The following is a 56562-nucleotide window of genomic DNA, read 5'->3' on the forward strand; positions in this document are numbered from 1 at the left end:
CTATCCTCTTACGAACCCCATCAGGCGACGGCCTTGCGCCGATCCCGTACAGAAGCAGGTTTCCGGCGAGCGGATGACGCAAAAGGGATTGACTAATCGAGGCCCGTTACAGAAGCCCGGATGGAGCCAACGGGTCGCGCGAATGCGCGCCCGATGACAGGCTCCGCGCAATCCGGGGTTCTATGTTTGCGGGCGAGCATCCCGGGTTACGCTTCGCTCCGCCCGGCTACAGTCCGCCCGGCGCTGGCGTCGTTTGGCGAAGCTGATTACAATTCCTCAGCTCACATCGCCTTCAGAATTGGAAATTGAAAGATGGATAACCGCAGTGATATCTGGCGTGGCGTCGATACCATCAAGCCGCGCTTCGTCGCCTTGAGCGATCGGGTCTGGGCAATGCCCGAAGTGTGCTACACCGAGGCGCGCTCCGCCGCCGAACATCTGGCCGAACTGCGCCATCAGGGTTTCCGCATCACCGAGCAAGTCGCAGGGATTCCCACCGCGCTGATGGGCGAATGGGGCGAAGGCGGACCCGTCATCGCCTTCCTCGGCGAATACGATGCACTACCGGGTCTCAGTCAGGAGGCGGGCGTGGCGGAACCTCGCCCGCTGCAAGCCGGCGGCCACGGTCATGGCTGCGGCCACAATTTGCTCGGCTCCGCCGCCCTGCTCGCCGCCACCGCCGTAAAAGACTGGCTCGCCGCGCGCAAGGTGCCGGGGCGCGTGCGCTATTACGGCTGTCCTGCGGAAGAAGGCGGCGCGGCGAAAGCCTTCATGGTGCGATCAGGTGCGTTCGACGATGCCGACATCGCGATCACTTGGCATCCGTCCAGCTTCTGGGAAGTCGTGGTGACGCCTTCGCTCGCCAACACGCGCGCTGATTTCATCTTCACCGGCCGCACCTCGCATGCCGCGGCCTCGCCGCATCTTGGCCGCAGCGCACTCGATGCGGTGGAACTGATGAACGTCGGCGTGAACTACATGCGCGAGCACATGCCAAGCGACGCCCGTGTCCACTATGCCCTGCTCGACACCGGCGGCATCGCCCCCAATGTGGTGCAGGCCCATGCCCGGGTGCGCTATTCGATCCGCGCGCGCGACCTGCCCGGCATGAACGAACTGGTAGAGCGCGTCCACAAGATCGCGCAGGGCGCGGCATTGATGACCGAAACCAAGGTGGAGATGAAGATCATTTCGGCCGTCTCCAACCTGCTGCCCAATACCCCGCTCGAGGCCGCCCTCCACGACATTATGGAAGAACTCGGTCCGCCGCATTTCGACGAGACCGACAAGGATTTCGCGCAGCAGATCCGCTCCACGCTGACGGAGAAGGATATCGCGACCGTCTATCACTCGATCGGCATAGAGCCGACCGACCGGCCGCTGGCCGATTTCATCGTCCCACTGAATGCCAAGCGTAACCCGCAAGTCGGCTCGACCGATGTCGGCGACGTGAGCTGGGTCGTCCCGACCGTTCAGGTCCATGCCCCGACGGTTGCGATCGGTACCCCATTCCACACCTGGCAGGTGGTGGCGCAGGGCAAGAGCCCGCACGCCCACAAGGCCATGGTGCAGGCCGCCAAGGCCATGGCCGGCCTCGGCATCAAGGCGCTGACGGAACCGGACCTGATCGCCGCCGCGAGGGCCGACCTCAAGAAGCGCACGACCCGCACCCCCTATGTCAGCCCGCTGCCGGACGGCGTCGCCCCACCGCTGGATATGTCGCTGGTCTGACTGGACCGGTCTGGCGAACAAATTTTTTGCAGTGCAAAGCACGATTCAGCGCGCTTTGGTGTGCCGCGGCCGCCAGATTGCCGAAGCGATGTGCGGCGCAGCGTGATTCTGCCCAAGCAAAAATCATTGGCCGCTCCTCCACCCTTCGAATTGTCGATCACAAGCCGTTGACCTCGGGGGCATTTGATGTGCCATCTTACGACCCAGCGAATGGCGACCGCCCAGCGGCACGCCGTAACCACGCCGGAAGCAGACGGGGACAACGATGCTGGACAATGAACTGCGAACCATGATCGACGAGGTGAAGGACGGCCGCATGGATCGCCGCGCCTTCGTTCAGCACCTGATCGCGCTCGGCCTCACCGCGCCGATGGCCACGCAGATCCTCGCCGTCGGCGGGGTAGCGATGGCGCAGAGCAAGGCACCCTACAAGCCGACCAAGCGCGGCGGCGGCGGCCCGCTGAAGCTGCTGTGGTGGCAGGGAGCAACCCTGCTCAATCCGCATTTTGCCACCGGCACCAAGGACCAGGACGGTTCGCGCCTGTTCTACGAACCGCTGGCGAGCTGGGACGCCGCCGGCAACCTCTGCCCGATTCTGGCGGCGGAAATTCCGTCGACCCAGAACGGCGGCCTCGCTGCCGACGGCAAGTCGGTGACGTGGAAGCTCAAGCCGGGCGTCAAATGGCATGACGGAAAACCGTTCACCGCCGACGACGTCGTGTTCAACTGGGAATATGCCCGCGATCCCGCTACCGCGGCGTTGACCATCGGCGTCTACCAGGACATCACCGTCGAAAAGATCGACGACCTCACCTTCCGCGTCCTGTTCAAGGGTCCCACTCCGTTCTGGGCCGATGCCTTTGTCGCGGTGGTCGGCTGCATCCTGCCCAAGCATCTGTTCGCGGACTACAAGGGTGCCAAATCCCGCGAGGCTCCCAACAATCTCAAGCCCGTCGGCACCGGCCCCTACAAGTTCGTCGAGTTCAAGCCGGGCGACCTTGTGCGCGGGGAAATCAATCCCGACTACCACATGCCGAACCGCCCCTACTTCGATACGATCGAGATCAAGGGCGGCGGCGATGCCGTCTCGGCGGCGCGCGCGGTGATTCAGACCGGCGAATTTGACTATGCCTGGAACATGCAGGTGGAAGACGAGGTCCTGCTGCGCCTGGAGAAGGGCGGCAAGGGCAAGACCGTCTATACGACCGGCGGCGACATCGAATTCATTGCGCTGAACTTCACGGACCCCAACACCGAAATCGATGGCGAACGTTCGTCGATCAAGACCAAGCATCCCCTGTTCTCCGATCCGGCCGTACGCAAGGCGCTCGCGCTGCTCGTCGACCGCAACGCCGTCCAGAAGCACATCTACGGTCGCGCCGGACGCACCACGGCCAGCTTCCTCAACGGGCCCGAACAATTCGTCTCCAAGAACACGAAATGGGAGTTCAGCATCGAGAAGGCGACCCAGCTATTGGAGGAGGCCGGATGGAAAGTCGGGGCTGACGGGATCCGTGAGAAGGACGGAAGGAAACTGAAATTCCTGTACCAGACCTCGATCAACGGCCCGCGCCAGAAGACCCAGGCGATCATCAAACAGGCCTGTCAGAAGGCCGGCATCGACGTCGAACTGAAATCGGTGGTCGCCTCGGTGTTTTTCTCTTCGGATGTCGCCAATCCCGACACCTACTCCAAGTTCTACGCCGACATCGAGATGTTCCAGATTCCGATGACCCAGCCCGACCCGGCTCAGCATATGCGGCGCTTTCATTCGCGCTTCGTGGCTACCAAGGAAAACAAGTGGCAGGGCAGGAATTTCCCGCGCTGGGTCAACAAGGAGTTTGACGCTGCGATCGACGCGGCTGAGGCCGAAGTCGATCCGGTCAAGCGGGCCGCGTTCTACATCAGGGCCAACGACATCATGTGGGAAGACACGGTGGTCATCCCGGTGATGCACCGCCTGAAGGTCGGCGCGGCAGTCAACTCGCTGCGCCCGGTGCTCAGCGGCTGGACCAACGACACCGACAATATCCAGGACTGGTATCGAGAGGCCTGAAGCCGGCATAGATCGTCCCTCATGCGGCAGTATATCCTGCGTCGCCTGCTGATCGCTGTGCCGAGCCTGCTCGGCATTTCGCTCGTTCTGTTCACGGTGCTCGCGCTGGCGCCCGGCGATCCGTTCGCGGAGCTCGTGACCAATCCAAACGTGCCGCCCGAAGTGGCGCAAGCGCTTCGGACCAAATTCGGCCTCGACGATCCGGTCCATGTCCGTTACCTGCGTTGGCTCGCCGCCATGACACAGGGCGACTGGGGCTTTTCCTTCGTCAGCCGGATGAACGTCGATACGCTCATCCTGCAGCGCCTGCCGACGACGCTCTATGTGATCGGCTCGGCGCAGGTGCTGGCGCTGCTGATTGCGATCCCGGTCGGTGTCTTCGCCGCCACCCGGCCCTATTCGATCTTCGACCAGATCGCCAACACGCTCGCCTTCATCGGCTTCTCGCTGCCGACCTTCTTTACCGGCCTTTTGTTCATCCTGGTGTTTTCGATCAAGCTGGACTGGCTGCCATTTGTCTATACGACCGACATCAAGGCGACCGGCATCCAATGGGTGGTCGAACAGGTCCGGCAGGCCATTATGCCGGTGATGGTGCTTGGGCTGTTCCAGGCGGCGTCCATGACACGCTTCGTGCGCTCGGCCATGCTGGACGTGATCCGCCTCGACTACGTCACGACCGCCCGCGCCAAGGGCCTCGGGCAGACAAGGGTGATCGTCAAGCACGCGATGCGCAACGCGATGATCCCGGTCGTCACCCTGGTCGCGCTGCAGATGCCGGCCGTGTTCGGCGGCGCCATCGTCACCGAACAGATTTTTCGCATTCCGGGCATCGGCTCGCTGCTGATCTCATCGATTCTCTCCAACGATACGCCGGTCGTGATGGCCGTGACCTTCGTGTTCGCCTGTCTCGTGGTGCTCTTCAACCTGATCGCGGATGTCCTGTATGGCTGGCTCGACCCTCGCATTTCCCTCCGCTGAGCGGCGCGGCTATTCGCCCTGGCGCGAGACCTGGCGGCGCTATCGCCGCCACCGGCTCGCCGTGGTCAGCGCATTGCTGCTGCTCGTCCTGATCGCCGTGGTGGTGTTCGGACCCCTCGTCTGGCGCGTCAGCATCAACGAAATCGATTTCACTGCCCGCCTCGAGGGCCCCTCGCTCGCCCATCCCTTCGGCACCGACGATCTCGGGCAGGACATTCTCGCCCGCATGATCTACGGCGGACGGATATCGCTTGCGGTCGGCCTTGCCGCCATGGCGGTCGCCGTCATCGTCGGCACGCTGATCGGGGCGCTCGCCGGCATGTCGCGCGGCGCGCTTGGGCATGCGCTGATGTGGCTGACCGACCTGTTCCTCTCGCTGCCGCAACTGCCTTTGCTGCTGCTGCTCATCTATCTGTTCCGCGATGGGCTGAAGGCCGTGTTCGGCCCTGAAGGCGGCATCTTCATCCTGATCGTGCTCGTCATCGGCGGACTGCGCTGGATGCCGGTCGCCCGCCTGGTGCGCGCGCAATTCCTGTCGCTGCGCGAGAAGGAATTCGTCGAGGCGGCACGTGCGCTCGGCGCCAGCCCGATGCGGCAGGTGGTACGCCACATCCTGCCCAACGCCGTCGGGCCGGTGATCATCGCGGGCACCATCGACGTGGCGGCGGCGATCATCGCGGAATCGACGCTGTCGTTTCTCGGCCTCGGCTTTCCGCCGGATACCCCGACCTGGGGACGGCTATTGTTCGACGCCAAGGACTATCTCGACATTGCCGCGCACTGGGCGATGTTTCCGGGCGGCGCGATCTTCATCGCCGTGGTGGCCATCAATTTCATCGGCGACGGGTTGCGCGACGCGCTCGACGCGCGGCGGGTGATCTGATGGCGCCGCTGCTCGAAATCAAGGGACTGAAAACCCACTTCGCAACCGACGATGGCATGCTAAGGGCGGTCGACGGCGTCGACATCGTGCTCAACAAGGGCGAAACACTCTGCGTGGTCGGAGAATCCGGCTGCGGCAAGACCGTCACGGCGATGTCGATCCTGAAGCTGATCGCAATGCCGCCAGGCCGCATCGTCGAGGGCCAGATCATCTTCGAAGGCCGCGATCTCGTGCCGCTCTCCAGCAGCGAACTGGATGACATCAGGGCCAAGGAGATCGGCTTCATCTTCCAGGAACCGATGACCTCGCTCAACCCGGTGCTGTCGGTCGGTGAGCAGATCGCCGAAAGCCTGCGCCGTCACGAGGGCCTCTCGCGGAAGGACGCGCTTGCCCGCACGGTGGAGATGCTGAAGCTGGTGCAGATTCCCAATGCCGAGGGCCGCGTGCATGATTACCCGCACCAGTTCTCCGGCGGCATGCGCCAACGCGTTATGATCGCCATGGCGCTTGCCTGCAAGCCCAAGCTCGTCATCGCCGACGAGCCGACAACCGCGCTCGACGTGACCATTCAGGCGCAAATCCTCGACCTGCTGCAGGACATGAAGGAACGCTTCGGCATGGCTGTCATGCTGATTACCCACGCTATGGGCGTGGTGGCGGAAACCGCGCAGCGGGTGGTGGTGATGTACGCCGGCAAGGTGGTGGAAGAGGCCGATGTCGACAGCCTGTTTGAAAGCCCGCGCCATCCCTACACGCAGGGCCTGATCCGCTCGATTCCGCGCATCGACCTCGATAGCATGCACAAGACCCGGCTGGAAGCGATCGGCGGCACGGTGCCGACCCTGATCAATCCCGCGCCCGGCTGCCGCTTCGCACCGCGCTGCCGCCACGCCTTTGGTCCTTGCTCCAAACAAGAACCGGTTCTGCGCGAGGTCGCACCGGGCCATCGCATGGCCTGTCACCTTGGAGACACGCGGGGAGAGACACCATGAGCGAACCCCTGCTGCGCGTCACCGGTCTGAAGAAGCATTTTTCCGTCAAGGGCGGACTCCTTTCGCGCGAGGTCGGGCGCGTTCACGCGGTGGACGGCGTGTCCTTTGCGGTCAATCGCGGCGAAACGCTCGGCCTGGTTGGCGAGTCCGGTTGCGGCAAGTCCACCGCGGCGCGCTGCGTGCTGCGCCTACTCGAACCCAGCGAAGGCGAGATCGTCTTTGACGGACACGATGTGCTTGGCCTTTCCGGCGGGGACCTGCGCGCCATGCGTCGCAACATGCAGATCGTCTTCCAGGACCCGTTTGCCTCGCTCAATCCGCGCATGACGGTCGGCGCGATCCTTGGCGAAGCCTTCACCATCCACGAACTCGCTTCCTCGGCAAGCGAGCGGGAGGACCGCGTGGCGAGCCTGCTCGTCAAGGTGGGACTGAAGGCCGAGCACATGCGCCGCTACCCGCATGAATTTTCCGGCGGCCAGCGCCAGCGCATCGTAATTGCGCGTGCGCTCGCGGTGGAGCCAAAATTCATCGTATGCGACGAGCCGGTTTCCGCGCTCGACGTGTCCATTCAGGCGCAGGTGATCAATCTGCTGGAGGATCTGCAAGCCGACCTCAACCTCACCTATTTGTTCGTTGCTCACGATCTTTCGGTGGTGGAGCATATTTCCGACCACGTGGCGGTGATGTATCTCGGCCGCATCGTCGAACTGGCGAGCGCGCGCGACCTCTACCGCCATCCGCGGCATCCCTATACACAGGCGCTGCTCTCCGCAGTGCCGGTGCCGGACCCGAAGGTCAAGCGCAAGCGGATCCGCCTGCAGGGCGATGTGCCGAGCCCGATGAACCCGCCGCGCGGCTGTCATTTTCACACCCGCTGCCCGATCGCCGAGCCGCGCTGCCGGGAAAGCGCGCCCGAACTGAAGCAAGGCAGCGATGGGCATTTCGTGGCCTGCCATCTGGCCTGACGGGTGCTGGCCGCACCGTTTTTGAAATCAGGTCACTGTCGGGTTCCCTACAGACAGCGGCTGGAATCAGATTTTAGTTTGCGCACATGCCGGGACGGCATGGGGATCGGCGTGCCCCGGCATAGAACGACCCCAGCGGACCTCAGCCCTCAAGCTGGGGTCGTTTCTTTTGAACGGCCGCTTTTTGAAACAGGCCGGTACCAGACGGCGGCGCGTGTCCTGCCCGACTATTCGCCGCTCCCCGTGCGGGCGCCGTAGGCATGAAATCAATCGTCGAAAAATGAAGCGGCCCCGCCCCGGCGTGGTTGAACCACTCTTGCCAGGGCGGGGCCGAGATCAGGTCGTGGCGTTACCTCGGGTGAACGCCGTTTTTGCGGATGATGTCCGAAAGCTGGGACAAAAGCTCCCGAAGCCGGGCATTCTCCTCGATCAGCGAGTGAGCTTCGTCGGCCTGTTCGTCGCGACGAAGGGCGGGCTCGTCCCCGCGAAGGGCATTCTCAAGCAACGAAAGAGCGTCGTCAGTCGGTTCCTCAACCCAAAATGAGGGTTCTGCGCGTCGGTCTCGCTTATTAAGCTGCGGATGGTCTACTCGCATGATTGATACTCCAATTTTAAAATGCGGAACGAGCCCCCAGTCTCTTTGTCGCGCGCGGAGAATGAGGTGAGTCGGCAGGCATTTTTGCGACTAAAATTGGAATCGCGCGGAGACGACCCCGGCGCTAAAGCGGCGTGATTGCGGCGAATCTTTCAAGCGCGCGCGGCGCGGCACTGCAGCCTGCGCGTGCGATTTGTAGCGTCTTCGAGCAGAGCATGTCCTCGGACGAGAACCGGCTCGCGTCAGGAAAACGCGCCAAAACAACAATCTAGAGCGGGTTCTGATTCAATCAGAACCGAAAAGCTTCTAAAGAAACGTGGCCAATTGATAGAGCGCGTAAAGAACTTCCAGGCCCATGAGAACGAGCGCTGCGATCATTAGATAATAACCAAAATGCATAGGGGACTTGTAACCAATGCTTCTCGCGGCCCGTGCGAATCTCGCGCCAGGCCGTGGACCAAACTCGATACGCGTCGGAAGGGACAAGCCTCCGGCGAACTATTCGTCGGCAATCAGAAATAAAAAGGCCTCCGCCGCCGCGGAAGTGACGCCTTTGAACGCCTTTGTCGCGAGCCTCTTCTTGACCGGAGGTCTCTAGTTCGACGCCAGCACGCCTGCTTACACACCGTGGAAAATCTTGATTCCCCACAGCACGATGACGATGGCCAATACCAGCGTAGCCGCCGTCAGTACACTTTCTAAGGAAGCGACTCTCATACTAACTCTCCGCTTCCCAGCCCCACTAAACGGTCTAGGTGATTCGTTGATTCCCCTGCAATCGCATGATCACAATGCTTTGAACGTTGCCCGGCGGTTGTGTTTTACGGGTCACACGTCTGGGTATGGCGGCACACTTCGCCGCCACTACAGCGTCGCCCTGCGCCTACGGAGGCGGAAGTGCCCGCCTCTCCCGACGGTTTTCGATTGAAGAAGATTATTCGGGCTGGCTCGCCGGAACGTAGGGACCGGCCGGGACCGGAGCACTTCGCCGCCCTTCGGCGAGAGCTGCCAAGCGATCGTATTCCTCCGCCACCTTGAGCAGGCGTCCCTGGTCCTTGACGGCATTCGCGGCTAACTCCCGTGTCCGCTCCGCACGCCTGCGCCAGTGATCCGCATTGGTCAGGAAATCCGTCATCGCTACGCCCCTAATAAGATGGTTTGCTCCCCAGCCCGCGCTGACGTCAGAAAGGCCCGCGATGCGTCAAAAATTTGGCCTAATCCGCTCTGCCGTGTGACTCGGAGGACGCATGCGCTATCCGGCGTGCCTCTTCGTCGATCCCTTTCCGACGCAAATTTGCCCCCGACTCAATGGAAAGCTCGTCGTGGAAATCGACGAGTGGGCCACCTTGTGATCAGGAATGTGTCATGAGTATCGAACATCCGCCGCACGACAGACAGGCCCGCCTCGATGCATTTCGGGATGCCAAACGCGCCGACAACGTCGTGCCGCTGCGTGAAGGCAATGGCGCGCTTCCGGCAAATGAAGCGCCGCAGCAGGGCGACGAACTTCTCACCGCCTTATCGCCCCTGCTCGACGAAGTCGACGGACTTCGGGCAGATGAGGCGCCGCATCAGGAAACCAATAACGTCGCGCTGCTGCTCGAAGAGAATGCCCGGCTTCGAAAGCTGGCGGTCAAGCTGTCAAATCTGCTTGGCGATCTTCCCGAGGGGAGCAGGTGAGATCGAGATGCCGCGACCGGCAGATTTCTGCGGGCCGCCATCAACTCCCGGCCCGTCTTGGCGAACGGCGGCTCTTGGCGAACGGCACCGGAGCCCCGGAGCTTGGTCGGAATAGCCGTCGCGGGAGGTCTCGAAGCTATTCGAAGGCTTGGTGGGCGCACCGGGCGAACCTGGGACCCGCTGATTAAGAGTCAGCCACGGGTTAAGAACAATCAATGACTTGCCGGTCGTACTCTGGGCCTTATCCGGCCGAAAATGGGCATTCGTCGCACGATCATAGTGCTTCGTTGCACTGCCTGTTGGCTTGGACCGGCTGTAGCAGGGCGGGTTACGCCACGCGTACGCCCGGCCTTCGTTTCTGGCTGAGCGCGTTGGAATGCCGGCTTGATCTCGTAACTGGAGGGGACGTGCAAGCCCGGCGGACAGGCCGGGCTGCCGTCGCGCCACCTCACCGGGATTCGGCCGCGCCAATCTGGCTCGTGAGCTGACTGCGCTCCGCCGCGGTCAACTCCGTCGCCTGCTCAGCGGCCAGAGGTCCATTGCCGACCACCCGGAGCGTGCTGTTCGGATCGTAGCTCTGGCGTCCTGGCGCTTGGCGCCGCTCTTCGTCTTGCCGCTGCTGCTGGCTTTCGCCGCCGTCACCGCCGCCGAAGCCGAGCACCTCGACGATGATGATCGAAGGTTGCTCGCCGCCACGCGATTGGGTGGGCGGGGTTGTCGCCTGCGCGGCGGCGCCGGCCACATTGGAAGCCTCGGTGAGGCTGCCGATGTTCGGCGCCTGAACTGTCGGAACGCCGATGGCCGCTCCGGACACCGTGATGTTGTTGGCGTTGATGATGCGCAATGCCCCGAAATTCGCATCCCCAAACACACGGATGCCAGCATCGCCGGCATTGATCTCTCCCTTGAAAGCCAAGAGGTCCATCCGGCTTTTCTTGCGCTGCTCCTTGCCCGGCTCTTCGGGCTGCGTGTCGCCAATAGCCCAGGGCGGCGGCGGCACCGCATCGGCGCTGGCATCGGACGTTCTGTTTGCATCGAGCACACCAATGCCGGCGCCGGTCGAGAGGCCGAACGCGTCGACCGAGACCCGCGCGTCGTTGTCCATTGTGAACTTGAGCGGAACGTTGAACACCGAGGTCTTGGCGCCGGCGCCGGCGCTGATATTGCCGTTCGAGGTCCACATCGTCAGATCGCCGCCCTGCAGGGTGAAGACGCGGGAGACGTAAAGATCGATGCTGCCGTCGCCCATGATCCGGACATCACCGCCGCGGCGGGTGACGATGCCGCCCAATCCATAATTCTTGGTCTCCTCGCTGTCATAACCCACAGTGACTTGGCCGTAAGGTGCCATGATGCTGATGTTGCCGCCGGACTGGGTCTGCACAATGCCACCGCGCAGCATCACGTCGCCCCATCCGCCGCTCACGGCCGCGGGCGATGCCGGGAACAGTCTTTCGATCGCCGAATAGCCGCGGGTGTACTGCTTGAAGCGGAGACTGTCGGCGTTGTTGTAGTCGATACCGGTCTCCTTCAGCTCGGTGAACAGCACCTGTTGCAGGAAGGCCTGCTGAGTGAGCTTGGGCAGCGAGGCGAACAGCGCGCGCTGATCGTCGGCCGGCCGCTCGGCGTAGCCGAGGTCCTTCAGGAAAATGCCTAAGTCCTTTTCATACGTCCTTACCACCTTGCCGGCATTGTCCGGATGCGACAGCGGCAGTGTCGGATCGGAGGCGTTGCGCGGGTCGAGATATATTGCGGCGAAGCCCGCATAATCCGCACCGCCTTTGGTGCCGGCGATGATGTTGATATCGCCGCCTTTGTCGGGAAGCGCCAGATTGGGGATGTCGGTCTTCGCACGGGTCTCGTTGAAGTTGGAGACAAGCACATTGCCCGTGCTCATGATGCCGCCGCGCAGCAGGAGTTCCCTGTTGGCAATAAAGGTCAAATCGCGGCCGGCCTCGACCCATAACATGCCTTCGCCAAGGAACGCGATCTGCGGGCGGATGATGTCCCGCCCGGCGATCACGCTCGACACTTGCAGGGGATTGTTGTTCTGCGCGATGATTGATGGGTAGAGGATGTCTTCGCCGGCATGGATATCAACCGGTTTTGGCGCGGTGAGGCTCCATCCGAGGGTGGTGCCGATCGTTCCGTTCAAGGCATAGAGCCTTGCGGGTTCGGTGTCAGCGACATGGAGCGGAATGAAGCCGCGCTCCCAATTGCTGTTCGCTCCGATCGGCTGCGGAAGAGCATCTTCAACGCCGAGATACATGACGGAATTCAGTTCCGTGCGGAAGGGCGCGAGTGCGCCGCGGCGATACTGTGGGGCGATATCCTCCATGCGGACCTGTTGTCCCGAGTTGAGCAGGACGTCGTTGTTGGCGAGCAGCTCCAGCGTTCCCGATGCGCCGGGAGCAAGTATTGTTGCGCCGAAGCCGAATATTTCAGGCTGCTTGGTTGCGATCGAGACATCGGACTGAAGCGAGGCCAATCGCAAAGTCGGCGGCAAGAGAGTAGCCTTGGACTGAAGCAACGGCAGCCTCAGATCGCTCAAGGGATGCGACCTCAATTGCACCTCATAGGAGCCGCCCAGGCTCAGATCCGCCGCTCTCAAAGAGGCGCCCTGGTAGACCACCTTGCCGGAGGTCGACACTGCATCGACAGCGGTGCGATCGGAGTAGCTGACGAAGCCCGACCCGCGATTGACGTTGAGATTGCCGGCTACTTGGCCAATGAGCATGGGATCGTAGATGCCTTCGATAGTGATATCGCCCACCGCGGTGAGGCTTGCGGTCGCATCCATCAACCCGAGGAGCATGTTGACCGGCGTGTCCGTGTAGACTGGCACCGGGCTCCAAGTGGTGGTCCGCTGCTTTCCGCTCGCGCCGCTGGCGACGATACGGTTGCCGGCATTGAACTCGGCATGGCCGCGGCCCAGCATGTAGACGCCGCCGAGAAGGTCGCGGCCGGTCTCGATGTCCAGATTGCCGCCGCCGCGGATGACGAGGTCTTCGGCCCGGGCGACCGGCCCGGCCGCGCCCGCCGGGGTCGTGGGCGTGGTGAGGTGCCCTGTTGTCGGGATGGCGACTGACAGATCCTTGCTGTCGCGGCCCGCGCGCACCCGCACATCGCCGCCGCCGAGCGCTCCGACGCCGGACTCGAAGTTGGCGAACACGATCGACCAGCTCGTCTGGTCTTTCACCGTCGAGGCGGCCGGATCGCCGGTCCAGTTGGTCTCGCCGTAGTGGAAGAGCCAGGCCGCCGTGCTCTGTGTGACGACTGGAGCCTTGATGTCCTGGCCGGCGATGAGAACAATGTCGCCGCCGGCTGTCGGGTAATCGCCGTGCTTGGAGCCGACAACGAAGCCGGCTTCCGTCTGCTTCTTCCTCCCAGCGGTGTAGATCACCGAGGTGTTGCTCTTAAGCTCGATATCGCGACGCGCGTCCATGCGGATCTCGCCGGTGCCGGTGCGGACGATCGCGTTGGCGCCGATGATGATGTCCTGGCCGCTGTCGAAGTTGAGATTAAAGGAAGAGCCGCTCTTGAGTGCCGCATTCTTTGCATCGCTCTGGAAACCATCGCTGATCGTAGCGTTGACCAGGATATCCCCTTTCGCTTCAAAACCGATCCAGCTCGGGAGGCTGAGGCTGCCACCGAGATCGATAGCAGAGGCGATGGTGAGATCGCCGGAGCTGTTGCGGAAAAGCGCGCCAGCCATCGAGACAAAGCCAGCGACTGTACTTGCGGGTGTGGCTTGCAGACCGACCAGCATCTCGCTCACCTTTGCCGCATCGACGGTTGCGACATCATAGTTGCGGACACCGACCAGCACACTCTCCCGCGCTCCGATATAAACTCCCGAGCCGTAGTGGGCGACGCGGAAAATGGCGTTGAGATCGTCGCCTGCCGAAGCGTTCGCCCGCATCAGGATGCGCCCGCCGCCGGCACGGCCGCCGGACACGTCGATGACGGCACCGTTCGCGACGTAGATCCCCGTCGTGTCACCGGCGCCGCTACGCGTGCCGGTCGAAGCCAATTCGACAACGCCGCTCGCCGGCGCATAGCCATTCGTCGAAATTGCTCCGACCTGGGCTTCGATCCGGGCGCCGTCGTAGAGCCTGACGCCCTGCCCGCCGATCAGGCGCACATCGCCGCCATCGGCGATGCTTAAGTCTCCGCTCGCGGCGATCTTGCCGTGAATATCCACCCAGCCCTTGTCGGACCGCAGCATCACACGATGCGCCGACAATTGCTGCCCGGCTCCCACCACAATGCTCTGCTCGCGCAACCGCATACTGATCTCGCGGTAGAACGCAGTGCCAAAGTCCACTGACGAGCCGGCAAGCTGACGGGCATCCAGCGTGAACGACCCACCGACATGGCCGATCGCAGCATGCGCGCGCAGCGTGGCCTCGATCTGCGCGATATCAGCGACGATATCGATCCGCCCGGCATCGCCGCCGCGCGCCGATCCCGAGACGTCGATCAGCGAGCCGGCCGCGAGCGACACGCGCCCAGGCGCCTCCAGCCTCACACTGCCGCCGGGCGCAAAGCCGACGAGACCTAGGAAATCGACCGACCGGCCTGACATGTCCAATATCGCGGTGTTGCCGATGACGAGATCGCCAGAGGTCGCGCGAATATCGATCACGCCCGCCGGCAGCAGCGCCTGCGTGCCGAAAGAGACGCTGGCGCCCCGCAATGCCAGCCGGCCGCCGAACGGGGCGTCCGCCGATGAACCGGCAAAAAAGCCCTTGTTGAGCTGCAGAGCGCCACTCGCCGCGACCGTGTAATCCGAGGCCGCCGCGGCAGTGATCCGGCCCACATCGAGCGCGACGTAGCCCACGCCGCCGGTGCTGGCATTGACGACATTGAAGGTGCCTGTCCCGGACGTGCGCAGCTCGCCGACCCGACCTTGAAGTGCGTGGAAGCCGCCGAGCGAGACATTGCCCGGCCCTAACAGCAGGCGATCGATGTCAAGGTTCAGCGCCGCCGCCGTATCGGGGCCGGCATAGCCTCGAGCCGCGCCGCTGTTGCGGAACGACAAGGCCTGCGCGGTGATCTTCGGCTGGTGCGCGGATGCGCCGATGCCCTGGATGAGCCCGCTATCCAGGGTCAGCGCTTTGAGCGTCGCCACCCCCCTCGCATCACGCCGGCCAAGCTCGACGGTGCCATGGAGGTTGATCGACTCGTGGCCCCGGATCAGCACGTCGGACGCCGCAGCGAAACGCTCCAGCATGTCTTCGGTGAAGGTCGTGCCCGCAGTGCCAGCCGGCACCTCGCCGAGATTGACTGTGACGGAGGCAAGGTCGAGCTGCGCGGCCTCGATGATCGTCCGCGTCGCCAAGTTGATGGCATTGCTGCCGTCGAATGAAATCGAGCCCGAAGTCCGTAGTGCTGCATCGTCGACGACGGCCAGCACACCGGCGGCACCGTTACTGCCGGTGCGGACGAGCCCGACGCGCTGTCCAGTGGACAGCCGCAGCAGCGCGCCGTTGCCGCTCATCTGGAGCGGGTTGGCATCGACGCTCGCAGGCCCTTCGGCCGTCAGCGAGGCGCCGCTGCGAACTTCGACCAGGCTGGAGGCTGCAAGGATGATTTCCGGAGCGGTGAAATGCGCATTGTCATAGACCGTGACCTCGCTGGCGCCGACCGCGATGGTGGTCCCGGTCGTACCAATGCTCCGCGTTCCGCCGATCAGCACGGAACCGGCGCCGAAATCCTCCAGTTGCTGTGCATCGAGACGCAACACGTCTGCTGGAGTTGCTGCGGAGCCGCTGACCAGCGCGATCTTCGCTGCCGAAACATCGAGGTTGCCCAGAAGCCCGCCATTGCCGGAAAGGCGCCCCGTGCCATCAAGATTAAGACTACGGCTTGCGGCCAGAATGACGGTGCCGGCGTCAGCCGGCGTGCGGACTGTCGAAAGCCCGGCCGCCTCGGCAAGTTCGCGCGCGGATTGATTGAAGGAGACTATCTTGAATTCGCTGTACTGCTTCCAGGTGGCGTTGTTCATCACCCTGAACTGGTTGTAGCCGGTATCGCGAATGGCGCCACCCAAGGTCGACCGGTAGCCACTGGCGATCTGCGATCCATCCGGCAGTGTCACAGCCTTGCGGGCTACTGCGGTGCTGCCGCCAAGCGGCTCGACCAGCATGCCGCCTTCAAGCAGCGCGTAATGCGCAGGCAGCAGCGTGTAATAGCCCGCTTTGAGGCCCGGGACGCTGTCAAGGTAGACGGTGTCGCCAACCTTGAGCCGGCTGTCCTGCAACGATAGCCCCGGTGCATTGTTGCTTGTCGGCCCCGGCGCCGCTCCGAGGTTCGGCAGGATCGCGTAGCGCTCGACGGAGGTGCCGGCGAGGATATTCGTCGACCCGCCAATGCCGCCGACGAACGACCAGCCGAGGAGATCGCCGCCGCCCGAGACATCGACCACCGCACCGGCCTGCACATCGACATCGGGCCCGGCGAGCTTGACCGACTTGCTCGGCACCCAGCCCGCAATTTGATAGCCGCCGAAGAGGCCGGCCGAATTGAGATAGCCGAACGGGACGGTCAGGCCCTCGAGCGAGGCCGAGGTCAGGCTGCCCGGCCGCAACGTGAGCGTCTGGCTCGCTTCAAGCCGGATCTGTCCTTGCGGCGCCCGGACGACGCCGCCTTGGTCGATGACCGGCGCGCGCAGGGTGAGCCGCTGCCCATAGGACATCGGCACCGGCGCGGCGCGGCCGTTCGACCTCACGGTAATCGAAATGCCCGCATTGACCAGGAAGCCCGGATCGGCTTCCGGGAGTTCGCGCGCATTCTCCTGGTAAGCGACCGTGCCGGGCGCGATATAAAGCTGCGCGGCATCGAACAGCAGCGAGCCGGCCGTCGTCAGCGTGCCGGGTGTACCGTCATTGCCGGCAAGCCGGATGTCGCCGGTCGCGATGAACGAGGTCTCACCGAAGCCGCCAATCTTGGTGCCACCGCTGATGTCGATGAGATCGGCGCGGATGGTCAATCGTCCAGCCGTGCCGGAGGGAGCAGTCATGCCGCTCTGACTGACGAGTTTGTAACCTTGGAAGTTCACGTAGGATGATACGAGCTCGACGGAGCCCGCGTTCGCCGATACGCCTGGACCAGTGCTGAGATTATAGCTCGCGAGCGTGATCGAGCGGCGCGTTGAAAGCGTGACGTCGCCGTCGAAGACGATACCGTGGTTGTTCACAATTTCGCCTGGCAGCAGGAACAGGTCGTCTGCCCCCGAGCGGTTGATGACATCAGCCGACACGCTTAGCGACGAATAGCCGGTAGTCGGCGAGGTTTGCGTAACCTCGCCAAATCCAACCGGCGCGCTTTGTGCGATGACGATGCCAGAGACTTGGGGATGAGTGTATCCCGTGCCGATCGTCAGCGTGCCGCCATAACCGTTGGTGCCACCGGCAGACAGACGGAGATCGCCAGCGACCACGCCATATGTGGCATAAATCGCGATCGAGCCGGCAGCGCCGTCGACATCGACTGGAACGTAACGATCGCGAACGCTCAATGTCGGCGCACCACCGTGGTCCACATCCGCGATGCCGTGAACGCCCGAGACGTCGATCACCGCCTCCCGGTCGATCAGAACAGTACCTAGCGTCTGCCCATCACCGGCCGCGGCTGCGAAGTTGATCAGAACCGAGCCGCCTGCCTCGACCGAGCGGCGCCCACCGTCCGGACCGGGAACGAATTTCTGATATCCGCCCGCGAGAAGGCGGGCATTGGCGCCCAGACGCACACTGCCGTTTTGCCCACTGTATGGCTCGCCGCCATTCGGTTGGATATGGATTGTGCCTCCGGGCGTCGAAATCGTGCCGTCGACGAACACGTCGACCAGCGAATCGAGCCGCACGGTGGACTCTGCGTCCATCCGGATTTCGGCTCCGGTTTCGATAACGAGCTTGCCCGGGTGTCGTGCCTGGGTGATTCCGACAGTGGTGTCGCTCTGCGTGCCGGTGACGCGGATCGGACGCTGTATTCCATCGGGTGAGAACGGCGCTGTACCGAGGGTGAGTTCCATGGGCTCACGTAAACCCTCCGGCAGTTCGGACGAGTTTTGCAGAGAGACGGCCTTCTGCTCTCTCAGCAGGTCATACAACCGTACCCCATTCAAGCCTTGGACGTCGCCGGCATTGAGGACCATTGTATCGACAGTGGGCGCGATGACCGTGCCCGATGTGACCGTCATGCCCCTGGCACCGCTCAGCGCGTAGCTTGCAAAGCCGCCTTTGGTGAAGAAGTCCGGCGCCACGGTCACGGGCGGCACGATATTGACCGATTGCTCCAGATGCGCGCCCTTCGGGATCACGGTGCCGGCCCGCAGCGTGACATCACCCGACCAAGGCCCTGGCTGAACGGTCAGCGAAATCGGGTTGATCGGTACGCCTTGCGGAAATACGTCGGCCGGGATGACATAGCCCGCATTAAAGCCCCCGAACACATAGGGCAGCGTGGTTCCTGCGGGGACGACGTCGCCCGGATAATAGCCATTGAAACTAGCGTCGTAGAGCTCATCAAAGCTCGGGGGCACGACCCAGTTCGCCGCGACGTACATGGACTTGTCCTGAGGCCAGCCTACCCAGACCGGGGCGGCTTCGCTCGGCCCTAAACGATTGAGCGTGACGGTATGCGCCACCGGCACATAGGACCCCGCCGGGATCACGATGTCCGACGCGAGCAGAAGGTCCCTGAGGGCCTGCGTATTTGCCGGCAGAACGCCGTTTTCGTACATTTTGAGATCGCCGATGATGACGTCGTCGCCCGTATCGATGGTCAGCGAGCCGCCTTTGCCGAGCGCATAGGCGACGATGTCGCCCTTCATCTCCAGCCGCCCGGTCGCGAGGCCTGCGGGCGCTTTCGTGTTGATATAGGGCGTGGCCGTATCGATCAGGATTGAGCCGCCGTCCCCGGCTGTGATTTTTCCGCTGGCCGAGAGGTGCCCGCCGCCGCTGGCATCGATGAGCGACCCCTTATCCAGTAGGATAGTGCGACTGATCAGCTCGACCTTGCCGCCGTCAACGACGGGAAGCACGCCCGTGGCGCCCGCTCGATCGTTTGTCCAGCGGCCAGCGACGTCGATGACGCCTGTTTTTCCGAGATGAATGCTCGGACGATCCGCTTCAGGGATTGTGTCCCAGGCAATACTCGACGAACTCTGCTCACCCGCCGCCGCCGTCGACCGCAGAGCCTCGATGTGCACCTTGCCGCCCGCCGCGCGGATCGTACCGGCAATCTCGGCCTGTCGGCCGATGAAGGTGAAGGTGCCGAACGCGCCGACGTCGACGGCCGTGCCCTCGCCGATCGTCAGAATGCCGTTCTTACTGCCACCGGAAACGAGCGTGACATTGCCGAAGGTCGAGCCATCGAACCACTTCGAAGGCAGAACATGCTGATGCGCCTGTACGCCCTCATAGACCGAGGCGAGACCGCGCGTATAGTCCAGTAGAGCCGTGTCGGCGTTGAAACTTTCGCCTAATCGCGGACCGTCGCCACCGATGGCGATGTTGCCGCCGATCGGATTGGCGTCGTATATCGTCGTATAGATGTAATTGGAGCCGAAGCTCAAGGTCGCAAGACTTGGCCGCTCGCGCCAGATGCGCGTCACATCGGTCACGCCCACCCCGGTCGAAGGACTGCGCTGACGTTCACCGACGACAATGTCGGAAACAATCTCGCCGTCGAAAATCCGGATGGCGTCGGTCGAAATGCTGCCGCCGCTTCCGGTCCAACTGTCCGGGAAGACATTGTTCAGCAGCAATGAACCCGCGGAACGGCCTTCGTTGTAGCCTTTTTCAAATCTCCGTCCCGAACGACTGAAGGACGTCCACTGTTCTGTGATTCCCCATCGCGCATGGTGGCGGATGAATCCACCCTCCAGGGCAATATAGACGACGCCGGCCTGCGCCTGTTCGATCGGTACGCGTGCGCCGTTGGCCGCGACCAGACGTGTACTCTGCACATAGCCGTCGAGATAGCGCACGCTGCCGCCCGACAGGTCGATGATGGACCCTTGGCGGGCGATGATTTCCATGGCGGTCATGGAGATTTTGCCGCCAACAGTCATGAACTGCGACACGTCGCGCTCGATCAGATCGTAATAGCCCTTAAGGTTCGCGATCCCCGTACCGTCGGTGAGTTTGCTGCCGTAACGGGCATCGAAATAGACTGTCCCGCCGCGCAGGCTGCTGTCGCGCATCACCGGATTGTCGCTGAGCTCGTTTGCCCTGAGCTCGGCGCGAATGGTGTTCTGCTCCATCGCGATCTCAACATCACGCAGACCAGAAACATCGAGGGTCGCACCCGCCGCAAGATAGATCCGGCTGTCGTCGGCGCTTGAGGAGTCTGGTCCGTTCTCTTGCTTGGCAACGAGGCTGATATCGCCCGCCGGAACGTACAAAGCCGCGTTTGTCTGGAATATGATGCTGTTGCCGTAGACCTCGACCGTAGACGGCTTGTAGGGATTGCCGACGACCTTCTCGCCGCTGAGATCAGGGAGGATCGCCGCGTAGCTGCCCTCGCCGAAACTGGCCGTGCCACGCTCGCCGACGACATAAGGGAACATGCCCTGGGTCTGGCCAACGTTGACCGCCGTTCCATACAGATTGCGGGTGTGATTGGTTCCGCTTGTCATGCCCGATTCGGCCTGGATCAGGATCGACCCGGCGGTTTCTGCGGCCGTGGTCGAGATCAAGACGCCGTTCTGGCCAACAGTCTTGCCCGTGAGCGTGATGTTGCCGCGCTCGACGACGATCAGGCCGGTATTCTCGGCAAGGCCGCCGCGGTCGACGCCGGCGAGAAAACCGCGGATCGGGGCGCCGCCGACGTCTTCGCCAGCATTCTTTAGCGCATCGCGCAGGGTGCCGTCGAGCAGCAGGACGCCGCGCCCGGCCGCCATCAGCACCTGGCCATCCGGTGCATCGATCCTGCCGCGATTGACGACGTTATGGCCAAGCAGCACCGCCTGGCCGAGCGTGCCGACCGCGATCTGCGCGCCCGCTTCCACCGTCACGCCGTCATAGGCGGCAAAGGTCTCGCCCGGCTTCACTCGGTTGGTGGCCGCATTCATGTCGGTGCCGTCGAAGAAGGTCAGCGGCACGCTCTGGCTGGAGGGCGGATTGGCGGCGAGAATGCCGTCAATAAAACGCTGGTTGCGCGCGGCGAGCTTCTGCTGTTCGGTGGCGCCAGCCTGATATTCGACTGCGCCGCCGTGGATATCGAGTGACGAGGCAATCAGAGTCCCGACGTTCACCTGGCTGGTCCCGCCGAAGATGACGCCATTGCGATTGATCACATAAACAGCGCCATCGGCGGCGACAGTGCCAAGGATGCGGCTCGGCGCCAAGGAGGGATCGAGCACCCGGTTGAGCACGCTCCATTGGCTCGCATCCGCGCCGCCTGCCTTCTGATCGAACGTCAGATCGGTCTCATGTCCGACATTGAATGTCTGCCAGGTCAGGATCGCTTTTTGCTGGGTCTGCTTGATGTTGACCTTGGTGCGCCCGTTCACTGACGCCTCGGTCGGAAGATTGGCACCCCGCCAAAGTTCGGAGCCGGGAATTGCGCCGGGGGCGACCTGCAGACCTCCAGGCCCAAGGCCATTCGGAACCACGCTGGGCGCGGCGTTGGCGGCTGCACGCGCCGCGCTCTGCGCGGCTTGCATCGCCTGGATCGCTTGTGTCGCACGCTTGAGCGAATTCTGGGCCTGCTGCGCCGCTCGTGCCGCCTGCTGCGCGCCCGACTGCGCCGCGGCGACCGTAGCCGCCGATGGATTGGGTGCCTGCCCGCCGAGCGGACGCGCCATGGCTTCCGCGCACGCGAGCAGCGCGGCGATGCTCACGCCTGCGAGCAGTGCATGGCGAGGTCCTCGGCGCACGGACATGATGGAAGGCATGGCGATACGAGCGGCCATCGAACGGCTCCTGCAGAAATGGTGGCCCTGTGATACTGCAGCTCAGTGTCGCCGCCGCCCGGGCTTGAGAGAGGTCCCACTTGTAAGAGCGGTTTCGAGTGGCCCGTTGAGCACGCCTGATGCGAAAAATTCTTGAGACGGGCGTGCCGGCCTGCGGCGCGTTCCGACCGCCGGGATTGCACACGCCGAATTTCTTCAATGTCGTCATTTCGTTGGCCGGAAAGCCGGTCCCCGTGCTCGCATCAATGTGCGTGGGCGGGTTCAGCTCAGCAAGACGACCCCGCCAGGCAGCCGCTGCAACTTCGCGCTGAAGGCGTGCTCCAATTGCAACAGGACCTGGTCCATCTGGTCGATGCGGAAGCGGCCGCTGAGGCGTTTCTGCGCCAGAGCCGCGTTCATCAGGATGATGCGGCCGGGCCGATACCGATTGATCTCCTCGACCGCCTCGGTGAGAGCCGTGCCATGGAATTCAACGACGCCGCGCTGCCAGTCCGACGCGGCCACAGGATCGATCGTGACGATTGGGCTCAATCCCGTGGCACCGTAGTGCACGCGTTGTCCAGGGCGAAGCGCAGCCCTGTCGCTCCCGTGCTCGATCCGGACCAGCCCCTCGAAGCACGTGACGCCGACGGGCGCACGTTCGGCGGTCGTTGTATAGCGAACATCGAACCGGCCGAACTCCGTGACCGCCTGGCCGCCCGCTGCAAGAACTGCAAGCGACCGGGCCGCGCGCGCACGCCTTTCGAACGAGGCCTCTCCTGCGATCAGCTCGACCCGATCTTCGGCTCCTTCGGGAGGGCGGATGGCGAGGCTCGTCTGCGTATTCAGGCTGATCGCGACGTCGCCTGCGAATGTGAGGGCGCGCTGCTCGCCGGTCCTGGTGCGATAGTCCGCATTGAGCTCGGATAAGGACGGCCACAGGCCGAACGGCGGACGGGTGGCACCGTAGACCGTCGCTGCAGCAAGAGCCGCGACGCCGCCGCCCAGAACGGCGCGCCGCGTGGCGGTTCGCCGCATATTGGCAAGCGCATCCAGCTCGGCCAGGACATCCACGTCGGGATGCAAGGCCTTGCCGGCGGCGCCGGCCTTGCTCCAGATGCGCTTCGCTTCCAGGAAGGCGGCCTCATGCGCCGGGCTCAGCGCCCGCCAGTGGCGCGACGCCTCCTTGTCCGCCGGGGTCGCTTCGCCGGGCGCGAGTTTCTGCACCCAGCCGATGGCCTCCTCCGCAAGCGGATCCAGATCAGGACCTTGACGACGCGCTTTGCTCATTCTGACCTTGCGACTTCGGCAGCGTATCCGCCACGGCCCCGCGGCCGATCGCGGGACGTGTCATTCTTAAGACGCTTCTCAGCGGACAGATGAGCACACTTTCTTGCTGCGCACCGTCTTTTCGGACAGCCAGCCCCCTTGTTCCGGACCATGCGCTAATCCCTCAGTTCCCGATAGCGCGCGACAAAATGTTTGTGGGCGAGGAAGAGCTCCTTCGCCACGAGGCGCCGTGAGATTCCCAGACGGTCGGCGATGGTCTGGCGCGGAACATTGCCAATTCGTGCCGCAAGAAAGATCGCGCGCCGGCGCGCCGGGAGCTCGGCCAGGATGCTCCTGAAGGCGTCGAGATCGGAGCGAGCCAGGACGATCTCTTCCGGTGACGGCGCATCGTCGGGAATGTCGAGCAGACCTTCGACCTCGGTCGCCGACACGTGCCGCGTCTCGAGCCGCCGTTGTTGGTATGCGACGTTCAGGGCGATGCGAAAGAGATAGTTGCGCGGACTCTGAACGGCTCCGACCGTCTCCAGGCGGTCGAGACGCAACCACGTATCATGCAGCGCATCGCCCGCACGATCCGCCGATCCCAATCGCCGGATCAGGCGCACCTTGAGATCGTCATAGCCGTCGACAAAGAGCCGGCGGAGCGCCGCCAACGCGTGATCGGTCATGGCGTCATCCGGGCAGGCTGAATACCGTCGTCCGCTTGGTAGCACGGTGGCGTCATGCCGGGTGCTTGCGGCATGAGCAAAATCAGGACGGGTTGCGCGAAATCCGCCGGAGGCGGTTCGTTGAGCCGCACGCTGCGCAATGTGGCGTCGATCTGTTGATCTACATCGGCCGATCCGGCCGAGCCGACGCGCCGCAGATTCTCGATGATCCCCGTCCGACCGATCCAGAAGGCGACGACAATGCGGTAGCGTCCGGGGCGCGTGCTGCTCGACCGGCACAGCGAGTTCAGAAGGTTCGCTTGGATCAGCCCATAATAGCGCCGATGCGACGGCGCTTGCCGCAACGCCTGTCGATTGGCAGACGGCGCCGGCACTAGAACGAAGGCATTCTCGGTAACGAAACGCGCGAGCAGCCCGGTGCCTAAGAGCAGTCTTTCCAGCGCCTGTTTGGGGGTCAGAGCGCCCCGGACCTCGCCGGAGGTCCGGCCCGCCGCGAGGCTCGTATCGTAGAGCGCCTCGCGTCCCGTGACATCCCCATAACGAGTCAGCGCTGCCTCAAGCGGCTGTGCGGGGATGTCGAACGCGATCGGCTCGTCGTCACGCGGTGTCTGGGCCATTCCCAAGCTGCACACGGTCATCATGCTCACAAGAGCCAGAGCGATGGCCCAAGAAAGGCGCCACTGACTCCGCACGAAATATCCGATGTGATCTGGCCCGAAGGCCGCTTGGAGTTCCTGAAGCATCACCACTGTCCGCCCATGCAAATCAGGACAGCAGTCCAGCTTCAACACGCCTCACAACCTGCGGACTGACATGCAATATGGCGCGCCAGCACGCTTCCCCAGCCGACGATAGTCGGACGCTAGACGTGCGACGTTACATTTTCACGACAGTGCAATCGCTTTGCTCGCGTCGAAGGACGTTCGACGCGCATCCTTGTTGCGAGGCGTCGCATGACGATTCTATATCGCTGCGCAATCGCCCGACCAAGATTTGATCTCGCCAAACACCGACCGCTTCGCTCTTAGGTTGCAAATTAGATCTGCACAACAAGCAGCACATCGGTAGATTTTGTGAGTACCGTCTGATGTCTTCGTTCAAATTTCTGATGCGGATATTGCAGTCCAAATATTCACAAGACGGAGCCGGCCCGCATTGTACTCCGCATTTGGCTAACACTCTGTCCCCAACCCGACCTCACCTCTTCTAGGTTTTCTGACGATCGCGCCGAACGTGGCGGCTGTCCAACTCAAAAGCCATGCCGGTGATCTTGACGACGGACGATGAGCGCAACGTCCGGATGCGCACACACGTTAAGTTTCGCGATCAGATCGCGGAGTGACGGGGCAAGGAAGCCCGTTCACTGGGGAGCGCGAAGTAAGCCGTAACACCATCGTGCAGGGAGAGCCGGCGTTGATTTGCTCGCTTTTGTGGTCAGCGCGACGGCGTGGCTCAATGCCGATCAGCAAGCGCAGGTCATCAAGGACACGGGTTTTGCCATCTGGTCAATATCCGGCGGATGCGAGACTGCATGCTTCGCGCGAAGTCTACGACGGCCGGGATGGATTGCCTGCCGCAAAGCCAGGACAGGCGTCGCGCAACCAAATCGCGGATGAAGTCATCGAGTAGCAGCCGCGCTGCCGAGCGTGGGCCGTATGGGACACTGTCCCGCGGCCCGGCAAAGTCAACTCTCGGAGGTAACTAGATCTTCACTGCCGTTTCGCGGCGATGCATTCGGACCAGCGAACTCCGACCGCTACCGTCAGGAGTGCAAGATCGCAGAAGATCGTAATTTGGCGTAGAAAATCGCAGCTTTGGTAGCGGCGGAGCGAATAGAGCCCCCGAACGATCCGGTTTTGGCTCTGCAGCAAGCGGTACCCTGCTGCGACGGGCAGAACAGATTGTCCGTTTTGCTCGCCCTAATATCCTATTCTACGACGAGCACGTAATCGACCTGCAGCATCGGATCTGCGCGCTGTAGCAAATGGCGTGAAGATAGAGAAGCAAAGGAAAAGTCGCACAGCAATCTGTGCGACGTCCGACCACAAAACGCTGCACGAGACGCGTTTTGTTCTCAGCCACCATCGCGCGAAGCTATTGGAAAAGAAGGATTTTCGCGATGGTGGGCGCACCAGGGCTCGAACCTGGGACCCGCTGATTAAGAGTCAGCCACGGGTTAAGAACAATCAATGACTTGCCGGTCGCACTCTTGAGCTTATCCGACCGAAGATGGGCATCCGTCGCACCGGTCATCATCCTTCGCAGCACTGTTACTAGAATGGCTGGAGGCTTCTGCGAATTCCGATTCCGCGCCCCTCTTGGCAAGAGCCGCTCCGGTTCATGCGCGAAGGACGCTCTCGAATTGTTTGCATCGCGATTCAAGTACACTTCAGAGCGCTATGCCCGTCATCATTTCTTCAACGCGGTGAACACCTGGCTCTCGCAACGGTCAACAATCACCGACATCCGCGTCGTTACGTGCCTATCCCCTTCATAAAAGACCGCTAGGGTGCGTCTCTTTGATAGCTCCGTAGCGCCGCTCCGCAGGCATATGATCCAAGGAAGAGAAGATATTGGATGAGCTCTGATGGGCGCCGAAATCTCGTGGGGCTCCTCAAGCTTGGCTTCAGCGGCAACCTTCTTGAGTGACTCGATGACCTTCGATTGATCCGGCGCTCCGATCTTGGTGCTGGCCAAATTTTGCGGGTCCGCAGCACACGCCGTCAGGAGAATCCACAACGGCAGCCACGAAAGCCGCATCCAGCTCTTCTGTCGATAATGGGTTTTGGCGGCTCGCTCAGTTTGAGTGCTTCGCTGCAATGGTGGTTGCTCGCCCGAGGCGGGGATTATCGAGGATCTCGAACAAGATCGATCGAGACTTGCGACACCCACGCTCCGGGCGACTCCATAGCGAACGATTGACGGTTCCCCTTTGTGCGAACGGTCAGCAAGGCCGTGATCGTATCGCTCTCGATTTGCGCTTCGATCAAACCGTTAATGTTTTGGCCCGAAATCCTGCCTCCCTGGCGGTACTGGCTTTCAAACCAATTACCCGAAAGCGCGGAGCCCCTTTGATCGATATTCGCAGTCAGCTCCATTTTGTAAGCATCGCTCGCGCAGCGCACACTCATTTTCACGGACTGCCCCTCGTTCTTGGCTATGTAATCGACCTTGCAGCGGACACGCTCGCGCGGTCCATCCGAAGGCTTCATCGAACCCACACCCGACCACGATCCGGCCACTTCATCGAAGCTCTGCTGCGCGCAAGCAGGCGCGATGATCAAGACTGCCATCAGGAATGGCCATCCCAGAATCCGCAAGATGCGTATTCCTTGCTTAAACATGATCGTGATCCTTCCTCATTGCGTCGAGATCAGAGAGAAGCCTTTATCCCTTTCCGGCAAGGCGCAGAACGCGAATTGTGCAAGCTGTTCTCGAAGAACCGCACGATACAATTCAACCACCATCAAGCTGTTTGCACTTTGCTTCTCCCAAGGCGTTTCGTGATCCAGCGTTGTAGATCGTCCATGGCTGTAAAAAAGGCGGGGACGTACACCAGACTGAGAACTGTTGAGCTGAATAGCCCTCCGATGACGGCAATCGCCATAGGTGCGCGCCTTTCGGCGTCGGCTCCCATGCCTAGTGCAATCGGCAGCATGCCCGCGCTCATTGCGATCGTAGTCATCATGATCGGGCGAGCCCGTTTGCGAGCTGCACCCAGAAGGGCGTGCACACGATCCAGCCCACGATCGCGCCCGGCGACGATCGCGTACTCGACCAGGAGAATCGAATTCTTTGCTGCGATCCCCATCAGCATCAGGATGCCGATCAGCACCGGCATCGACATCGACGTACCTGTCAGAAGCAGTAGACCGAGCGCGCCACCGATCGACAGAGGGAGCGCGGTCAGGATCGTGACAGGTTGAACGAATCCGTTGAACAGGAGGGCAAGAACGAGGAAGAGCAGAACGATAGCCGAACCCATTGCAAGCTTGAAGCCATCGAACAACTCCTGCATGCGTTCGGAGTCGCCGGCCTGTTTGTAGACGACACCTTTCGGCAATCGCCTGATAGACGGCAAGTTCTCCACCAGACGTTCGGCTTCCCCGACCGTGAGCCCGCTCAGCTCCGCTTCTACGGTCTCACTTCGGGTGCGATCCGTCCGCTCGATCTGGATCGGTCCCGAACCAAAGATGATGTCGGCAACCGACGATAACGGCACCGACTTCTCGAAAGCCGGAAGCTGAAGAATCGACAGGCGGGAAAGATCGGTGCGCGCATCCTCGTTCAGCAATACGCGAATCGGGATCTGTCTGGCGCCCAGGCTGAACTTTGAGAGGTTTTGCTCGATGTCACCTACGGTCGCGATGTTGATGGTTTTTGCGAGCGTCGTTGTGGAGACCCCAAGGACCGCCGCTTTATCCACTTTCGGGATGATTTGCAGCTCGGGCCTGGCGAAGCTGCTCGTCACCCTCGCGCGATGAAAGCCGGGCAGTGTGCGCATCTCCTGCGCCAATTGCCGGGCCGAATTGGCGAGCGCCACGGGGTCGTCGCTCAACAGCGATAGCTGTATCTTCGCGCCGGAGGATCCGTCCTCCCCGAGGCGTATCCGAACGCCGGGAACCGTCGATAGCTGCCGCCCGATCGAGGCCTCGAATGCCTGCTGCGACAGAGCCCTCTCGCTCCTTGGGACCAGGTTGACCGTGACCGTCGCTCTCCTGACCTCGCCAACCGAGGTCGAGAGATCGCCGGGTCCGGATAATGTCGACGTCTCGGTTCCGAGCGCCGAGTAAACGGACGCCACTTCAGGCCGCGCCCTTAGCAGGAAGATGACCTTTTGTGTTGCCAGATCCGTTTCCTGCAACGTCGCGCCCGGCGCCAATTCGACTGTGAGTATCGTGCGGCCTCGGTCGGCGGCGGGCATGAAGTCGGTGGGAAGAGATGGAACGAGCGACAGCGAGGCTATGAAGAATACCATGCCCGCGAAAATCGTGATCCATCGATGGCGCAGGGTCCACGTCAACATTTCGGTGTAGTACCGCACCCATGCCGGCTCACGGTGCTCCTTGCCCGTTTCCTTCAGGAGGTATGCTGCCATCAAAGGCGTTAGAAGACGCGCCGTAACCAGGGAAAAGAACACGGAGCTGCAGACTGCGATCGAGAAGGCCTTGAAGAACTGGCCTGGAATGCCCGGCATCAGCCCGACGGGCGCGAAGACCACGATGATCGCGAATGTCGTCGCAACAACAGCCAGGCCAATTTCGTCGGCCGCGTCGATCGCGGCATCGTAGGCGCTTTTTCCAGACTGCCGGATATGCCGGACGATATTCTCGATTTCCACGATGGCGTCGTCCACGAGGATACCGACGACCAGAGCGATCGCGAGCAAAGTGATGTTGTTCAGAGACTGGTTCAGCGCATACATCACTGCAAATGTCGGGATCAGCGATAGCGGAAGCGCCACGCAGGAAATCAGCGTCGCGCAGATATTCCGCAGGAATACCCAGACGACCAGAACAGCCAGTAGCGTCCCCAACGCAAGCGCCTCGATAGCTGCGTCATATCCCTCGACCACCGCGTCGGTCGACGATGTTACTTCGAAAATGCGCACACCAGAGTGGGCGGCGGCAAATTCCACGATCCGCTTCCGGACATCGCGAGTTACGGCAAACTCGCCGCTGCCGACGGCACGATAGACACTGAAGCCGACGACCTCCCGCTCGTTCAGTCGCGCCCTCTGACGCGGGTCCGCCCAGAACCGCTCGACCGTCCCCATCTCGGAAAGTTTGACGCTGCGTCCGTCACTGAAGGCGATGCGCATATCCCTCAGACGCGCGACTTCGGTTACGCTCCCGACGGTGCGGATGGCTTGTTCGGTTCCGCCGAGCGTCACGCGGCCACCTGGCTGCGTGATGTTCTGGTTCCTGATCAGGTCGGAAACGTCGACGGCCGTGAGTCCGAGTGCCATCAGCCGGTCAGGGTCGAGCTTGATCGTAATCTCGGCTTCGACGCCGCCGGATCTCGAAATCCTGGACACGCCCGGCACCGCAAGCACCGCCCTGGCGATGTCGTTGTCGATGAACCAGCTCAGATCGTCGGGAGCCATCGTCGGCGCATCGACGACGAATGTGAGGATGGCCTGCCCCGTCGCCTCGACACGCCGAATCGTGGGATCGAGGGCACCCTGCGGCAGTTTTGAACGTATCGACGCGACAGCATCCCGAACGTCGTTCGTTGCCCGATCGATGTCGGTCCCGAGTGCGAATTCGACCGTGGTCATGGAGAGACCCTCGTTCACGATCGAACGCGTGCGATTGACGGTCCCCAGTCCGGCGACGCCGTTCTCTATGAAGCGCGTAATCTGCGTTTCGATCTCGGTCGGCGCAGCTCCGGCCCAGGCGACACTGACCGTCACCGTCGGGATGTCCATATCGGGCATATTGTTCAGCCGAAGCTTCGAGAACGCGACCACGCCCGACAGCGTTAACAAAAGGAACAGGATCGTAGTTGCAACGGGGTTGCGGATTGCCCAACCGGAAATGTTGTTCACCGCACGGCGCCACCGTTAGCGGAGGCGGTTTTGACGTTCACCGCGTCGCCGTCGTTCAGAAGGCCGGCGCCTTGGGTCACGATGCGATCACCCGCATCCAGGCCCCGTACAACTTCAACGTTTTCGGCGGCCCCTGAGCCGATCCCCACTTCGGCAAGCGACACCAGATTGTCGCGTCCGACCTTGAACACGTGCGCCCTCGCGTCGCGCCAGACCAATGCCTTGAGCGGAACGGTCAGTGCGAGCTTGCTCTCGACCGCGATCTCCACGCGTGCGAACATGCCGGGTTTTAGATGCGTGTCGCCGGCCAGCGCGATGCGGACCGTTCCCAAGCGGGTCTTGGGGTCGACGATAGGCGAAACGATCCGGACAGTTCCCTGCTCGGACGTGCCGGTAGGTCCAAAAATAGTTGCGGATTGCCCAACCCGGGCGGCAAGCAGATCCGACTCGAGCACGCGGGCATTGGCCTCGACGCGGTTGTCCTGAATGAGACGGAACATCTCGACTCCAGCCTGGACCACCTGGCCTATCGCCGCGGATCGGGATGCGATCATGCCGGCGGCAGGAGCGACGATGACCGTCTGGCGGTCCCGCGCCTCGGCTTCGCCGAGCTGCGCCTCTGCGGCCCGCAGCTTTGCTTCCGTCGTCTTGACGAGCGTCTCGCGCTGCTCGATCACCTGCGCACTGATCACTCCTGATGAGACGGAGTGCGCCCGCGTTGCGTCCGACCTGGCGATTGCAAGACTCGCCTGCAGTTCGTCTACTGCCGCCTTGTGCTTCGATATTGCCGCGACCGTAAGATCCCGAGTGAGGCGCGCCAATACCTGCCCGTTCGCGACGAAGTCGCCCTCATCGACCGCGATCTCGGTCACGGTCAGGCCGCCGACCTCGGAGCTGACCGATATCTCGCGCCAGGCGACGACGTTTCCGGTGGCGGTAATGCTCTTGGTGAGCTCAGATCTCTCGACTGACGCGGCGATGACCGTCATTGCCGCGGAGGTATCCTGTCCATGGGCCGCGGAATGGAGAAACAGTAAAGCTGCGACGGTAGCGATCCTCATGCGCCTGCGTTCGGTAACGGCAATCATTCTGCACCTTTCCTCTGCGCTCTCTGTCAGTCGCAGTCTTGTTTTTCGCTTCGCCGACCAGCTGGCAGGTATCTGGTTAGAACGAGAGCTTTGCTCGCGTAGAACAATTCGTGTCGGAGTGTCTCGGGGGAAGCCGATTCATGTCGAAATGTTGCTGGATTGGCCGGCCGCCGCAATTTGTTACGAATAATGGCTTCCTTCGACCCTACTTCGCTGTAGAACGTACTTTCCGAGCCATCCACGACGATGCCCATGAGTGAACAAACGCCGCAGATTCTTGTGGTCGATGACGATCCCGAGATTCGAAAACTGCTCGCCCGCTATGTCGAGGGACAGGCATTTCGCGTTCTGCTGGCATCGAGCTGCAGCGAACTCCGCGAGCGCCTGGCAACTGATCGGATCGATCTTGTCGTTCTGGATGTAATGCTGCCGGACGGGTCGGGCCTCGATGCATGCAGAGACCTGCGGGCGAAACGTAACACGACGCCAGTCATTCTTTTGACGGCCCTCAAGGAGGAGGTCGATCGCATCCTTGGTTTGGAGATGGGAGCCGACGACTACCTCGGTAAGCCCTTCAATCCGCGAGAACTAGTGGCGCGAATTCGCGCCGTATTACGGCGCCGCTCGGAGACGGCTTCTGTTCCCGAGCACGCGAAGAAGTATCGGTTTGAAGGCCTCATCGCGGATCCGCAATTGCGCAGCGTGGCCGACGCTCATGGCAACGTGATCGAATTGACGGGCGCGGAATTCGATCTATTGCAGGTGTTCCTGGATCGGCCGGGACGCGTGCTTTCAAGGGACCAGCTTCTGGATCTCACGCGTGGCCGTGACGGGGATGTATTCGATCGGTCGATCGATGTGCTGGTCAGCCGCTTGAGGCGCAAGCTGGACAGCTCCGGGACCACACGTCTATTGAAGACGGTTCGCAACGGCGGCTATCAGTTCGCCGTTAAAGTCGAACTCCGGGACTTTCCATCGTGAACACGTTGCGGGCCAAACTGGCCGTGCTCATCGCGGTAGTCATCGTTTCCGTGGTCAGCGGTTCAACCGGGCTCCTGATGTACCTGTTCAACCCGCCGGACGAACAACAAGCGATCGGTTCTATGGCCGAGCAGGTAGGTTTGTTGGAGCAGGTCGTACATGTCGCGCCGACGTTGGTTACGATTCAGCGGGAGCCAGCCGGTGGGGAAATCGCGGCGGATCTCACAGCTTGGCTGCGCGACGCGCTGAAGGCCCGAGGAACACCGCGCGATGTCGTGGTGGCTCGGAAGAACGACCTGCCCCTGCTATCTATTCCCGTGGATCAAGGTTGGATCGTCACACAGATCCCCGACCTGCCTCCGCAAGGGGGACTCTTCAATCTACTTCTTATGTGGCATTCGCTGATCGCGCTTGGCTCGCTGGCAGTCGCCCTTTTCTTTGCGAACCGCATGGTCAAGCCTCTCGTTGTGCTCGAGCGTGCGATCGAGTCGGTCGGTCCGGATGCGCTGCTGCCCGAGCTTCCTATTGCAGGTCCAGCAGAGGTCCGCGTCACCGCCAAGGCACTCAACTCGCTGTCCTCCCGACTCAAGGCAGCAATGGAAAGTCGGATGCGCCTCGTGGCCGCCGCCGGACACGATTTGCGGACACCAATTACGCGCATGCGTCTGCGGGCTGAATTCGTCGAAGACGACGATGATCGTGCGATGTGGCTGAAGGACATCGATGAGCTCGATCGAATTGCGGACAGTGCAATCCTGCTCGTGAGGGAAGAATCTGGAAAATCGACGCCCGAACCTCTCCGACTCGACATGCTGATTTCCGAACTAGTCGAGGAATTGCGAAAGCTTTCATACGACGTCACCCTGACCCGCTCCACCGCCGGCATCGTGCGCGCAAACCGGACCGGCCTCAGTCGCGCGTTTCGAAATCTGATCATCAATGCCGCCACATACGGGAAGCGGGCGCGTGTCGCCGTCGAAAGCGCGCCGTCTGAGGTGATCGTCGTCATAGCCGATGACGGCCCAGGGATCCCGCCAGACATGATCGGGCAGGTCTTCGAGCCATTCTTCCGAGCCGACCGCGCGCGCACGAAGCATTTCGATGGTGCAGGACTGGGTCTAACGATTGCAAACGAGATCGTGCAACGAGCCGGAGGCAGCATCACGATAGAGAATGGCCCCTTGCGAGGATTGCTTCAGACCGTGAAGCTGCCGGCTGAGGCTGTGGAACCATCGGCGCCCAACTAGCCCATGCACTATGAAGCGAGGTGCCTGGGTTGGGCGATGTCCGCTTTTTCTCTAGTAGCGGAGGCGTACGGACATGGACAGAGTCGTTGAAGCGCCAAGAGCTGATGTCCGCCCGCTCGTGATACCATGACGCTTTGGCTCGCGAACGACAAACTCTGATGGGTGGCTGCAATTGCGGAAGCATAGCCCTTCAGTCCGGCAATGACCCGCCCAAACCCCGAGGTTTTCCCATGCAGCGGCGCGGGAAGGAGAGCCTTCCTGGCTAATCCCGGAGGGGTTTTCATCCAAGGATAGCCATGGAAACCGGCTCGATAGCCCTCTTCGTAGAGTGCCTGCATGTATCTTAATTCGAACAATTCCTCTCTCGTGACACTGAACTCCGCAGGAATCGCCGCCAGGTTGAAGTCGGTACCATCGATCTGCGTCTTGGCATAAATACGGTAAAGATCTCCGATACCCTGGTTCTTGATGAGAGTGGAGATCGAACGTTGGGAGATCGAGAAGATTCCCGCCTCGACGGCTTCCCACTCAGCGCTGATTTTTCCATTTCGGATGATGAAGAGGCGTGTTGCCGTTCGCTTTGCCCAAGGATCGTTATCGCCGAATGCCCGCGACGGGCGCGACACGAAAACCTGCTGGGTCACTCCACCATCCACGTGCAGCTCTTCATAGGTCCGGCCCTCGACCCGAACCGTTATGCGTACGGGAGGAAAGGCACCTGGTATTGACGCAGAAGCCAGGAGAATCTTCCGAAAGAGATTGAGGGCTTGCGGGTGGCCGCTCATTGCAATCCTTCCCATGTCCCAAAGGATCGGCCGCTGAGCGTCCAGGTTCGTCGTCCCGATGAGCAGTACCCGTCCCTTTCTACGTTCATTGGCGATGTCGCGAAGGAAGCGGTCGTTGACATATTTGGCGATCAGATGCTCGAGCGGAGAGCTGTCGAACAGGCCGGATCCCAATAGCGGCGGCACGATCCCGGGATCGTAGATGTCGCTCCGCTTATATCTGGTGAATACCTCCCTCAGCTCCGCATCCCGGCTCCGTCCCAGGTAGACGAATGGAGCGGTGAGCGCGCCGGCGCTGACGCCGGTGACGAGGTCGAAATCGGGTCTGCTCCCGGCATCGCCCCAACCGACGAGCAGGCCGGCCCCGAACGCACCGTTGTCTCCGCCTCCGGAGATCGCGAGAATGTTGACCTCCGGCGATGGCTGGCCCGACCGGCTCTGCGCGCCGACCTTCGGTTTCTTGTTGCTGGAGAGCGCAGCAAGAGATTCGGTCGGCGCGTCTCCCCAGACGCGGATATTCGGCATACCGGCAAGTTCGGCTGCGTCTGCGAGCCGCTCCGGTACGACATCGCGGGGAATCATGGTTGCGCAGCCAGCACCGGCCGCGGCAAATACCAGGACTGCAACACGAAGCACCCTGTGCAGGCGCGCCGCTGTCACGATCGTCGGGCGCATGTCCGACCTCTGCTTCGTGGCAGGAACGGCCGGTTCGACGTTTCCCGTTCCCGGTCGTCGCGATCGGCCGGGCTGACCAGCGATGTACATCGAGAGTTTCCGCCTTGAAGCCGGCCGCAGATTCTGCTTCTACGCGCGTATGGAAACGGGCCGAGCGGAAGGGGCCGGGCAATCGTCCAACCCCCGAATGCTGATTGTCACGGTTTTCGAGCTACTTTCGGCCCATCATCGGTCCATTCCGGCGGCAGCCCGAGCTTGCCACCGACCAGGCCAGCAATGCCTGGAGCGCGGCCGTAGTTCTCACACGCTGCATACTTCGGCGCGAGACCCATCTTCGAACCGATTTTGTCCCAAGAAGGAATATCGATGCCGACACCTTCGAAAGGACTCTCGCCCTTGTTGAGCAGGTTCGCGAAGTCATCGCCGAATGCCCCCGCCAAGTCGTACGCGTCACTCGCTTTCGAGGCCCTGGGTGTGCTGAAAAAGGCGGCCGCACCCCTACCCCAGACCATGGCCGCCTGCTGTCGACCCGAGCGGTCGATTGCTTCAGCCTCGATGGAGAGATCTCCCAAGCCGATCGGAATGCGCGGGACCGGGATCGGAACACTGGTATCCACAAAACTTGCACCTATCGAGGTCGCGGCCGAGATGCCCGCTGCGACCTCGTCTGTCTCTGTTGCACGGGTCACGGCAGCGCGCACGGTGAGGTCCGCTGGGACATCCGGCGTGACAACCTTGAAGCGATCGCTAAGGCTTACACATAGGGCGCGGTTCACTGCGTTCGCGACCAGTACCCGCTGCTCGTTTGATAGCGTCGGCGCGACGTTGGGAGGGAAGGCTGTTGGAGCTATGTTGATGGTCTTCGCCGCCGCCAATTGCTCCTTTCTTACGTGAAGGCGCGACTTCGTGACCTTGCCGTCGGATGGTTTCAATCCATCGTAGGACGATAGACCGCCAGCTTGCACAAGCGGGGCAGTCGCGCAGCCTGGCAGCAAGCTAACAATGGCCAGCATCGCGAGAAACATTGAGTAATGCGGCCGACGGGCTTCGATTCCATTCCATGGCCGGTATCTTGATACGGAGCAGCGCCCGATCTCGCAGCCGTGCTCGCGCTTCGATGGCGACCTTGAGGGCCTCGCGGCGAAAAGGACCTGAACAAGAGTTGCTGCCGAGCCTCCGCCCGCAAAAGGTGCTAATCGTATTGCAGCAACCAACATCAAGGCAGCCATCACACCCGACAACTGCTGATATGTGCTGGAAAAACATCTTCTCCGTGGAAGCCGGATCAAGCGCGACACGCGATATCTGACCCGACATGGGCGGTAGAAAGGAAAAGTCTCATAGGACCTGGATAGATTGAGAGTGGCCGCGGAGCGCATTCAGACCCCCTGATAGTTGAACCCTGCGCCCCTGATAGACGGCTCACATGGCTCGGAATCTGGCCCCACATGACCGAATGTTGCTGCTCCACTGCCCTTTATGTCGAAAGATGTCCAAGCGACTTGAGGACAGCCTTTGTTACAAATATCTCCTCCAACCTGCCTCGATGTGACTAGACCGGCTCCCCATGCACGTACCGCAAATTCTCGTTGTCGATGATGACCTTGAGATTCGAAAACTTCTGGCACGCTACATGAAGGAGCAAGGATTTCGTGTGCAGCTCGCTTCGAGGTGTGCCGAAGTACGCGAACGGATTGCGACCAGCCAGATCGATCTCATCGTCCTCGATGTCATGCTGCCCGATGGATCCGGGCTCGATCTTTGTCGCGATCTACGCTCGAAGAGATCGAATGTCCCGATCATTCTGCTCACCGCGCTGAAGGAAGACGTAGACCGGATCATCGGTCTGGAGATTGGCGCCGACGACTACCTCGGAAAGCCATTCAATCCGCGCGAGCTTGTCGCTCGCATCCGCGCAGTCCTTCGCCGCGGTCAGGATGACCGTTCCCCGCAGGACGGGAGGGGTCGCTATCTTTTTGAAGGCTTCGTAGCCGATCCGTTTGCCCGTTCGGTGGTCGATCCGGGCGGTGGCAATATCGAACTCACGGGCGCCGAGTTTGATCTGCTTCTGATCTTTCTCACTCGTCCCGGCCGCGTTCTCTCACGAGACCAATTGCTGGATCTGACACGAGGGCGCGATGAAGACGTCCTGGACCGCTCGATTGATGTGCTGGTCAGCCGCCTACGACGCAAACTTGCAGCCGGCGGCACAGCTCAAATATTCAAGACTGTCCGTAATGGCGGCTACCAGTTTGCAGCCAAGGTCACTCATTTGGATGAAGGGATATAAACGCTCCGCGTGCCAGCATGCGACGGGCATCGATCAAATCTCTTGCTCAGATGGACCTAAGTGCCGGATGTACCCAGCGACGGCAGGTGTGAACGCCCTTAACCAAACTTCGGTTGTGGTTCTTTGGCGACATGCATCCGGGCGGATTGTCCGATCTGCGCGCCTTGGTATCCTAATCTACGACGGGCTCGCGATCGATCTGTACCAATTGACTTGTGCGCAGTACTTCATGGCGAAGGCACAGAAACGATGGAAAAGCGCGCAGCAATCAAAGTTGGCTTCTTGGGCGGAGTTCAGAACGGATCAAGCCGATTTCCCGACTGAAAGGCCCGTTCTGGCTTGCCAATGCCGCGATCTCGCGATGGTGGGCGCACCAGGGCTCGAACCTGGGACCCGCTGATTAAGAGTTCAAGACGAGCTCTTCGCTGCAGTTTCTAAATGCGCGCCATGCTGCGACGACAGTTCAAGAAGGCCTTTGTTTATAGGTGCTTCTCGCATAATTTCGCGCTCCATCGAATTCAAACCTTCGAACTGCTTGATCCGCTAACACCGTTTGAAAACCGTTTTAGCGGCCTTGGACTCTGCTCATGCCCGACATTCGAATTTCTCTGACTGACAAAACGATTGCTCAATTACCCGCACCAAAGGACGGCTGGTATTTGGCGCGGGACACGGAACTGAAGGGCTTCTTTGTCGTCGTTGGAAAGCGGAAAAGGACGTTCACCGTCCAGGGCGACCTCAGGCAAGGGGGCAAACGCGCTTCATCGATCAGGGTCTCCATTGGCAATGCTGGCGAGATGTCAACCCGAACTGCGCGCGCCATAGCGAAGGAATACTTGGCTGGAATCAGCCAGGGACGACACCCGAGGGACAACAAACAAGCTGACGGGGCTAGTACCACTCCAAGCGCCGGAAGTGACGGCGCCATCGCAGGCGTCACCCTTAGGGAGGCTTGGCAGCGGTATCTGGAGGCTCATCTGATCCGCAAGGGCCGCAGCGAAAAGACTATTAACGGCTACCGCGACCACGTCGAACGGATCTTTGCGGAATGCCTCGACACTTCCCTGCATGAACTCGCAATGGACCCGGCTCGGGTGGCAAAAAAGCACGATGACGTCACGAGGGAGAACGGCCCGTACATGGCCAATGGCAGCATGCGAACGTTACGCGCCATCTACAATCAAGCCCGGAAGACCAATAAGTCCTTGCCACCCGACAATCCCGCCGATGCAGTCGACTGGAATGAGGAGGAGCGGCGCAACACCGGGATGGGATCGGCCGACTTGGAGGGCTGGTTCATGGAGCTCGCAGCCCTCGACAATCCGGTGCGTCGGGAGTTCCACCTCTTTACTCTTCTGTGCGGCTCTCGACCCACTGCGCTGCAGCAGATGAAGCCTGATCACATAGATTTTTGGCGACGCACGCTCCACATTCCCAAGCCAAAAGGCGGCAAGAAGAAAGCCTTCGATATCCCACTTTCTCGCCAGATGATCCTGTGCCTCATCCGAGCAATTCGGTTGGGCAGGCAGATGTATCCTGTGCAAGCCTTAGAATGGGTCTTTCCGGCGGACAGTGAGTCGGGGCACTTGGCCGAGACAAAGGAGGACCGTGAGATACTCTCGAAGTGGGGCAATGATCTCCGCCAGACCTTCCGAAGGATCGCAACGGCGGCGGGAGTTTCAGAAATCGACGCCAAGCTCCTGATGAACCATGCCATTCCCGGAGTGAACGCGGGCTACATCACGCGACACAAGCTTCTAGAGGACCATCTACGGAGCCAGCAGCAAGCAATAAGCAGTGCAGTATTTGCAGCGCTGGGCGCATCGATTACCCAAGATCATGCGTTGCAGGATTGGCTCGGGAGAGGTGCGAGCCGGCGAGTGATCCGGGAGACCATTTCCGGTGCGAAACAGGATATAGTCGGACTGGTGCATAAATCAGGCAATGATCTGTCTGAAGCTCAGCGCGTTGGAGAACTGGGCGCTTCTGCATCGACCTCATGAATCGGTCCAATCCATCATAAGGAAGCTTGAGCTAGGTCCAGCCAACTGCGGCTAGCCAGATCCAACATCCAAACTCCAACGGCCGCTTTGCGCCAGAAGCTGCCAGTCGCGATTCAACGCGGACAATGTCTGCTTCTCGAAAGTAGAAATCGTCCGTCAGATTGGCCATATCCGAAAAGTAGCGCAAAGGAGTACCCCCACGCACCCATTTAGGCGGCTTCGCGTCGGCGACGTCGATCCGCTAGATCCGTGATACGGACAACATTCGTCAGAAGATTAGGCTCGGCCGCGAGCACTGGCTGAACGATCTCAGGTTCAATAACCGTGGTCTCGCAGGTCGGCGCTTCGATGGATGTCAGGAAAGCGCGGCCGGCATCAGTGATCTGCCACCCGCTGTCGTCTCGGATAACATAGCCGCTGGAAAAAATGCTCAGATCCGGCGCGCGCGCTGCCAGGCGCTTCATGCGGTCTGACCAATCCGCGCCGCTAGACATCAAGATGGCAACAGATCTAGTGACGTCAGCGTGCGTTGCTCGTCCTCCAGGTTGTCCGGCCAAGACCTTCAACGTCGTGATCTGAATGCTCACGCCACGCCCCCGCAACCACTGAGGAGGATACGCAAAATGAAAGATCGAACATATCTGCCTGTTGGGGGATATGTCGAGTGCTTGCAGCCGACGCGAAGGCCGGCTCTGCCGAGCTTTCCCGACAGCGTCAAATTGGCAACAGAAAAGCGGCATTATGCGGAAATGGTCGAGCGCGAGCGCTTGGGGGCTTTGCGCCAAGAAGGGCCCTCCCCGCGAGGTCACGTTAGCCGGGGCAGCAAGGCCCCTTAACAGGTAGCCTCTGTACCCGACACCGTAACGACTGAGCGCGCTCCTCCTCCAAGGACAAGGATAGGCATTGGAATATCGATCCATCAGACTTCCGCGATGCAATCGATCTCCAGCAGGAAGTCCTTCCGTGGAAGCCGCGCCTCGACCGTCGTGCGAGCGGGCCACTGCGACGGCTCGTCCCCGAAGAACTCTTTGTAGATTTCATTTAGTTCGTCGAAATCGGCGCGCCGATCGAGGTACACGTTGACTTTCGCGACCTTTTCGAGCGAACTGCCAGCGTATTCGAGAGTGGCTTTAACGTTCTTCAACGCCAGACGCATCTGGGCGGCGAAATCGCCCTTTGGCACTTGGACGTTCTCGTCGTAACCGGGAAAGCCCGAAACGAAGATAAGGTTACCCACGCGCACCGCATTAGAATGCGGAGATTTAGATCGAGGAAGCGCTGGATTGTTGATTACGATGCGGGCCACTGATTTCTCCTATATTTAAAGGCGAACTACTGAAACGACGAGGTCGAGAAAGGCTAGGCGTCGGAACCAGCCAGGAAGCTTGCCCTGAATATTTCGGGGGTGGTCCCCCTCCGCTGCTTGAAGAATCGAGCGAAGTGAGATGCGTGGGAGTAGCCGAGCAGGAACGAGATTTCCTTCACCGGCTTGCTCGAATAGAGAAGAAGCCGGGTTGCCTGCTCCAAAACGGCCGCATGGATGAGTTCGCGCGCACTGGCGCCGCTCACCCTTTGGCACGCCGAGTTAAGTACGTACGTTGTCGTCGAGAGACGCTCTGCAAAGACCTCGACGGTGTGCGCCTGGGGCCGCTCGTTCTCGGAAAATCCGACAGCTCCGATTACCGATCGCAGGAGATCCTTGAAGCGTTCAAAAAGCTCGGCGGCCACACCCTCTGGTCGGAGTCCCAAGGCATCGGGCTGAGCCCGCAACACCACGCCGTCGATTTCCAGGAGAAGGCAAGCGAAAAGGTATCGCAGAACGTCACGTCGGTACCGATGGGCTCGTTCGAAGTTCGCGGCAATTTGGTTGACAAGGCTTTGCAGCGACGTTGCGGCTGCGTCGGGCGGAAATAGGACGACCCGGTGGGAGGAAAGGCGCAGCAGCGCTGTGTTCAGGGCACCTTCCACTGAGGGAAGCCCCGTCGCGAAATCGGAGGACACGCTGATCACGAAACCTTTCGCATCAGGTTCATAGACGAACTCATGCACGACATTGGCAGGCGTATAGACGCAAGATGGCGCGCCAACGGATTCCTTGCGACCGTCGTGCTGAAAGCTGCATTGGCCGCCGAGGAGGATGGACAACTGATCGAAGTCCGGATGCCGATGCGGGCTGATACGCCAATTGTTGGGTATGTTGCGCACGAAAAACGGCTCGATGTGAAAGAATCCGAAGATCGATTGTGTGCGATCTTCGCCGTAGAGCCTGTAGGCGGGCACGTTCAGAACGGCTGCGGAATTTCCCTTGACGGGATTTCGGCCCGGGCTCTTACCTTTCGTACCGACCTTCTTCATTGGGCTTCCGGCATTTTAAACTGAATCCTAGATGGCTCCGGCTCGCCAGACGGTCGGCACGAGACGATCTTTGCGCTGTTTCCACTCCGCCCAAGCGCCTTGGACCATGGCTAGGTCTTCCTCGATGTTTTCGACCAGAAACTCTCCCCTGAACTCAAGGTTGCCGGCCTCGTCGTACCATTCTAACGCATCGATCTCGCCGGGTTGCCTGTAACGTTCGATAACGAGACCGATGCAGCCCTCGGGACGTTGCGGGGAATGCCGAACGTGCGAAGGCAGGAGGTACATTTCGCCCTCCCGGACTATTACCTGGCTTCGGACGCGCGTCACCGGATCAATCAGGTTCAGCGTAACATCGCCCCGGAGTTGAATGAACAATTCCTCGCCGGGATCATCGTGGTAATCTGGACGATAGTTCGGTCCTCCGACCATCATCACCATAAGATTTTGCCAGTCGCCCTTCCAGAACTGTCGGTTGCCGATCGGTGGTTTCAGCGTGTCCTTGTTCTTCTCGATCCAAGCGTCCAGGTTTATGGGAAGGTTTTTGAGCGCATTGTGCATTGCACGATCTCCGCTGTTCGGTTGCAGACTACTAAGCCATTTCAGGCGACTGCGCAGGACGACTGCCGCTCGACCGTAAGAGCGATCGGCAACGAGTGGTATTTTCTGTTCAGATAGATCAGCGATTTCGGAGTCTCGTGGAAGCTGACGGCGTCAACGCGCCCGAAGAGAACCGTATGGGTTCCCACTTCCTTGATGCCGATCACCCGGCAGTCTAGCGCTTCGACCGCGTCCAACAGCGCCGGCGCGCCTGTCGTGAGCGTGCCCCAGTTTCCGTCCAAGAAACGCTCTCCCATAGCGACTCCCGCGCACCCTGCGAAAATGCCCGACAGATGCTCCTGCTCGGCGCTCAAGACATTGACGCAGAAGACGTCATTCTTCTTGAAGACGGGATTCATTTGACTGCTGCGGTTGATGCAGACCAACAGGGTGGCAGGCTCGTCGGTCACCGAACATACTGCTGTGCACGTGAAGCCGCATTTACCCCCCGGCCCGTCGGTCGTTACCACCGAGACGGCGGCACCTAGGCGAGCCATTGCATTCCGAAAGGAATTTTTGTCGATCGCCACGTGCATTACCCCGCAATACGGTTGAGGATCGAGATATCGTCGTTGTTATAGTACGCAGAGTCACGCCAGCCATTTTCGTCATATTCGCTGAGACAGGCGGCCGCGAGCGCTTCCATCTCCGCTAAGGCGCCCGAGCCTTTCGCGTGCATGAGCGCCTGCATCCGGATGGCCTCGTTATTGCCCGCATAGTTTCGTTCGTACAGTTCATGGCGACCTCCGAACTCGGAGCCTACAGCGTCCCAAAGAGCTTTCATGATCTTAATACGCTCCTTGTAGTCGATCCCGTTCGAGCCGCGAGCATATCTCGCGAGATACTTATCGACTTCCGGATTCTTGAAATCTCGAGAACTCGAAGGGAGATAGATCAAGCCAGAGGCTACGATCTGCTGGATGATCGACTTGATGGCCGGATAGGCTTCTGTGGCGAAGATGCGATAGGATGTACTTGCCTTAATGTTCGGCAGGTAGGCATCTCCCACCCACTTGTCCGGAGCTCCTGCCATGGCATCGGTGAGCGCCCAGAAGAGGTTGCGCCATCCAACGATCTCACCCATCTGAACCTGGATTCCGCGAAATTCTTCGACGCCCGTAGCTCGCAAGGCCTTCTGCAGCAATCCGATTACGAAATCCAGTTTGACGGCCAATCGGGTACAACCGTGGAAAGTAAAGCCATTCAAGAAGCCCGAACGGGGATAGAACTTCTTGAGCATCTCGATATCACGATATACGAACACGTTTTCCCACGGGATGAAGGCGTTATCGAAGATGAAAATCGAATCGTTTTCGTCGAACCGACTGCTCAGGGGATAGTCGAACGGAGAGCCGGTAGCAGCCGCACTAAGTTCGTAGGACGGACGGCATATAAGTTTGACGCCGGGCGCGTTCATCTGGACCATAAACATTACAGCCAGGCTATCGTCAGTGATCTCGGCCGCCATGTTCTGGCCGAGAAAATTGTAGTTTGTGATGACGGATGACGTTGCCACCACCTTGGCACCTGAGACGTAAATGCCGGCGTCAGTCTCTTTCTGAACGCTGACATAGACGTCCTTTACATGATCGGCGGCTTTGTTTCGGTCGATCGGCGGATTTGCCAGCGTGTGATTGATGAACGGAACGGCCTCTTGCGCGCGGCTATACCAAGCACGGGCGTTGTCGGCGAACTTGCCGTAGAATTCGGCGTTTGCGCCGAGCGTGCTTGTGAAGCTTGCTTTGTAGTCGGGGCTTCGGCCCATCCAGCCATATGTGATCCGCGACCAAGCCGCGATGGCGTCGCGTTGCGCCAGCATATCTTCGCGAGACCGCGCATAGCGAAAGAAGCGATGGGTGTAACCCTTGGATCCTGTGTCGGTCTCGGTCGTGAGAATGCTCTTGGTCCGCTCGTCATGCAGCGCATCGTAGAGCTTAGCCACCGATACAGCGGAGTTTCGGAAGGCCGGATGTTTGGTGACATCCTTGACCCGCTCGCCGTAAATCCAGACCTCCCGGCCATCTCGCAGAGACTCAAGATACTCGGCACCGGTAAACGGGCGGCCCAGATTCTTGACGACGTCTTCCGGCCTAGCGTTCATCGCTCAACTCCCAGCTTGTTGGTCCTCGTTCCGACACCGAACAGTGCAGGACACGTCTTACCGCCACAACGACCATTTTCTCAAAAACAGAGCCCCATAGAACGCCTTCAGGCACAGTTCACCGGGGGGCCGGTCGCGCAACTGTTGCTGCTCGAGAATGCATTCGCATACAGCGCCAATCCAGTTAGTCGAGGCGGGGCGCCGGCTCGACAAGACTGGTCGACCACGTATCGATCCCGATGTCGTTATGACCATCACGTTCCCCCGATGCCTAGAACACTACCGCATCGGCGGTGTTGGAGGCACGGCGATCTGTCAATCAGCCTGTGCCCGGCGGTGGCGTCGGTTTAGGACCGTCATCGAAAGAGTGATGCGGTAGCCGACTGCGAGAGCGAATGTGGCGGATACGATGGTCTTCGTACTGATCCCAGCCATTTCCCGTGTCGCTGTTGTGGACCGCAGCACGCAGACGCATTCCAAATTCGGTTTGATCCATCAGCAACTACAACAAACCAGCAGTGCAAAGACCGCATACGTCAAACGACTTGGTGCAGTGAATACCGTTCGTTCATTTTCACCAGTCATCGGTCAACAGACGGACCGATTTCGTCGTTAGCAAAACGGCGCGAAGGGCATGGGGCACATCGAGCAACACCGACTAACAGCACCGCACCAAACGGGGCAGTCGTCACGATGATCGCGTGCGACTGTTGGTGGCGACCAACCCGTCGACAGAGAACCGAGCGCTATTTTCCAAGGGCAGCCGTTACGTCGATTTCTATGGTCATGAACGGCCACGCGAGCTGACTGACGACCAAGAAGGTGGAGGCGGGGATTGGAGCACTCCCGAAGGCATCCGCTCTGCATTTCAGCGCATCCTGAAAGAACCTTACGTCAGTGGTGTAGGTAACGATCCGTACCACGTCGTTCATTGTCGCGCCTTGTGCCTGCAGGGCCTTCTTGATCTTTGAGTACGCGTATTTGCATTGCGCCATGAAGTCGTCGCGAAACAGGATCTCGCCGTCTCCCTCGCGCTCAGCCCCTGTCCCAGAAAGGAAAATGAACTTGCTCGCGTTTGTGACAGTCACGACCTCCGAGAACTTGCCCTTAGTCCATTCACTGTAGTTGAAACTCTCCTTTCTAAAATCCGCTTGGGCCTGAGCCGAAGCCTCCACGCAACTTAGTAGGGCAACCATCATCAGCGATGTCATGAGACGGACGAGCATCCTCTATCTCCCTTAGTGCGTTCACTTCCTCTAAAGGCCCGGAGTCGCATTGCAACAGCAGGGGCCGGTGAACAAGAGGGGTGGAATGGAGCCTGCACAACAACCATTTGTGAAAATACGCTAACCACTTACACACGCCGGAGACAGCTCGCTCACTCAACCGGGAAACCCGGTGCTCACCGACCGTTGCCGAATCTGAGCAAATGGCTGAAATCACTCCTTTCTACCGAAAGCCACCGAGGCAGGCTGACATCAGGCTTTTCTGGTCGGCTCTATAGCGAAGGTCCAGCTCTTGAATGTCTCGAAGTACACCCACACGGCGCAGTGATGTGCGTGATACTGTAGGCCCCTTCCCGAGCCTGGTTTCAAAGTGATGTGTCCTTATCGGTCGCGGGCCGAATGTCTGCGTACGAACGGCTGCTTTGCGCCAGAAGCGGACTACCCAGGGTCAGCTTTTACTAAGCTTTGGCCGGCGGAAGCTTAAATGAGAACACGGCTCCGCGGGTACGGTTCTCAGCCCAGAGCTCGCCGCCGTAGCTTTCGAGGATCGTTCTCGCGATTGGGAGTCCCAGCCCCGTCCCTTGCGGTTTCGTCGTGACGAATGCATTGAAAATGCTGGCCAGCTTGTCGTTGGGGATACCCGTGCCGGAGTCGGATATTCGGGCCTCGACGTCGCCGGTATCAGCCAGATTTGTTCGGATCGTCAGATTATGCGGGTTGGCCACCTCTTCCATCGCGTCAACGCCATTCATCACGAGGTTGATGATGACTTGCTGCAGATGAATCGGATCGCAGCGCACCCGTAATGGCTCCGTGGCAAGAATGGTACGTAAAATCACTCCCCGCCTTGTGACTTCAGGAGACACAATCTTGACGACGTCGCGCACGGTATCGTTCAAATCGAGCGTCTGCAGATCGGATTCCGTTCTGTTGTTGAGCAGATTCCGCAGGCCGCTGATGATCTCGCTCGCACGTTGCTCATCCCGGACGATATCGGAAAGGATCTCGCCGAGCTGCGCCATGTCGAGCGGATGGGCCTTGAGCAACATCTGCGCGGCCTCGGTATTGCTCAGGATAGCTCCGAGCGGCTGATTGAGTTCATGCGCGATCGATGACGACAGAACGCTTGCGGTCGTGACCCGATTCAAACGGACGACCTCCTGACGGCGACTGGTCGCCTCCGCCTGGGCGACAACGCGTCGCCGCCGCTCGACGAGCAGCAATGCAATGATGCCCGCCTGCAGCAGAATGGCCGCCATAACAGCCGACAGCTGTAGTTTATATTGCTCCCAGAGGCTGGGCACGCGAAAAAAACTTCACTGCCTGGCGGCAATTGGCTTTCGCTGATGTTCCAGCGTTTCAGCTCTCTCCAGTCGTATCTAGGCGATGCAGCAGGGATCGGAGGCGTCTTGATGCTGCCCGGCAACTCTCCGCTCAGAATGCGCACGGCAACGGCGGCGGTCCGTTGGCTGACATCGGATATGTTCGTCATCCGGCCACCGACGATCCCTCGGCCGAAGAACGCATCCTGTTCTGAAAAGATTGGCGCATTGGCAACCGCGTGAATCCGGTCTATGGCTCGATTGCCTTCGTGCACGACGCCGGCGGCGTCCACCAACATCTGCCCGTAGACGATGAAACTCCGGGGTGGCAGGATAGCCACCTGCTTTAGTATCTCTTCGAGCGACAGTTCATTGGAATAAGTGATGTCAACCCGGCTTGTCAGCGGCTGGAACAGCTTGCGCATCTCCTCCAGCCATAGCTTCTCGATCGGAGAACGTCCGATCACGATGAAGACCATGGTCGTCTCCGGAACCAACTTCAGGATCTGGTCAAGAGTGCTTAACACATCGACAGTTACCGAAACCATTGCATCGGTCGCCGGTGCGTTCGAAGACATCCGCTGCGCGAGGGCCGCGTACAAGGTTGGGATCGACGGAAAAATTCGCTGACGGTTTTGCTGAAAGAATCGTGCCGCGGGACCGCCGATCGTCATGATCAGGTCGAGCTTGCGCTCGGAAAACACTGCATTCAAATAGTCGACAAAGGCGTCTTCATTCCCGTCGGGGAAGCGGGCCGTCGACAGGGAGGCCTCGAAGATATCGATGGGATCTTTCGACTGAAGCCTCAACTCTTCGCGGATCTTTCTTGCGTAGTAATCCCACGGCGAGAAATCGCGACCGACGGAATGGACAATCAGCACCCGCTTTGGCTGGGAAATAGCCGCACCGGTCATCGCCAGGAGCAGAACGATCGAACTGAAAAATACTCGAGTTATCATGCAATAAGGAAGCCGTTTACGCGGGATGTCACAATATGACTGGCAACCCAATGGTACTCGACTCGACCAACATATGGGAGAATAATTCAACTTCCGCGACCATTCCCTGCAATCGTTAAGGAATTGGGCTGCTTTCCTCAGAGAATCCTGCCGATAGCATCGATGAGCAGTTTTGACAGAAACGGCTTCTTCAAATACGCAACGCAGCCCGTGTCGAACGCCTCCTGCCGGGTGACCTCACTATCGATGGCCGTCATCATAATGACCGGTAATTCCCTACCTGACGAGATCAATTGCCGTTGCAGGTCTATGCCCGACATTCCGCCAAGGTGAATGTCCAGGAGCAAATAATCCACTTCGCACTCGACATAGGCCTCCAAAAAAGCCTCCGCCGACGCAAACGTCCGGACGCGGAAGCCATGGGCCGACAGAAGGCGGTTTAGACCTTGCAGCATGCTGGGATTGTCATCGACGACAGCTATGGTGCGCATGACGAAACGATCATTGGTCGTTTGCAGTTATCCCCTCGGCAAGAAAAGCAAGTCCCAGATACGAACCGCGATCAGATTAGCTCCAGCGCGCGGCTTGCAAACAGCAGTTCTGCACCGATGTCCTTCTTGGCACTATGCAAAATCCGCCCCTGTGGCAAAGGGCGCCCACCGTTGTAACCGCAAACCGCCAGATTTCAGGGCTTCATTTCAATTCCCAGCTTCGCCCGCATGTCCTTGAACACGACCGCGATCGCCTCGATGATCAATTGACCAGGGTTCGCCTTGCAATAGACGATGATCTCGTGCTCGGCCTCCTTTGATTTGACGATATCGATATAATGCTTGCGAGCGAGTCCGTTGTACCAGCCGCTATACCAAGCCGTCAGCCGGTCGGCGTCGCCCTGCCAGGTCCCGGCGAGTTGAGCGCATGTCAATTTCTGGACATTCAGGAACCCGTTGGCATCGGCATAGGTGCTGAGATCGACCTGGGCGCGGGCAACTGGAATCGCCGCCGCAGACAATATCGTTGCGATAATCAGGGCCCTGTTCATCTTGCGCTCCATTCCATTCTACTGCTGAGCTCGTCGCCTGGTCTCCGAATTGAAGCGGGGGAAGCTTGCATCTTCCCCCGCCTCCTCTCTTCTCAGTAACAGGGCGGATAGGGATAATAGCCGCACACAGGCCGCGCGTACGGATACGGCGCGGCGTACGCAGCCGCGCCATAGGCGGCGGCACCAACGGCGCCGGCGTACATCGCGCCCCGGAATGCCGAACGCCGTGCGACGCCGGCAAACGACATTGGCGTGAACGGCCGGCCGATGATGTCAATGAACAGCGCCGCCCCACCGTCCGCGCCGGCGATATCCCCTTCGAGGGTCTGAACGGTGAACGTCAGCTTGTCGCCCTCGAGCTTCGGGTTCTTCAGCACCACGACTGCGTCCTTCACCGCGCCATCCTTGCCGAATACGGACAAGGTCGCGTTCGGAGGATTCTTGGTAAAGCTGTCGTCGCCTGATCCCCATTCCGCGATGACGTCGGCGGTGGGCTGATGGCCGGCGGATCGCACCGGGCGGTCGGCAAATATGATGGAGTTCGGGGCAATGCCCATCAGCATCAGCGTCTCGCCCTGCAACGTCGCCGCACGGGAATTGAGCACGAATAGCGAGGGAACGATCTCAGGCTTGGCTGCGGCGGCCGGCGTACCAATCGTTTTCAACGCGGGCGGCGCCTGTGCTGTTTGGGCACTAGCCGTTGCCATGCCGCCCAGTATCGCCGTCACGGCGAGCAGCCCGGCCATCTGAACAAATCTTCCGCTCGTCATGTCTGCTTTCTCCTGTTGGGATTCGGGTTACGCTAATGTCATCGGCGGTCGGTCGCGTCGGCACTATGGGTGCCCGATGAAGCATCGACTATGCAAAAACGAACCGGCCGGAAAACATAAAGCGAGCCGCCTCAATATCGGACGACACATCGAAATCCGACATGGCTTGTCGGCGTATCGACAGCTTCGGCATGCCGCGCGGCATGCGAATGTGCGCTTTGCCGAACCACGGCGAATTTTCATGACCGGTGCTTGAGCTAGGGCGTGGACTCTTAAGCGCGTAGCCCGATTCGGATTGATTCGGTTTCCTACGAAAATCTGCGTAGGCGCTGAGGTTGGTCTGAGCGCGCGCCGATTGTATTGTCGCCAGGCCGAGTATTCCTGCGAGGATCAGCACTCTGTGTGTGATTGCTCACCATCTTCCTTTCCGATTGCTGCTATAGAACCCGTGAGTCACGCTCGAACTCGCGCCCGCCAAAAAAGGCCGGCACGAGTTCGCGCACTCAAGTCACTTTCCGGGCGACATGATTGGTCCAAGTGCCATCAAACCCGCTTGATACCGGGCGGCTGCCATGTCCCTTGGCCCGGCGGCAGGATCGAAGGTGGCGCGGGCTTCGGCCAGTATAGCCGCATCACGAGATAGATTCTGTCGGCCGGCGCCGGAAGCCAATTTGCTTCCTTATCCGCACCGGGACTGTCTTTTTGGATGTACAGCGTCAGCGAGCCGTCTGCGTCCTTTTTCATCGCCGACAGCATCGGAGAATTGATCAGGTAGCGATTGATCGGGTTCTTGACCAAGAGCTGGCTCTTGCCGTCGTACATCGTAACGGACCAAAACGCATTCACTGGCGGCAATTGGCCGGGCGGGAATGTGATTGTGTACTTGTGCTTGCTGCCGTCGAGCAGATCACCGGTCGCGTCCGTTCGGGTATAGGGGTACATCGCTTCCACGGCATCGTTGCCCAAGAGACCGCCCTTTGCACTCCCGGCCCGCATCACCCAATCGCCGTTGTAGAAGGCCTCGTCGCCAAAGAACGAGCCGACGTTCCAGCCGTTGATGTTCTTGTTTCCGCCGGCCAGCCATTTGTCGACCTTGTTGTCACCCTGCTTCATGCCCACCAGGATTTCGGCTTTATGTTCGAGCGATAGATCCTTGAACTCGAAGGTCTTGCCGGGACCGATGCCAATCCTCGCAAGTTTCGCGCGAATCGTCTTGTCCCTTGCCGTCTCAGGGACGAATTGCAGGGCTGCGTCGAGATACTGGAAGAAGTTATCCTTGATCCCCGCAGTGGTGGCAGGAAGGAACTCGATCTTCGGCGCGGCGGGTGGCGCCGGTTGCTTAAGGAAGGCGGAAAGCGGCTTGGCCTTGTAGCCGGCCTGGACTTTTTCGACGTTCGATATGTCGCCGGGGTTGAAGAGTTGAGTGCGGATAAGCGCGAGCGGGAACGGCGTCGTCGATCGGAAGACCTTCTTGATCCCGGGCGGGTTTTCACCTTTCCAGTCGGGGCCGACTACCAGATAATCGCCCGGCTCGGTCCCCGTCGCGCGGGTGCCGATGTAGCCAAAATTGTAGGTGTTGCCGTCGATGAGCTGGACCGCGTAGTAGCGGTCCTTTTCGATCATCGGCACCGAGATGACCATCGGTTCAGCGCGCAAATCCAGCCAGATGAACGAGTAAGGGGTGTCGCTGTTTGGCGTGATGACTGCCGTATCCTCTGGCGTGGCAACGTGGTGCAGGCTTTTGATTTCGTTGAACGGCGCCTTGAACTGTCCCGAGTTCCTGTCCACGGCGAACTCTTGCATCACCGCATAGTACATCACGAGCGGCAGGCCGTAGATGAAGCCTTCTTCGGCGATGTCCTTGGCCTCCAACAGCCTGGGCCAATCGGCTTTGTTCTGCGCAATTGCCGGGCTGTACTTCGCCGTGGCGACGGCGAGCGCGGCGATAGCCGCGGTGGAACGAAGTAAATCTCGCTTCGTAAACATTTTGCATTCTCCTTACTGCTCGATTGAGTTATCGAATCTATCTGCATTTGGACGTCAGGGAATCCGGCGCAATTCAGTATTGCTGCTTTCCTCAATCTGACTTTCCGATTGCCGGCGGCCGACCTCGACCAATTTATTCTGATCCCGTGTGATCCTCTGGGGTGGGTAGGAGCGCGATCGCGACGCCGATGCCGCCCAGATCCCCGGTCTGGACCGATTACCGAAACATTCGCGCATCGTCTGCTTGCCCATGCTTCACATTTCGCCAACGGCGAAGTTCGATCACTGCTTCATTTTGATGCCCTTCTCGGCCCTGTACCCCTTGAAGACCACGTCGATGGCTTCAATGACCTTCTTGCCGGGATTTGCCTTGCAGTGGACGATGACCTCGTGCTCGAGGGATTTCGCCCGATCGACCTGCATCATGTGCTTCTTGGCGAGACCGTTGTACCAGCCGCTGTACCAGACAGTGAGGTAATCAGCGTCTTCCTGGAATGTGTTCGCCAACTGGGCGCAGGTCAGTTTCTGAACATCGACATAGCCATCGCGGTCCGCATAGGTCTTCAGTTCGACCTGGGCCAACGCCGGCCCCGCAATAATAGCCGTCGCGCAACACAAGATGAGTTTCTTTGCGATCATTTGGATGATTCCCCTGCTGTTCTGACTTCGCAACGCTCGATCATGGCAAGCCACAGAAGCAGGCGGCTGTGCGCGTTCCCTTGAACATGATCGTCGCTCCGAAAATGATTGATTGAAATGATGGAGCGCGGCGCTACCGCACTCCGAAGCGGCATTCTCGGCAAACGGCGGTCAAAGTGACCTCGACAATTCTATCGCCTGCCAACGCGATTGACCGGACCACCACGATTCATCGGTGTTCCCGGTCGCACACCCACACCGGGGGCGCCGACGCCGGGGGTCACCACGGCTCGCGCGACCGGCCGCGGCCGCAGCACGACACCGGGCCGGACGACGCAACCAGCAGGATACGAAATATACTGGCAGTAAACTACGGCGCTGGCCTGTTCACTGCTGGCCGTTACGAATCCAGCCGTCAGCAGGGCTGATAGTGCAATCGAACGCTTCATGATTGCCTCCTCCATTTGATGATCGTCAAGTATGGGTCTGATTCACCGGCAAACGGTGGCGATCCGTCCATAGACGTCCACCACCTGCGTGCACGCGGGTGCGACCACCACGGGCGCTGCCACGATGGCCGCACCTGTTGCTACCGCGCCGACGGCCACGGCCCTGCGTGTGGTCCGCCGGGCAACGCCGGCATAACTCATCGGCGTCAGCGGGCGCCCGATCCGGGCTTCGGCGGACGAAAGCAGCGATGACTGCGAATCCAGCTGCAGTTGCCCATTCCACAACAAGGCTGCGCCGCCAAGAACGGTGGCTATCGAGAAATAGAAGAAGGTTTTTGTTATCCGGGTCATTTCTTTGCTCCTGCTTTCGCAACGCCCTGCGGCACTTCATCGATGTCACCGAGATCGCCGAGCGCGATCTTCTTGGCGGATGTATCCGGCTTGAATGCAAAGGCATCCGCCGACACGTCTGTCTTCCATTCCTTGATGCGCAGCGTGTACTGTGGCGCCTCGCCGATGCCCTTGCTGGTAATCACATATTTGCGCGGGATAGGCTTGGCGCCGGACTCGATCCATATCTGCCAGTCGGTTTCCAAGTTACGGAACGCCAAATGATCGCATTCGACGCCATCTATGACGCCCTTGCCGATCACGGCGGCCTCGACAACGTCGGCCATCATGACGTCGAAGGCGTTGGAAAGCAGGAGATCGGCGCCCGGAGCGACGACGCCGTGCTTGTCGCGCAATACGTCGATCAATTGATCGGCAGTCCCCTCGGCTTCGATCTGGGCGTAATTCTTGGTATCCTTGTCATTCACGGTGACGAGCTTGCCATCGAACACGACTTCGACGTCCCGATAGCCGCCCGTGCGCGTGGCGCGGAGCTTGTTCGGACGGCTCAGTTGCACCTGCCCGGAGCTGGTGAACTGAATCTTCTGCAAGGTGGAGGTAATGACTTCGATGTCGGAATCGTAGGTGACCGATATGGTCTTCTGGCTCGCCACATAGTCCGACATGGCTTTGAGAACTTTGCTGGCGCCATCTTCTTGGGCATGGGCATGTGGTATGCCCGAAACAACCAGGGCCAACGCCAGCCCGGCCGCGCCAAGGCTAAGCGCCCCGGCTTTGCATATCGACGCCTGCCTCATAACGCTCTCCTTGCTAGTCACGATGATTCCGGCGAATGGTCTCGCTCGCCGGCCACCATGGAGAAGTCACGCTGCATCGACTATGCAAAAACCGGCACGGCGATTGTTTGGTACGAAGATTTTCACCGCGCCGATTCTGCATAGCGCGCATTGATAGATTGCCGGCTAATGGCGATCTCGTACCCGAACGATGGGGAGCTCCGCCGTGGTCATTATCCTGAGCCTTTATATCGCGGCGATGTGGGCCGTATTCTCCAGGTTCAAACTTGTGCGCTGGGGCTGGTTGTCGGGTATCATTTCGCTCCTCATCGGCGGGTTTATCCTCGCAACATTTCTTGCGCTTTTTAACTATCTCACGCCATCGGGGCGCGTGACGGTGACCGGCCGCGTGGTGGAAGTGACGCCGAACGTGACGGGGCAGATCGTCGCAATCCCGGTCAAGCCGAACGTGCCGGTGAGGCAGAATGACGTGCTGTTCCAGATTGATCCGGCGCCTTTTCAGTACAAGGTCACGCAGTTGCAGGCGTCGCTCGCCGCCGCAAAGCAGAACGCCGAAATATTGAAATCGAATTACGAACAGGCGACGGCGAATGTCGCGGGGCTCACCGCGCAGGCCGCCTACAACAAGAAGCGTCTCGCGGACATCGAGACGCTTGCCGCCGACGAAGCCAACACGCAATTCCAGGCGCAGGACAAGCAGGTCCAATACGAGACGGTGTCGGCGCAACTCGTCGCGGCCAAGGCTGCGCAGCAAAGCGCCAGACTCGCGCTGGATTCCGAGATCGGCGGCGTCAATACCACGGTCGCGCAGCTCCAGGCGCAACTCGATAACGCGGTCTGGGAATTGTCGCAGACGGACGTTCGTGCGCCCGCCGACGGCTATGTTACCGTGGTCGCATTGACGGTCGGCGACCGGGCGCTGCAGGCGCGTTCGGCGATGTCGTTAATTGTCGAGAAGGAGATCACGCTGGTCGGCATGTTCTCGCAAAACGGCTTCCAGACCATCAAGGAAGGTGCGGCCGTCGATATCGTTTTCGACAATGTGCCGGGCCGCATCTATCACGCCAAAATCATCGAAATTCCAAAAGGGATAGGTCAGGGACAGATTGCTGCATCCGGAACGCTGGCGCGGACCAATGCGATTGGTGGGGCGTCGGTCTTCCCGGCCGTGATTTCCATTCCGGACGAAATGAGCCGCGACTCGCTCCGGCTGGGCATGTCCGGAAGCGCCACCGCGTTCGCCGCAAATGCGGGCGTTATTGGCCTGCTGGCGTCCATTCTGGTATGGGTCAGCTCGTATACGGCTTACCTCTGACGAACGGGGCAAAGGTGCTTAGGTAGGGGCGCCGCGGCACAAACTGCATATTGGTGCCGCCACCACCGAGCCTTCGCGTTGACCACTTCGGCGCGCCACGGTTAATGTCCATCGCTTGAATGGTTTCGGCTTACCCGTTCTTGAGTTTGCCTGACAGACCCTGCGCAGAGTGGAATATTATTGCTGGATGCCGGCAGCGCCTGTAATTCATATCGTTGACGATGACGCATCGTTTCGCGGTGCGCTCTCCCGCGTGCTGGAAATCTCGGGCTATGCGGTGGCGGACTATAGTTCCGCGAGTTGCTTTCTGCGTTCGATTGATAATGCCAAACCGGGTTGCATTCTGCTCGACGTGAACATGCCATCGGTTGACGGGTTACAGCTCCAGGAAGAACTCGCGAAGCTGTCAATGCGTTGGCCGATCGTCTTCATGTCGGGCCGCGGTGACGTTCCCACCGGCGTACGAGCGATCAAGGCCGGCGCCGAAGATTTCCTGCTGAAACCCGTAGCCAAAGAGACCCTGCTCGACGCGATAGGTCGCGCGCTCGCCAATTTTGCCGCAACGAAGCAGCAACAGGACCAGATCAATTCGCTCAGATCCCTGATTGCGACCCTGACGCCCCGGGAAAGCGAGGTCTTTGCGCTGATGGTTCGTGGCAAAATGAACAAGCAGATTGCCTTTGAGCTCGGCACCTCCGAGCGAACCATCAAGGCGCATCGACATATGGTGATGGAAAAGCTGCAGGTTCAGACGTTTGCGGAGGCCGTCTCCGTCGCCGAGAGAGTCGGACAGATGGCGCCGTCGGCCGCGACGAATGCCGAAAATCCCCGATAGCGGATTTTCGAGCAAGCCCGCCACACCATCATCGCGAGACGAACCATCGTCCATGTCGGTCTCAAAGGCGGCGGCTGCCCGATTTTGCATAGGCAGTGCGCAATCGCCCTCCTAGGGTTCTCGCTCAAACAAACCTCAGTTGATGCTGACGGCATGGCGCTTGCCAGCCAAGGAATAGGATTTTGAAGCTGAACTGGATAACTACCCTACTTGTACTCGGCGCTATCCAATGCCCGGCAAGCGGATATGCGCAGGTTTCGACTCGATTCCCGTTCTGCCTGCAAGGTGATGACTATCCGGGCTGGAACAACTGTACCTTCACCAGCTATCAGCAATGCCAAGCCTCAGCGTCCGGAACGTTCGACGAATGTCTGGCAAACCCGTGGTACCAGGCTGGCGACAATGCCGCGCCGGCCCCCGATCAAAACGCGGGCGGCCCAGGTATATCTCCCC

At 60.4% G+C, this 56562-nt stretch carries 44 protein-coding genes and 1 tRNA gene; 16 read left to right on the forward strand and 29 right to left on the reverse strand.

Annotated features, from left to right (window positions below):
- Nucleotides 1-312 precede the first annotated feature (312 nt).
- The 7 genes from GWE18_RS37315 to GWE18_RS37345 all read left to right on the forward strand — a co-directional run bounded on the left by GWE18_RS37315 (nucleotide 313) and on the right by GWE18_RS37345 (nucleotide 8152).
- A complete protein-coding gene (locus GWE18_RS37315) occupies nucleotides 313-1731 on the forward strand; it encodes a M20 family metallopeptidase (protein WP_275190608.1) in 1419 nt (472 codons plus the stop codon).
- A gap of 265 nt (nucleotides 1732-1996) precedes the next feature.
- On the forward strand, nucleotides 1997-3787 hold the full coding sequence (locus GWE18_RS37320; RefSeq protein WP_275190609.1) for a peptide ABC transporter substrate-binding protein: 1791 nt from the start codon (nucleotides 1997-1999) through the stop codon (nucleotides 3785-3787).
- 21 nt (nucleotides 3788-3808) lie between these two features.
- Nucleotides 3809-4768: an ABC transporter permease gene (locus GWE18_RS37325; RefSeq protein ID WP_275190610.1), complete on the forward strand. Its 960-nt coding sequence runs from the start codon at nucleotides 3809-3811 to the stop codon at nucleotides 4766-4768.
- Complete coding sequence (locus GWE18_RS37330; protein ID WP_275190611.1) at nucleotides 4734-5651, forward strand: ABC transporter permease; 918 nt, start codon at nucleotides 4734-4736, stop codon at nucleotides 5649-5651. The genes GWE18_RS37325 and GWE18_RS37330 overlap by 35 nt, the downstream gene beginning before the upstream one ends.
- Nucleotides 5651-6643, forward strand: coding sequence for an ABC transporter ATP-binding protein (locus GWE18_RS37335; protein ID WP_275190612.1), 993 nt, complete (start codon nucleotides 5651-5653; stop codon nucleotides 6641-6643). The genes GWE18_RS37330 and GWE18_RS37335 overlap by 1 nt, the downstream gene beginning before the upstream one ends.
- Entirely contained in the window at nucleotides 6640-7608 is a 969-nt protein-coding gene (locus GWE18_RS37340; protein WP_275190613.1) for a dipeptide ABC transporter ATP-binding protein, read from the forward strand. The genes GWE18_RS37335 and GWE18_RS37340 overlap by 4 nt, the downstream gene beginning before the upstream one ends.
- 358 nt (nucleotides 7609-7966) lie before the next feature.
- Nucleotides 7967-8152: a hypothetical protein gene (locus GWE18_RS37345; protein ID WP_275190614.1), complete on the forward strand. Its 186-nt coding sequence runs from the start codon at nucleotides 7967-7969 to the stop codon at nucleotides 8150-8152.
- A gap of 985 nt (nucleotides 8153-9137) precedes the next feature.
- Here GWE18_RS37345 and GWE18_RS37350 read toward each other — a convergent pair.
- Complete coding sequence (locus tag GWE18_RS37350; protein ID WP_275190615.1) at nucleotides 9138-9338, reverse strand: hypothetical protein; 201 nt, start codon at nucleotides 9336-9338, stop codon at nucleotides 9138-9140.
- 230 nt (nucleotides 9339-9568) lie between these two features.
- Between GWE18_RS37350 and GWE18_RS37355 the strand changes: the two genes are divergently transcribed.
- Nucleotides 9569-9883, forward strand: a complete 315-nt coding sequence (locus tag GWE18_RS37355; RefSeq protein ID WP_275190616.1) for a hypothetical protein — start codon at nucleotides 9569-9571, stop codon at nucleotides 9881-9883.
- 448 nt (nucleotides 9884-10331) lie between these two features.
- On the opposite strand, the gene GWE18_RS37360 is transcribed toward GWE18_RS37355, so the two are convergent.
- From GWE18_RS37360 to GWE18_RS37395, 8 genes are all read right to left on the reverse strand, one after another.
- Nucleotides 10332-21806 (reverse strand): filamentous haemagglutinin family protein, encoded by an 11475-nt coding sequence (locus GWE18_RS37360; RefSeq protein ID WP_275190617.1) that lies wholly within the window; start codon nucleotides 21804-21806, stop codon nucleotides 10332-10334.
- 261 nt (nucleotides 21807-22067) lie between these two features.
- Nucleotides 22068-23075, reverse strand: a complete 1008-nt coding sequence (locus GWE18_RS37365; protein ID WP_275190618.1) for a FecR domain-containing protein — start codon at nucleotides 23073-23075, stop codon at nucleotides 22068-22070.
- A gap of 155 nt (nucleotides 23076-23230) precedes the next feature.
- The gene (locus GWE18_RS37370) at nucleotides 23231-23728 is read right to left on the reverse strand and encodes a sigma-70 family RNA polymerase sigma factor (RefSeq protein ID WP_275190619.1); all 498 of its coding nucleotides are present in this window, start codon (nucleotides 23726-23728) and stop codon (nucleotides 23231-23233) included.
- Nucleotides 23729-23739: 11 nt separating this feature from the next.
- Complete coding sequence (locus GWE18_RS37375; RefSeq protein WP_275190620.1) at nucleotides 23740-24486, reverse strand: secretin and TonB N-terminal domain-containing protein; 747 nt, start codon at nucleotides 24484-24486, stop codon at nucleotides 23740-23742.
- Nucleotides 24487-25863: 1377 nt separating this feature from the next.
- A tRNA-Ser gene (locus tag GWE18_RS37380) sits at nucleotides 25864-25968 on the reverse strand.
- Between the two features lie 621 nt (nucleotides 25969-26589).
- On the reverse strand, nucleotides 26590-27087 hold the full coding sequence (locus tag GWE18_RS37385) for a hypothetical protein (RefSeq protein ID WP_275190621.1): 498 nt from the start codon (nucleotides 27085-27087) through the stop codon (nucleotides 26590-26592).
- A gap of 122 nt (nucleotides 27088-27209) precedes the next feature.
- A complete protein-coding gene (locus GWE18_RS37390) occupies nucleotides 27210-30293 on the reverse strand; it encodes an efflux RND transporter permease subunit (protein WP_275190622.1) in 3084 nt (1027 codons plus the stop codon).
- Entirely contained in the window at nucleotides 30290-31381 is a 1092-nt protein-coding gene (locus GWE18_RS37395; RefSeq protein ID WP_342804332.1) for an efflux RND transporter periplasmic adaptor subunit, read from the reverse strand. The genes GWE18_RS37390 and GWE18_RS37395 overlap by 4 nt, the downstream gene beginning before the upstream one ends.
- Before the next feature lie 252 nt (nucleotides 31382-31633).
- Between GWE18_RS37395 and GWE18_RS37400 the strand changes: the two genes are divergently transcribed.
- Nucleotides 31634-32362: a response regulator gene (locus GWE18_RS37400; protein ID WP_275190623.1), complete on the forward strand. Its 729-nt coding sequence runs from the start codon at nucleotides 31634-31636 to the stop codon at nucleotides 32360-32362.
- Nucleotides 32359-33609, forward strand: coding sequence for an ATP-binding protein (locus tag GWE18_RS37405; RefSeq protein ID WP_275190624.1), 1251 nt, complete (start codon nucleotides 32359-32361; stop codon nucleotides 33607-33609). Before GWE18_RS37400 ends, GWE18_RS37405 begins: the two co-directional genes overlap by 4 nt.
- A gap of 8 nt (nucleotides 33610-33617) precedes the next feature.
- Here GWE18_RS37405 and GWE18_RS37410 read toward each other — a convergent pair whose 3' ends face one another.
- A complete protein-coding gene (locus GWE18_RS37410) occupies nucleotides 33618-35069 on the reverse strand; it encodes a patatin-like phospholipase family protein (protein WP_275190625.1) in 1452 nt (483 codons plus the stop codon).
- A 197-nt stretch (nucleotides 35070-35266) separates the two neighbouring features.
- The gene (locus GWE18_RS37415; RefSeq protein WP_275190626.1) at nucleotides 35267-36094 is read right to left on the reverse strand and encodes a DUF3313 domain-containing protein; all 828 of its coding nucleotides are present in this window, start codon (nucleotides 36092-36094) and stop codon (nucleotides 35267-35269) included.
- Nucleotides 36095-36636: 542 nt separating this feature from the next.
- Here GWE18_RS37415 and GWE18_RS37420 point away from each other — a divergent pair.
- Together GWE18_RS37420 and GWE18_RS37425 are read left to right on the forward strand one after the other, a co-directional pair.
- Entirely contained in the window at nucleotides 36637-37359 is a 723-nt protein-coding gene (locus tag GWE18_RS37420; RefSeq protein ID WP_275190627.1) for a response regulator transcription factor, read from the forward strand.
- Between the two features lie 587 nt (nucleotides 37360-37946).
- On the forward strand, nucleotides 37947-39362 hold the full coding sequence (locus GWE18_RS37425; protein ID WP_275190628.1) for an integrase family protein: 1416 nt from the start codon (nucleotides 37947-37949) through the stop codon (nucleotides 39360-39362).
- Between the two features lie 209 nt (nucleotides 39363-39571).
- Here the strand turns inward: GWE18_RS37425 and GWE18_RS37430 are convergent, their stop codons facing one another.
- The 6 genes from GWE18_RS37430 to GWE18_RS37455 all read right to left on the reverse strand — a co-directional run bounded on the left by GWE18_RS37430 (nucleotide 39572) and on the right by GWE18_RS37455 (nucleotide 44418).
- Nucleotides 39572-39949, reverse strand: a complete 378-nt coding sequence (locus tag GWE18_RS37430) for a hypothetical protein (protein ID WP_275190629.1) — start codon at nucleotides 39947-39949, stop codon at nucleotides 39572-39574.
- Between the two features lie 332 nt (nucleotides 39950-40281).
- Complete coding sequence (locus GWE18_RS37435; protein ID WP_275190630.1) at nucleotides 40282-40668, reverse strand: RidA family protein; 387 nt, start codon at nucleotides 40666-40668, stop codon at nucleotides 40282-40284.
- A gap of 53 nt (nucleotides 40669-40721) precedes the next feature.
- Nucleotides 40722-41717 (reverse strand): helix-turn-helix domain-containing protein, encoded by a 996-nt coding sequence (locus tag GWE18_RS37440; RefSeq protein WP_275190631.1) that lies wholly within the window; start codon nucleotides 41715-41717, stop codon nucleotides 40722-40724.
- A gap of 27 nt (nucleotides 41718-41744) precedes the next feature.
- Entirely contained in the window at nucleotides 41745-42278 is a 534-nt protein-coding gene (nbaC, locus tag GWE18_RS37445; RefSeq protein ID WP_275190632.1) for a 3-hydroxyanthranilate 3,4-dioxygenase, read from the reverse strand.
- Nucleotides 42279-42319: 41 nt separating this feature from the next.
- A complete protein-coding gene (locus tag GWE18_RS37450) occupies nucleotides 42320-42847 on the reverse strand; it encodes a flavin reductase (RefSeq protein WP_275190633.1) in 528 nt (175 codons plus the stop codon).
- Nucleotides 42848-42852: 5 nt separating this feature from the next.
- Nucleotides 42853-44418, reverse strand: a complete 1566-nt coding sequence (locus GWE18_RS37455) for a 4-hydroxyphenylacetate 3-hydroxylase N-terminal domain-containing protein (protein WP_275190634.1) — start codon at nucleotides 44416-44418, stop codon at nucleotides 42853-42855.
- Nucleotides 44419-44815: 397 nt separating this feature from the next.
- On the opposite strand from GWE18_RS37455, the gene GWE18_RS37460 reads away from it, so the two are divergent.
- Nucleotides 44816-45034, forward strand: a complete 219-nt coding sequence (locus GWE18_RS37460) for a hypothetical protein (RefSeq protein ID WP_275190635.1) — start codon at nucleotides 44816-44818, stop codon at nucleotides 45032-45034.
- 130 nt (nucleotides 45035-45164) lie between these two features.
- On the opposite strand, the gene GWE18_RS37465 is transcribed toward GWE18_RS37460, so the two are convergent.
- The 12 genes from GWE18_RS37465 to GWE18_RS37520 all read right to left on the reverse strand — a co-directional run bounded on the left by GWE18_RS37465 (nucleotide 45165) and on the right by GWE18_RS37520 (nucleotide 53959).
- Complete coding sequence (locus tag GWE18_RS37465; protein ID WP_275190636.1) at nucleotides 45165-45644, reverse strand: Rid family hydrolase; 480 nt, start codon at nucleotides 45642-45644, stop codon at nucleotides 45165-45167.
- Nucleotides 45645-46102: 458 nt separating this feature from the next.
- A complete protein-coding gene (locus tag GWE18_RS37470; protein ID WP_275190637.1) occupies nucleotides 46103-46903 on the reverse strand; it encodes an ATP-binding protein in 801 nt (266 codons plus the stop codon).
- Nucleotides 46789-47880: a hypothetical protein gene (locus GWE18_RS37475; protein WP_275190638.1), complete on the reverse strand. Its 1092-nt coding sequence runs from the start codon at nucleotides 47878-47880 to the stop codon at nucleotides 46789-46791. The genes GWE18_RS37470 and GWE18_RS37475 overlap by 115 nt, the downstream gene beginning before the upstream one ends.
- Before the next feature lie 182 nt (nucleotides 47881-48062).
- Nucleotides 48063-48416 (reverse strand): response regulator, encoded by a 354-nt coding sequence (locus GWE18_RS37480; RefSeq protein WP_275190639.1) that lies wholly within the window; start codon nucleotides 48414-48416, stop codon nucleotides 48063-48065.
- 194 nt (nucleotides 48417-48610) lie between these two features.
- Nucleotides 48611-48967, reverse strand: coding sequence for an HdeA/HdeB family chaperone (locus GWE18_RS37485; RefSeq protein ID WP_275190640.1), 357 nt, complete (start codon nucleotides 48965-48967; stop codon nucleotides 48611-48613).
- 92 nt (nucleotides 48968-49059) lie between these two features.
- A complete protein-coding gene (locus tag GWE18_RS37490) occupies nucleotides 49060-49713 on the reverse strand; it encodes a hypothetical protein (RefSeq protein ID WP_275190649.1) in 654 nt (217 codons plus the stop codon).
- Between the two features lie 112 nt (nucleotides 49714-49825).
- The gene (locus GWE18_RS37495) at nucleotides 49826-50134 is read right to left on the reverse strand and encodes a hypothetical protein (RefSeq protein WP_275190641.1); all 309 of its coding nucleotides are present in this window, start codon (nucleotides 50132-50134) and stop codon (nucleotides 49826-49828) included.
- A gap of 146 nt (nucleotides 50135-50280) precedes the next feature.
- On the reverse strand, nucleotides 50281-51723 hold the full coding sequence (locus GWE18_RS37500) for a DUF1254 domain-containing protein (RefSeq protein WP_275190642.1): 1443 nt from the start codon (nucleotides 51721-51723) through the stop codon (nucleotides 50281-50283).
- 282 nt (nucleotides 51724-52005) lie between these two features.
- On the reverse strand, nucleotides 52006-52362 hold the full coding sequence (locus GWE18_RS37505; protein ID WP_275190643.1) for an HdeA/HdeB family chaperone: 357 nt from the start codon (nucleotides 52360-52362) through the stop codon (nucleotides 52006-52008).
- 191 nt (nucleotides 52363-52553) lie between these two features.
- Nucleotides 52554-52811 (reverse strand): hypothetical protein, encoded by a 258-nt coding sequence (locus GWE18_RS37510; RefSeq protein ID WP_247831465.1) that lies wholly within the window; start codon nucleotides 52809-52811, stop codon nucleotides 52554-52556.
- Nucleotides 52812-52853: 42 nt separating this feature from the next.
- Nucleotides 52854-53162 (reverse strand): hypothetical protein, encoded by a 309-nt coding sequence (locus GWE18_RS37515; protein ID WP_275190644.1) that lies wholly within the window; start codon nucleotides 53160-53162, stop codon nucleotides 52854-52856.
- Entirely contained in the window at nucleotides 53159-53959 is an 801-nt protein-coding gene (locus GWE18_RS37520) for a DUF2092 domain-containing protein (RefSeq protein ID WP_275190645.1), read from the reverse strand. The genes GWE18_RS37515 and GWE18_RS37520 overlap by 4 nt, the downstream gene beginning before the upstream one ends.
- A gap of 205 nt (nucleotides 53960-54164) precedes the next feature.
- Here GWE18_RS37520 and GWE18_RS37525 point away from each other — a divergent pair, with 205 nt between their 5' ends.
- From GWE18_RS37525 to GWE18_RS37535, 3 genes are all read left to right on the forward strand, one after another.
- The gene (locus tag GWE18_RS37525; RefSeq protein ID WP_275190646.1) at nucleotides 54165-55274 is read left to right on the forward strand and encodes an HlyD family secretion protein; all 1110 of its coding nucleotides are present in this window, start codon (nucleotides 54165-54167) and stop codon (nucleotides 55272-55274) included.
- A 187-nt stretch (nucleotides 55275-55461) separates the two neighbouring features.
- Complete coding sequence (locus tag GWE18_RS37530) at nucleotides 55462-56109, forward strand: response regulator (protein ID WP_275190647.1); 648 nt, start codon at nucleotides 55462-55464, stop codon at nucleotides 56107-56109.
- 224 nt (nucleotides 56110-56333) lie between these two features.
- A partial coding sequence (locus GWE18_RS37535; protein WP_275190650.1) for a DUF3551 domain-containing protein occupies nucleotides 56334-56562 on the forward strand: 229 nt, incomplete at its 3' end.

Source organism: Bradyrhizobium sp. CSA112, from assembly GCF_029051645.1.
GTDB lineage: Bacteria > Pseudomonadota > Alphaproteobacteria > Rhizobiales > Xanthobacteraceae > Bradyrhizobium.

Coding starts and splice junctions, on each gene's coding strand:
- GWE18_RS37360 (WP_275190617.1), bottom strand. CDS start 21,806: ATGGCCGCTCGTATCGCCATGCCTTCCATCATGTCCGTGCGCCGAGGA.
- GWE18_RS37400 (WP_275190623.1), top strand. CDS start 31,634: ATGAGTGAACAAACGCCGCAGATTCTTGTGGTCGATGACGATCCCGAG.
- GWE18_RS37475 (WP_275190638.1), bottom strand. CDS start 47,880: ATGACCGGTGCGGCTATTTCCCAGCCAAAGCGGGTGCTGATTGTCCAT.
- GWE18_RS37365 (WP_275190618.1), bottom strand. CDS start 23,075: ATGAGCAAAGCGCGTCGTCAAGGTCCTGATCTGGATCCGCTTGCGGAG.
- GWE18_RS37330 (WP_275190611.1), top strand. CDS start 4,734: ATGGCTGGCTCGACCCTCGCATTTCCCTCCGCTGAGCGGCGCGGCTAT.
- GWE18_RS37530 (WP_275190647.1), top strand. CDS start 55,462: ATGCCGGCAGCGCCTGTAATTCATATCGTTGACGATGACGCATCGTTT.
- GWE18_RS37355 (WP_275190616.1), top strand. CDS start 9,569: ATGAGTATCGAACATCCGCCGCACGACAGACAGGCCCGCCTCGATGCA.
- GWE18_RS37440 (WP_275190631.1), bottom strand. CDS start 41,717: ATGAAGAAGGTCGGTACGAAAGGTAAGAGCCCGGGCCGAAATCCCGTC.
- GWE18_RS37335 (WP_275190612.1), top strand. CDS start 5,651: ATGGCGCCGCTGCTCGAAATCAAGGGACTGAAAACCCACTTCGCAACC.
- GWE18_RS37385 (WP_275190621.1), bottom strand. CDS start 27,087: ATGTTTAAGCAAGGAATACGCATCTTGCGGATTCTGGGATGGCCATTC.
- GWE18_RS37350 (WP_275190615.1), bottom strand. CDS start 9,338: ATGACGGATTTCCTGACCAATGCGGATCACTGGCGCAGGCGTGCGGAG.
- GWE18_RS37490 (WP_275190649.1), bottom strand. CDS start 49,713: ATGGCCGGGCTGCTCGCCGTGACGGCGATACTGGGCGGCATGGCAACG.
- GWE18_RS37520 (WP_275190645.1), bottom strand. CDS start 53,959: ATGAGGCAGGCGTCGATATGCAAAGCCGGGGCGCTTAGCCTTGGCGCG.
- GWE18_RS37515 (WP_275190644.1), bottom strand. CDS start 53,162: ATGACCCGGATAACAAAAACCTTCTTCTATTTCTCGATAGCCACCGTT.
- GWE18_RS37510 (WP_247831465.1), bottom strand. CDS start 52,811: ATGAAGCGTTCGATTGCACTATCAGCCCTGCTGACGGCTGGATTCGTA.
- GWE18_RS37315 (WP_275190608.1), top strand. CDS start 313: ATGGATAACCGCAGTGATATCTGGCGTGGCGTCGATACCATCAAGCCG.
- GWE18_RS37425 (WP_275190628.1), top strand. CDS start 37,947: ATGCCCGACATTCGAATTTCTCTGACTGACAAAACGATTGCTCAATTA.
- GWE18_RS37485 (WP_275190640.1), bottom strand. CDS start 48,967: ATGAACAGGGCCCTGATTATCGCAACGATATTGTCTGCGGCGGCGATT.
- GWE18_RS37500 (WP_275190642.1), bottom strand. CDS start 51,723: ATGTTTACGAAGCGAGATTTACTTCGTTCCACCGCGGCTATCGCCGCG.
- GWE18_RS37320 (WP_275190609.1), top strand. CDS start 1,997: ATGCTGGACAATGAACTGCGAACCATGATCGACGAGGTGAAGGACGGC.
- GWE18_RS37470 (WP_275190637.1), bottom strand. CDS start 46,903: ATGGCGGCCATTCTGCTGCAGGCGGGCATCATTGCATTGCTGCTCGTC.
- GWE18_RS37505 (WP_275190643.1), bottom strand. CDS start 52,362: ATGATCGCAAAGAAACTCATCTTGTGTTGCGCGACGGCTATTATTGCG.
- GWE18_RS37375 (WP_275190620.1), bottom strand. CDS start 24,486: ATGCTTCAGGAACTCCAAGCGGCCTTCGGGCCAGATCACATCGGATAT.
- GWE18_RS37325 (WP_275190610.1), top strand. CDS start 3,809: ATGCGGCAGTATATCCTGCGTCGCCTGCTGATCGCTGTGCCGAGCCTG.
- GWE18_RS37415 (WP_275190626.1), bottom strand. CDS start 36,094: ATGTTTCTCGCGATGCTGGCCATTGTTAGCTTGCTGCCAGGCTGCGCG.
- GWE18_RS37465 (WP_275190636.1), bottom strand. CDS start 45,644: ATGCTCGTCCGTCTCATGACATCGCTGATGATGGTTGCCCTACTAAGT.
- GWE18_RS37480 (WP_275190639.1), bottom strand. CDS start 48,416: ATGCGCACCATAGCTGTCGTCGATGACAATCCCAGCATGCTGCAAGGT.
- GWE18_RS37395 (WP_342804332.1), bottom strand. CDS start 31,381: ATGATTGCCGTTACCGAACGCAGGCGCATGAGGATCGCTACCGTCGCA.
- nbaC (WP_275190632.1), bottom strand. CDS start 42,278: ATGCACAATGCGCTCAAAAACCTTCCCATAAACCTGGACGCTTGGATC.
- GWE18_RS37410 (WP_275190625.1), bottom strand. CDS start 35,069: ATGCGCCCGACGATCGTGACAGCGGCGCGCCTGCACAGGGTGCTTCGT.
- GWE18_RS37420 (WP_275190627.1), top strand. CDS start 36,637: ATGCACGTACCGCAAATTCTCGTTGTCGATGATGACCTTGAGATTCGA.
- GWE18_RS37455 (WP_275190634.1), bottom strand. CDS start 44,418: ATGAACGCTAGGCCGGAAGACGTCGTCAAGAATCTGGGCCGCCCGTTT.
- GWE18_RS37340 (WP_275190613.1), top strand. CDS start 6,640: ATGAGCGAACCCCTGCTGCGCGTCACCGGTCTGAAGAAGCATTTTTCC.